This window comes from Mesorhizobium sp. NPDC059025 (assembly GCF_042739655.1).
Taxonomy (GTDB): domain Bacteria; phylum Pseudomonadota; class Alphaproteobacteria; order Rhizobiales; family Rhizobiaceae; genus Mesorhizobium.
The window spans coordinates 129572-185623 of the sequence record NZ_JBHYIM010000008.1 but is presented as its reverse complement, the minus strand read 5'-3'; the positions used below and the strand labels follow the sequence as shown (position 1 = coordinate 185623).

The 56052-nt window shown below is 63.6% G+C and carries 53 protein-coding genes (2 of these 53 only partly in view); 33 read left to right on the top strand and 20 right to left on the bottom strand.

What is annotated here, in order from left to right; genetic code table 11:
* The 3 genes in view from ACFWYE_RS20200 to ACFWYE_RS20190 are tightly spaced (at most 20 nt apart) and all read right to left on the bottom strand, a layout consistent with a single transcriptional unit that may run on beyond the window.
* Nucleotides 1-241, bottom strand: the 5' portion of a protein-coding gene (locus ACFWYE_RS20200) for a sugar isomerase domain-containing protein (protein WP_379062338.1). It extends 551 nt beyond the left edge of the window; the window shows 241 of its 792 coding nt (coding positions 1-241); it begins with the start codon at nucleotides 239-241; its stop codon lies beyond the left edge, outside the window.
* A 20-nt stretch (nucleotides 242-261) separates the two neighbouring features.
* Nucleotides 262-1032 (bottom strand): GntR family transcriptional regulator, encoded by a 771-nt coding sequence (locus ACFWYE_RS20195; RefSeq protein WP_379062336.1) that lies wholly within the window; start codon nucleotides 1030-1032, stop codon nucleotides 262-264.
* Nucleotides 1029-1904, bottom strand: coding sequence for an ROK family protein (locus ACFWYE_RS20190; RefSeq protein WP_379113814.1), 876 nt, complete (start codon nucleotides 1902-1904; stop codon nucleotides 1029-1031). The genes ACFWYE_RS20195 and ACFWYE_RS20190 overlap by 4 nt, the downstream gene beginning before the upstream one ends.
* A 374-nt stretch (nucleotides 1905-2278) precedes the next feature.
* Here ACFWYE_RS20190 and ACFWYE_RS20185 point away from each other — a divergent pair, with 374 nt between their 5' ends.
* The 5 genes from ACFWYE_RS20185 to ACFWYE_RS20165 all read left to right on the top strand — a co-directional run bounded on the left by ACFWYE_RS20185 (nucleotide 2279) and on the right by ACFWYE_RS20165 (nucleotide 8641).
* The gene (locus ACFWYE_RS20185; RefSeq protein WP_379113813.1) at nucleotides 2279-3571 is read left to right on the top strand and encodes an ABC transporter substrate-binding protein; all 1293 of its coding nucleotides are present in this window, start codon (nucleotides 2279-2281) and stop codon (nucleotides 3569-3571) included.
* 43 nt (nucleotides 3572-3614) lie between these two features.
* Complete coding sequence (locus ACFWYE_RS20180) at nucleotides 3615-4505, top strand: carbohydrate ABC transporter permease (protein ID WP_379113811.1); 891 nt, start codon at nucleotides 3615-3617, stop codon at nucleotides 4503-4505.
* On the top strand, nucleotides 4502-5371 hold the full coding sequence (locus ACFWYE_RS20175) for a carbohydrate ABC transporter permease (RefSeq protein ID WP_379113809.1): 870 nt from the start codon (nucleotides 4502-4504) through the stop codon (nucleotides 5369-5371). Before ACFWYE_RS20180 ends, ACFWYE_RS20175 begins: the two co-directional genes overlap by 4 nt.
* A gap of 196 nt (nucleotides 5372-5567) precedes the next feature.
* Nucleotides 5568-7307 carry an ABC transporter permease gene (locus ACFWYE_RS20170; protein WP_379113807.1) on the top strand — a complete coding sequence of 580 codons (1740 nt, stop codon included), beginning with the start codon at nucleotides 5568-5570 and terminating at the stop codon, nucleotides 7305-7307.
* Between the two features lie 23 nt (nucleotides 7308-7330).
* Nucleotides 7331-8641, top strand: coding sequence for an AAA-associated domain-containing protein (locus tag ACFWYE_RS20165; protein WP_379062324.1), 1311 nt, complete (start codon nucleotides 7331-7333; stop codon nucleotides 8639-8641).
* A 15-nt stretch (nucleotides 8642-8656) separates the two neighbouring features.
* On the opposite strand, the gene uppP is transcribed toward ACFWYE_RS20165, so the two are convergent.
* From uppP to hemN, 3 genes are all read right to left on the bottom strand, one after another.
* Nucleotides 8657-9529: an undecaprenyl-diphosphatase UppP gene (uppP, locus tag ACFWYE_RS20160; protein ID WP_379113805.1), complete on the bottom strand. Its 873-nt coding sequence runs from the start codon at nucleotides 9527-9529 to the stop codon at nucleotides 8657-8659.
* Nucleotides 9530-9646: 117 nt separating this feature from the next.
* Complete coding sequence (locus tag ACFWYE_RS20155) at nucleotides 9647-10174, bottom strand: DedA family protein (protein WP_379062320.1); 528 nt, start codon at nucleotides 10172-10174, stop codon at nucleotides 9647-9649.
* A 67-nt stretch (nucleotides 10175-10241) separates the two neighbouring features.
* The gene (gene hemN, locus ACFWYE_RS20150) at nucleotides 10242-11588 is read right to left on the bottom strand and encodes an oxygen-independent coproporphyrinogen III oxidase (RefSeq protein WP_379113949.1); all 1347 of its coding nucleotides are present in this window, start codon (nucleotides 11586-11588) and stop codon (nucleotides 10242-10244) included.
* 164 nt (nucleotides 11589-11752) lie between these two features.
* On the opposite strand from hemN, the gene ACFWYE_RS20145 reads away from it, so the two are divergent.
* Nucleotides 11753-12481 (top strand): Crp/Fnr family transcriptional regulator, encoded by a 729-nt coding sequence (locus ACFWYE_RS20145; RefSeq protein ID WP_379113803.1) that lies wholly within the window; start codon nucleotides 11753-11755, stop codon nucleotides 12479-12481.
* A gap of 11 nt (nucleotides 12482-12492) precedes the next feature.
* Here ACFWYE_RS20145 and ACFWYE_RS20140 read toward each other — a convergent pair whose 3' ends face one another.
* Nucleotides 12493-13074 carry a hemerythrin domain-containing protein gene (locus tag ACFWYE_RS20140; protein ID WP_379113801.1) on the bottom strand — a complete coding sequence of 194 codons (582 nt, stop codon included), beginning with the start codon at nucleotides 13072-13074 and terminating at the stop codon, nucleotides 12493-12495.
* A gap of 89 nt (nucleotides 13075-13163) precedes the next feature.
* Between ACFWYE_RS20140 and ccoN the strand changes: the two genes are divergently transcribed.
* From ccoN to ACFWYE_RS20070, 14 genes are all read left to right on the top strand, one after another.
* A complete protein-coding gene (gene ccoN / locus ACFWYE_RS20135; protein ID WP_379113799.1) occupies nucleotides 13164-14774 on the top strand; it encodes a cytochrome-c oxidase, cbb3-type subunit I in 1611 nt (536 codons plus the stop codon).
* Nucleotides 14775-14784: 10 nt separating this feature from the next.
* On the top strand, nucleotides 14785-15516 hold the full coding sequence (gene ccoO / locus ACFWYE_RS20130) for a cytochrome-c oxidase, cbb3-type subunit II (RefSeq protein ID WP_379113797.1): 732 nt from the start codon (nucleotides 14785-14787) through the stop codon (nucleotides 15514-15516).
* Between the two features lie 12 nt (nucleotides 15517-15528).
* Entirely contained in the window at nucleotides 15529-15687 is a 159-nt protein-coding gene (locus ACFWYE_RS20125) for a cbb3-type cytochrome c oxidase subunit 3 (protein ID WP_129410980.1), read from the top strand.
* On the top strand, nucleotides 15684-16547 hold the full coding sequence (gene ccoP / locus ACFWYE_RS20120) for a cytochrome-c oxidase, cbb3-type subunit III (protein ID WP_379113795.1): 864 nt from the start codon (nucleotides 15684-15686) through the stop codon (nucleotides 16545-16547). The genes ACFWYE_RS20125 and ccoP overlap by 4 nt, the downstream gene beginning before the upstream one ends.
* Before the next feature lie 160 nt (nucleotides 16548-16707).
* A complete protein-coding gene (gene ccoG / locus ACFWYE_RS20115) occupies nucleotides 16708-18267 on the top strand; it encodes a cytochrome c oxidase accessory protein CcoG (protein ID WP_379113793.1) in 1560 nt (519 codons plus the stop codon).
* Nucleotides 18264-18761 (top strand): FixH family protein, encoded by a 498-nt coding sequence (locus ACFWYE_RS20110; RefSeq protein WP_379113792.1) that lies wholly within the window; start codon nucleotides 18264-18266, stop codon nucleotides 18759-18761. The genes ccoG and ACFWYE_RS20110 overlap by 4 nt, the downstream gene beginning before the upstream one ends.
* On the top strand, nucleotides 18758-21019 hold the full coding sequence (locus ACFWYE_RS20105; protein WP_379113791.1) for a heavy metal translocating P-type ATPase: 2262 nt from the start codon (nucleotides 18758-18760) through the stop codon (nucleotides 21017-21019). The genes ACFWYE_RS20110 and ACFWYE_RS20105 overlap by 4 nt, the downstream gene beginning before the upstream one ends.
* The gene (ccoS, locus tag ACFWYE_RS20100) at nucleotides 21016-21171 is read left to right on the top strand and encodes a cbb3-type cytochrome oxidase assembly protein CcoS (RefSeq protein WP_379062300.1); all 156 of its coding nucleotides are present in this window, start codon (nucleotides 21016-21018) and stop codon (nucleotides 21169-21171) included. Before ACFWYE_RS20105 ends, ccoS begins: the two co-directional genes overlap by 4 nt.
* 197 nt (nucleotides 21172-21368) lie before the next feature.
* On the top strand, nucleotides 21369-22412 hold the full coding sequence (locus ACFWYE_RS20095; protein WP_379113790.1) for an isopenicillin N synthase family dioxygenase: 1044 nt from the start codon (nucleotides 21369-21371) through the stop codon (nucleotides 22410-22412).
* An 86-nt stretch (nucleotides 22413-22498) separates the two neighbouring features.
* The gene (locus ACFWYE_RS20090; RefSeq protein WP_379113788.1) at nucleotides 22499-23524 is read left to right on the top strand and encodes an isopenicillin N synthase family dioxygenase; all 1026 of its coding nucleotides are present in this window, start codon (nucleotides 22499-22501) and stop codon (nucleotides 23522-23524) included.
* 247 nt (nucleotides 23525-23771) lie between these two features.
* The gene (locus tag ACFWYE_RS20085; protein ID WP_379113786.1) at nucleotides 23772-24806 is read left to right on the top strand and encodes an amino acid ABC transporter substrate-binding protein; all 1035 of its coding nucleotides are present in this window, start codon (nucleotides 23772-23774) and stop codon (nucleotides 24804-24806) included.
* A gap of 11 nt (nucleotides 24807-24817) precedes the next feature.
* Complete coding sequence (locus ACFWYE_RS20080; protein ID WP_379062294.1) at nucleotides 24818-26008, top strand: amino acid ABC transporter permease; 1191 nt, start codon at nucleotides 24818-24820, stop codon at nucleotides 26006-26008.
* On the top strand, nucleotides 26005-27084 hold the full coding sequence (locus ACFWYE_RS20075) for an amino acid ABC transporter permease (protein WP_379062292.1): 1080 nt from the start codon (nucleotides 26005-26007) through the stop codon (nucleotides 27082-27084). Before ACFWYE_RS20080 ends, ACFWYE_RS20075 begins: the two co-directional genes overlap by 4 nt.
* A 33-nt stretch (nucleotides 27085-27117) precedes the next feature.
* Nucleotides 27118-27591 carry a GNAT family N-acetyltransferase gene (locus ACFWYE_RS20070; protein WP_379113784.1) on the top strand — a complete coding sequence of 158 codons (474 nt, stop codon included), beginning with the start codon at nucleotides 27118-27120 and terminating at the stop codon, nucleotides 27589-27591.
* A 57-nt stretch (nucleotides 27592-27648) separates the two neighbouring features.
* Here ACFWYE_RS20070 and ACFWYE_RS20065 read toward each other — a convergent pair whose 3' ends face one another.
* From ACFWYE_RS20065 to ACFWYE_RS20020, 10 genes are all read right to left on the bottom strand, one after another.
* Nucleotides 27649-28818, bottom strand: a complete 1170-nt coding sequence (locus tag ACFWYE_RS20065) for a trans-sulfuration enzyme family protein (protein WP_379113782.1) — start codon at nucleotides 28816-28818, stop codon at nucleotides 27649-27651.
* Nucleotides 28815-30203 (bottom strand): pyridoxal-phosphate dependent enzyme, encoded by a 1389-nt coding sequence (locus ACFWYE_RS20060; RefSeq protein ID WP_379113947.1) that lies wholly within the window; start codon nucleotides 30201-30203, stop codon nucleotides 28815-28817. The genes ACFWYE_RS20065 and ACFWYE_RS20060 overlap by 4 nt, the downstream gene beginning before the upstream one ends.
* A 291-nt stretch (nucleotides 30204-30494) precedes the next feature.
* On the bottom strand, nucleotides 30495-31250 hold the full coding sequence (locus ACFWYE_RS20055) for an MBL fold metallo-hydrolase (RefSeq protein WP_379062286.1): 756 nt from the start codon (nucleotides 31248-31250) through the stop codon (nucleotides 30495-30497).
* Nucleotides 31251-31379: 129 nt separating this feature from the next.
* Entirely contained in the window at nucleotides 31380-32120 is a 741-nt protein-coding gene (locus tag ACFWYE_RS20050; protein ID WP_379073153.1) for an ATP-binding cassette domain-containing protein, read from the bottom strand.
* A 55-nt stretch (nucleotides 32121-32175) separates the two neighbouring features.
* Nucleotides 32176-33066, bottom strand: coding sequence for an ABC transporter ATP-binding protein (locus ACFWYE_RS20045; protein WP_379113781.1), 891 nt, complete (start codon nucleotides 33064-33066; stop codon nucleotides 32176-32178).
* Nucleotides 33063-33914, bottom strand: coding sequence for an ABC transporter permease (locus ACFWYE_RS20040; RefSeq protein WP_379113779.1), 852 nt, complete (start codon nucleotides 33912-33914; stop codon nucleotides 33063-33065). Before ACFWYE_RS20040 ends, ACFWYE_RS20045 begins: the two co-directional genes overlap by 4 nt.
* Entirely contained in the window at nucleotides 33907-34917 is a 1011-nt protein-coding gene (locus ACFWYE_RS20035; RefSeq protein WP_379062280.1) for an ABC transporter permease, read from the bottom strand. The genes ACFWYE_RS20040 and ACFWYE_RS20035 overlap by 8 nt, the downstream gene beginning before the upstream one ends.
* Before the next feature lie 47 nt (nucleotides 34918-34964).
* Nucleotides 34965-36500, bottom strand: a complete 1536-nt coding sequence (locus ACFWYE_RS20030; RefSeq protein ID WP_379113777.1) for an ABC transporter substrate-binding protein — start codon at nucleotides 36498-36500, stop codon at nucleotides 34965-34967.
* Between the two features lie 60 nt (nucleotides 36501-36560).
* Entirely contained in the window at nucleotides 36561-36962 is a 402-nt protein-coding gene (locus tag ACFWYE_RS20025) for a RidA family protein (protein ID WP_379113775.1), read from the bottom strand.
* 60 nt (nucleotides 36963-37022) lie between these two features.
* Nucleotides 37023-38591: a phytoene desaturase family protein gene (locus ACFWYE_RS20020; RefSeq protein WP_379113774.1), complete on the bottom strand. Its 1569-nt coding sequence runs from the start codon at nucleotides 38589-38591 to the stop codon at nucleotides 37023-37025.
* 139 nt (nucleotides 38592-38730) lie between these two features.
* Between ACFWYE_RS20020 and ACFWYE_RS20015 the strand changes: the two genes are divergently transcribed.
* The 7 genes from ACFWYE_RS20015 (at nucleotide 38731) to ACFWYE_RS19985 (ending at nucleotide 46668) form a co-directional block, all read left to right on the top strand.
* Nucleotides 38731-39522 (top strand): cyclase family protein, encoded by a 792-nt coding sequence (locus tag ACFWYE_RS20015; protein WP_379113772.1) that lies wholly within the window; start codon nucleotides 38731-38733, stop codon nucleotides 39520-39522.
* An 8-nt stretch (nucleotides 39523-39530) separates the two neighbouring features.
* Nucleotides 39531-41099: a phytoene desaturase family protein gene (locus ACFWYE_RS20010; RefSeq protein WP_379113945.1), complete on the top strand. Its 1569-nt coding sequence runs from the start codon at nucleotides 39531-39533 to the stop codon at nucleotides 41097-41099.
* Nucleotides 41096-41581 (top strand): MarR family winged helix-turn-helix transcriptional regulator, encoded by a 486-nt coding sequence (locus ACFWYE_RS20005; protein WP_379062270.1) that lies wholly within the window; start codon nucleotides 41096-41098, stop codon nucleotides 41579-41581. Before ACFWYE_RS20010 ends, ACFWYE_RS20005 begins: the two co-directional genes overlap by 4 nt.
* Before the next feature lie 130 nt (nucleotides 41582-41711).
* A complete protein-coding gene (locus tag ACFWYE_RS20000; RefSeq protein WP_379113943.1) occupies nucleotides 41712-42269 on the top strand; it encodes a VOC family protein in 558 nt (185 codons plus the stop codon).
* 12 nt (nucleotides 42270-42281) lie between these two features.
* Entirely contained in the window at nucleotides 42282-44435 is a 2154-nt protein-coding gene (locus tag ACFWYE_RS19995) for a thiamine pyrophosphate-dependent enzyme (protein ID WP_379113770.1), read from the top strand.
* Nucleotides 44432-46003 carry an indolepyruvate oxidoreductase subunit beta family protein gene (locus ACFWYE_RS19990; RefSeq protein WP_379113768.1) on the top strand — a complete coding sequence of 524 codons (1572 nt, stop codon included), beginning with the start codon at nucleotides 44432-44434 and terminating at the stop codon, nucleotides 46001-46003. Before ACFWYE_RS19995 ends, ACFWYE_RS19990 begins: the two co-directional genes overlap by 4 nt.
* 152 nt (nucleotides 46004-46155) lie before the next feature.
* Nucleotides 46156-46668, top strand: coding sequence for a MarR family winged helix-turn-helix transcriptional regulator (locus tag ACFWYE_RS19985; RefSeq protein WP_379062264.1), 513 nt, complete (start codon nucleotides 46156-46158; stop codon nucleotides 46666-46668).
* 85 nt (nucleotides 46669-46753) lie between these two features.
* Here the strand turns inward: ACFWYE_RS19985 and ACFWYE_RS19980 are convergent, their stop codons facing one another.
* The 3 genes from ACFWYE_RS19980 to ACFWYE_RS19970 form a co-directional block, all read right to left on the bottom strand.
* On the bottom strand, nucleotides 46754-47677 hold the full coding sequence (locus ACFWYE_RS19980) for an ABC transporter permease (RefSeq protein WP_379062262.1): 924 nt from the start codon (nucleotides 47675-47677) through the stop codon (nucleotides 46754-46756).
* Nucleotides 47678-47681: 4 nt separating this feature from the next.
* Nucleotides 47682-48461: an ABC transporter ATP-binding protein gene (locus ACFWYE_RS19975; RefSeq protein WP_379062260.1), complete on the bottom strand. Its 780-nt coding sequence runs from the start codon at nucleotides 48459-48461 to the stop codon at nucleotides 47682-47684.
* Nucleotides 48462-48634: 173 nt separating this feature from the next.
* Nucleotides 48635-49621 (bottom strand): ABC transporter substrate-binding protein, encoded by a 987-nt coding sequence (locus ACFWYE_RS19970; RefSeq protein WP_129410954.1) that lies wholly within the window; start codon nucleotides 49619-49621, stop codon nucleotides 48635-48637.
* Between the two features lie 177 nt (nucleotides 49622-49798).
* On the opposite strand from ACFWYE_RS19970, the gene ACFWYE_RS19965 reads away from it, so the two are divergent.
* From ACFWYE_RS19965 to ACFWYE_RS19940, 6 genes are all read left to right on the top strand, one after another.
* A complete protein-coding gene (locus ACFWYE_RS19965; protein WP_379113767.1) occupies nucleotides 49799-50539 on the top strand; it encodes a GntR family transcriptional regulator in 741 nt (246 codons plus the stop codon).
* A 258-nt stretch (nucleotides 50540-50797) separates the two neighbouring features.
* Nucleotides 50798-53122, top strand: coding sequence for a bifunctional salicylyl-CoA 5-hydroxylase/oxidoreductase (locus tag ACFWYE_RS19960; RefSeq protein WP_379113765.1), 2325 nt, complete (start codon nucleotides 50798-50800; stop codon nucleotides 53120-53122).
* Nucleotides 53119-53898 (top strand): SDR family NAD(P)-dependent oxidoreductase, encoded by a 780-nt coding sequence (locus ACFWYE_RS19955; RefSeq protein ID WP_379113763.1) that lies wholly within the window; start codon nucleotides 53119-53121, stop codon nucleotides 53896-53898. Before ACFWYE_RS19960 ends, ACFWYE_RS19955 begins: the two co-directional genes overlap by 4 nt.
* A gap of 23 nt (nucleotides 53899-53921) precedes the next feature.
* Complete coding sequence (locus ACFWYE_RS19950) at nucleotides 53922-54377, top strand: cupin domain-containing protein (protein WP_379062251.1); 456 nt, start codon at nucleotides 53922-53924, stop codon at nucleotides 54375-54377.
* Nucleotides 54378-54452: 75 nt separating this feature from the next.
* On the top strand, nucleotides 54453-55295 hold the full coding sequence (locus ACFWYE_RS19945; protein WP_379062249.1) for an enoyl-CoA hydratase family protein: 843 nt from the start codon (nucleotides 54453-54455) through the stop codon (nucleotides 55293-55295).
* A gap of 2 nt (nucleotides 55296-55297) precedes the next feature.
* Nucleotides 55298-56052, top strand: partial view of an acyl-CoA dehydrogenase family protein gene (locus tag ACFWYE_RS19940; RefSeq protein ID WP_379062247.1) — the 5' portion only. 436 nt of this gene lie beyond the right edge of the window; 755 of the gene's 1191 nt are visible here — the first part of the coding sequence; the start codon lies at nucleotides 55298-55300; its stop codon lies off the right edge, out of view.

Below are 56052 nucleotides of genomic sequence, written 5' to 3'. Positions count from 1 at the left end.
CAAGTACGTTGTTCCACATCACGCGCGGGTCTGTCAGCGGGTTGAAGCCGACATAGGAACCGTAGCGCGGAAAAACTTCCTGGCAGGGCAGCACGGAGTGGCCGGAACCGTAGAGGTGGATGAGCCCGCCATTCTGCAGGGAGTCGGCAAAGCGGCTCGCCGCCTGCTCGAAGCCTTCGGCATTTTCCTTCGACGCCTTCTCGATGAGGGCGGCGAGGCGGGGAATATAGAAATCGGACACTTGGATACTCCTGCTTGGTGTCAGCTTCGGGTGTTGGGGGCAACGCGGCCGGCGCGCAGCGTCGAGCGGATCTCGTACCGGTCGCCGCGCATGACCGAGACGGTGAATTCGAAGGGACCACGCTCGTCGATGCTCACGCGTTCCACGATGAAGGCGGGCGTGCCGGCGGCCAGTCCGAGCAGATCGGCGTCTGCGACCGGCACCGTGCCGACGCGGTAACTCTCACGCGCTTCCATCGCCACGATACCGTAGCGGCGCTCCAGTGCTTCGTAGAGCGAGCCCTGTAGCAGCCCGGAATCGAGGAAGCCTGGCACGCGTGCACCTGCAAGCTGCGCCGTCTGGATACCGATCGGCTCGTTGTTGCCGAGCCTGAGCCGCCTGATGCGCACCACCGGGTCGCCTTCATCGATCTCAAGCGCCGCGGCCGCGGCCGCATCCGCCGTGGTCAGGCTGCAATCCAGCAGCCGCGATCCGGCGACGACGCCGATATTGCCCATCTCCTGGGTGAAGCTGGTCAGTTCACGCGTGCCGGCGACCAGCGTGGTCGAGCGCACGAAGGTGCCGCGCCCGTGCTCGCGGCGCAGCAGCCCGGTTTCTTCCAGGTTGCGCAAGGCGTGGCGCAGCGTGATGCGACTGACCCCGAACATCGCGCATAGCCGATCCTCGGCCGGGATCTGGTCCCCCGTTGCCCACTCGCCGCTCTTGATGATGGCGCGGATCGCTTGCTCGACCTGGAACCACAGCGGTTCGGGGCGACGGCGATCGGGTTGCGGAAAGCTGGCTTCGGTCATCGTATCTGCCTCCATCCTGCTCCGGCGGCGCCTGCAAGCGCTGCACCGACAAGGCCGGCGCGCGACCCGAAGGCGCCGGGCCTGATGTTGATCTGGCGAAGGTGTGGCGGCAAATGGCGCTGCAGTGCGGCGAGCAATGGCGGCTTCATCACATCGAGCGCATCCGCGATGCCGCCGGAAATCAGGGCTGCCTGCGGGTTGAGCAGGGCGACCGCGCCGGCCAGGGCCGTGCCGAGGCTTCGCATCGGTGTTCCAAGTGCGGCCATCGCATCGCCATTGCCCGAACGCGCCTCGGCGATCAGGGCGGCGCCGTTTTCCAGGCTCAGTTCCTGCGCTGCGATATCCAGCGCGCGGCCCGAAGCTGAACGTTCGAGCCAGCCGCTGCGGTCTTCGCCGATATCGCTGGTGTCGGCGCAGGCCCAGCCGAAGGAGCAGGCACCGCCTTGCGCCCCGGCGACGATGCGCCCGCCGGCCAGAACGGCCGAACCGATGCCGGTACCGATGGCAAGCAGCAGCGCATCGCTCAGCGATCGGGCGCCACCTTCGACGGCCTCCGCCAGCATGGCGATCTGCGCGTCATTGCCGACCGCGACCGTGAGGTCAGGGAACAGTTTCTGCAGGTCCTGCCCGTCGAGATAGGGGAGATTGGGTATCCAGCGACAGGCCGTGCCTTCGACGAGGCCTGGCATCGCAAGGCCGATTGCAGTGATCTCGCCGGCCTCATCGACAAGCGCGCCGAGACGAGCCCGAAAATCTTCCAATGTCGAAGGTGCGGCCTCATGCGTCAGCATCTGCAGAGCCGCAATGTCGCCGCTATGCATGCCCGCGCGCAGATTGGTGCCGCCAAGGTCGATGGCCAGGACGCGCGTCATGGCTTGCGGTGCCTCGCGGCCGTTGGTGCCAACATTTCGGCCCAGCTGTGACGGTGAATTGAAAGCATGTGTCTTGCGATCTCTCGCACTCCGCCGTTTCCGGCCTGCACGGTTTTCCTCGAAGGCTCAAATTCATTATAACGACATAAGCGAAATCGCAAGACAACCCACATCGGATTTTTCGGACTATGCGAGGAGTGCTCGCAAGATTTGGTCAAGGAAAACTGATTTTGCTAGAGAAATGCGCGGAATCTGGTCGATTTTGCGAGCCGGATGGGCTGCCGAGAGGTAGTTGAAGGCAAGTTATCGCTTGCGCTGTCGCTTTAAGTTGTCATAACGTCATGCCTGCCTTGACGGACAATGGGAGGGAGTGAATGTCTTTGGCCTGGACTTCGAAACTGGTTTTGGCGACGGGGCTGGCGTTTCTGCCCGGTTCGGCCTGGGCCGAGGCGGTGAACATCTCCTACCTGACCCATTGGTCGCCAGAGACCGTTACGCTGCTGGAGAATGCGGCGAAGGAATATTCCAAGACCCACCCTGATGTGACGGTCACGGTGCGTGCGGTGCCGTTCGGCGATCTTTTGACCACGCTACGCTCGCAGAGCGGCGGTTCCGACGGCGCGACCATCGGCGGCATCTACGACCTGTGGCTGCCGGAACTGGCGCGCGACAAGCTGGTTGCGCCGGCGCCGGAAGCGGTGGCTGCCGAGGTCAAGGGCGCCTGGCCGGCCGGCGTCGTCAGCGCCGCCTCGGTCGACGGTGCGCTCTACGGCATCCCGAATGAGATCGACGTCTATGCGTTGAACTACAACAAGGACCTGTTCAAGCAGGCAGGCATTGCAGCGGCACCGAAGACCTGGGACGAATTCCGCGAGGCCGCGAAGAAACTGACGAAGAAGGATGCCGGCCAGCAGGGTTTCGGCATGATCAATTCCTGGGCGGCGGGTGTGGTTCATCCTTTCGCTTCGCTGCTGGTCTCCAATGGTGGCGAACTCGTCGCCGACGGCAAGCCGGTGCTGGACAGCAAGCAGGCAGGCGAGACGTTCGAATTCTATGAGGGCCTGATCAAGGACGGTTCCAGCGATCCATCGATGGCCACCGCCGACGCCAACACCACCGGCCCGTTCCTCGACAATTTCGTATCGGGCAAGACCGGCATGATCATCATGGCCAACTGGTGGGAAAGCGCGCTGAAGACCGGCATGGGCGACAAGTTCGCCAACATCGCCACAGCGCCGATCCCTGTCGGGCCTGGCGGCGACAAGCCGCATTCGATTTCCTATTCCTGGATGACCGTGGTCAACGCCAAGGCCGGCGAGGCCGAGCAGAAGGCGGCCTGGGATTTCCTGGCCTGGCTGAACGGTGCGAAATCTGGCCAGAATGGTGCCTCGGCCATGTCCGACATCCTGATGTCGATGGGCATCCTGCCGTCGCGCAGCTCCGACATCGAGGCGCACAAGGACAAGCTCGGCACGGAATTCCTCGCCGGCTATGTCAGCGTCCTCGCCGACGCCAGACCGTTCCCCGTCGTCCCGGGCGGACAGGAGTTCTCGGAGTCGCTGCAGCAGACACTGGAAGCGCTGCAGTTTGGCCAGATTTCCGCCAAGGAGGCACAGGCGAAGGCGCAGGCCGACGCGATTTCCATTCTGGAACGCGCTGCCAAGTAGTGGCAGCCTGTTCTGACTTATACCGGCTTTCGGAAGGCTATCGATGACCAATGGCTATCGCGCTTCGGCGGGCATCATGCTTTCGCCCGCCGTGACGCTGATCGGTGTTTTCATCCTGCTGCCGATGCTTTTGACGGTCTGGCTGTCGTTCAACGACTGGTCGACGCAGACGCCTTTTTCGGAAGCCCGCTTTGTCGGAACGGCCAATTTCCAGGATATCTTCGGGTCGACATCCGTCGGCCGCGATTTCAAGGGCGCTTTGGTCAACACGGCGATCTATACCGCCCTGTCGGTCGCCATCATCCTGCCGCTGTCGGTCCTGTTCGGCCTGCTGGTCCATCAGCGTGATGTTGGTGGCGGCACGCTGCTCAGGACCGTTCTCTTTTCGACCTATATGGTGCCGATGATCGCGGTGGCGCTGGTGTGGTCGAAGCTCTATTCGCCGAGCGAAGGCCCGTTCAACCAGATGCTCGGTCTTGTCGGCATCGGCCCGCAGCCCTGGCTGTCTTCGCCGCGCTCGGCGCTTGTCTCGATCGTGCTGTTGAATGTCTGGCAGCAGGTCGGCTACTTCACCGTGCTTGCCATTGCCGGCCTGACCCAGATTCCCGGCAGCCTCTACGAAGCGGCGACGCTCGACGGCGCCAATCGCGGTGAACAGTTCCGCTTCATCACGCTGCCGCTCTTGCGCCGCACCCTGCTGTTCAGCGCCGTCATCGCCATCATCAACGCCGTGCAGGTATTCGAACCGGTGGCCCTGATCACGCAGGGCGGTCCGGTCGGTTCCACCAATGTGCTGACCTACCATATCCGCCGTGTCGGCATCGAGCGCGCCCAGGGCGGGCTGGGCTCGGCGATGGCGGTGATGCTGATGCTTTCCCTCATTGTCGTGGTCTGCGCGCTGTTTGCATTCATGAACCGGAAGGACGACGAATGAGCACGCCGGCCGGATCGTCGAGTATCTTGCCGCGCAATCGCCCCGCCGGACGCAAGGCGCTGCTCGCCACGCTGATGCTGCTGGTGGCGGTTGCTTCCGCATTCCCGCTGCTGTGGATGGTGCTGTCCAGCCTGAAGACGACGGCCGAAACCATGCAGGTGCCGCCGGTGTGGATTCCGCGCACGCCGACGCTCGATGCCTATGAGAAGGTGGCGGGTGTGGTCAATGTCGGCCGTTCGATGTGGAATTCGCTTGTCATTGCCACCATCACCACGGCCGGCATCCTCGTCACCTCCATGATGGCCGGCTACGCCTTCGCCAAATACAGTTTTCCTGGCCGCACGCTGCTGTTTTCAGCGCTGCTCGCGACCATGTTCCTGCCACCGATCGTCACGCTCATCCCGCTCTATCGCATGGTCGGCTCACTTGGGCTCAATGCCAGCCTGGCCGGCATCATCGTGCCGAACCTCGCCAATGCGTTCGGCATCTTCCTGATGCGCCAGTTCATCGCTGGGGTGCCGGACGACCTGATCGATGCCGCCCGCATGGATGGTGCCTCGGAACTGCTCATCCTGTTCAAGATCGTCGCGCCGACCGTCGCGCCGGCCATCGCGGCACTGGCCCTGTTTGCCTTCGTCTATCACTGGAACAGCTATCTGTGGCCGCTCACCGTGCTGCAGGGCAACGCCGACAGCTATCCGATCGTCATCAGTCTCAGCCGTTTGCTGAGCTACAATCGCGGTGCCATGAACACCGGGCTGGTCATGGCTGGCGCCACACTTGCCGTCTTGCCGCCGCTGATCCTGTTCGTCTTCCTGCAGCGCTTCTTCGTCGACTCGATCGTGAGTTCGGCGGTCAAGGGCTGACAGTCCCGCCAACCGCCTGCTTGCGCTTCGCTTTTTTGAGCTGTTCACGGTTTTGTGTTCGCTTTTCAGCCTCGGCCGGAATCCGCCGTCACAATGCCGACACACGCCTGAAAATAGGACTTGCGCGAAAGCTGTGTCGATGAGACGGAGCCTTCGTCCACAATCATCCATTTCCCCTTCCTGACGGGGGTGCGTCATGCCGGTCCAGAAATACGTTCCGCTGGCCATCCGGCGCTCGGTGCTGCCGAGCGCGTGGGACATCATGGCGCTGCTTCTGGTGGTCGGCGCCATCGTGCTGATCGCCTATGGCGCGGAAGTCACCACCGAGCCGCTGTCGGCGCTCGACGCGAGCCCGCTTTCGCTCGATCCTGCCAATCTGCCGGTTTACGCGCTGCGCACCACGCTGCGCATGCTGCTGGCGATCGTGCTGTCCACGGTCTTCACCTTCATCTATGCCGCCGCCGCGGCGAAAAGCCGGCGTGCCGAGATGGTGCTGGTGCCGATGCTGGACATCCTGCAGTCGGTACCGATCCTCGGCTTCCTCACCTTCACCGTCACCTTCTTCCTCAATCTGTTCCCAGGTTCGGTGCTGGGCGCCGAGCTGGCATCGGTGTTCGCCATCTTCACCAGCCAGGCCTGGAACATGACCTTTTCCATGTACCAGTCGATGCGCAATGCCCCGGCCGACCTGGTGGAGGCCACCCGCAGCTTCCATCTCACCGGCTGGCAGCGTTTCTGGCGCCTCGACGTGCCTTTCGCCATGCCGGGCCTGGTCTGGAACGCCATGATGTCGATGTCGGGCGGCTGGTTCTTCGTGGTCGCGTCGGAGGCGATCACCGTCGGCAACACCACCGTGACCTTGCCGGGCGTCGGCTCCTATGTGGCGCTGGCCATCCAGCAGCAGAACATCGCGGCGATTGTCTATGCGGTGATCACCATGCTGGTTGTCATCATCCTCTATGACCAGTTGCTGTTTCGCCCGCTGGTCGCCTGGGCCGACAAGTTCCGCTTCGAGACAACGGCCTCGGCGGACGCGCCGCAGTCCTGGATGCTGGACCTGCTCCGCCGTTCGCGCCTCGTGCGTGTCCTCGTCACGCCGCTCGCCTGGCTGGCGCGCACGGTGTGGACCTTGCGCCTGCCTGCTATGCCGGCTTTCGGGACCGGCGAGCATGCAAGCGGCGCGGCGCGCTCACGGCTGGCGGACGGGCTCTGGATTGGCCTCATTGCGCTCGGCGCCGCCTATGGCGCCTATGTCAGCATCGGTTATCTCAAAACCAATGTCGGCTGGCTCGACGTCGCCACCGTGCTTGCCGACGCCTTCATCACGCTGGCGCGTGTCATCGTGCTGATGGCGCTGGCGACGTTGTTGTGGGTGCCGGTGGGGGTCTGGATCGGCCTGCGCCCGAAGCTTGCCGAGAAGGTGCAGCCGCTGGTGCAGTTCCTGGCCGCTTTCCCGGCCAACATCGCCTTTCCGGTATTCGTGGTGCTGATCGCACACTACGATCTCAATCCGAACATCTGGCTTAGCCCGCTGATGATCCTGGGCACGCAGTGGTACATCCTGTTCAATGTCATCGCTGGCGCTTCGGCCTTCCCCAGCGACCTCAAGGAAGCGGCGCGCAGCTTCCACATCGCGGGCTGGCGTTGGTGGTTCAAGGTGATCCTGCCCGGGATTTTCCCATATTACGTCACCGGTGCGATCACCGCGTCGGGCGGTTCGTGGAATGCCTCGATCGTTGCCGAGGTGGCAAGCTGGGGCAACGAGCAGCTCACGGCGCGAGGCCTCGGCGCCTACATTTCCAAGGCCACGTCCACCGGCGATTTCCCGCGCGTCGTGCTCGGTATCGTCGTCATGTGCCTGTTCGTCACGCTCTTCAACCGTCTGGTCTGGCGCCCGCTCTATGCCTTTGGCGAGCGCCGGCTGCGTCTTGCGTGAACCATTCCACCAGGAGCCCTGCAATGCTCGATCAAGTCGCCAGGAAGCCGCTCATCGATATCCGCCAGGTCTCGCGATCCTTTCCGAAGGGCAGCGGCAAGGACGTGACGGTGCTGGAAAATGTCGACCTGACCATTCGCGAGGGCGAACTGGTCGGTCTGCTCGGCCGCTCAGGCTCGGGCAAGTCGACGCTGCTGCGCATCATTGCTGGTCTCGTCGCACCATCGTCCGGTGTGGCCGAGTGCAGGGGCTCGGAAATCCAGGGCCCGCCCTCGGGTGTCGCCATGGTGTTCCAGTCCTTTGCGCTGTTTCCCTGGCTCACCGTTCTGCAGAACGTTGAACTTGGCCTGGAGGCTCAGGGCATCGATCGCGCCGAGCGCCGTTCGCGCGCGCTTGCAGCCATCGACCTGATCGGCCTCGACGGCTTCGAGAACGCCTTTCCCAAGGAACTGTCCGGCGGCATGCGCCAGCGTGTCGGCTTCGCGCGCGCGCTGGTGGTGCATCCAGACCTGCTGTTGATGGACGAGCCGTTTTCGGCGCTCGACGTTCTGACAGCCGAAACGCTGCGCACCGACATGATCGATCTGTGGGTGGAAGGCCGCCTGCCGATCAAGTCCGTGCTGATCGTCACCCACAACATCGAGGAGGCGGTGCTGATGTGCGACCGCATCCTCGTGTTTTCCTCGAACCCCGGCCGTGTCGCCCGCGAACTGAAGGTCGATCTGCCGCACCCGCGCAACCGCCTCGACCCGGTCTTTCGGCAATTGGTCGATTCGATCTACGCGATCATGACGCAGCGCGCCGAACCGCGACTGCCTTCGAAGGAAGGCATTCCGGGCGCCGGCATCGGCATGGTGCTGACCCATGTCTCCACCAATGTGCTCGCCGGCCTGATCGAGGCGCTGGCGGCAGCGCCTTATGACGGGCGCGCTGACCTGCCGGTACTGGCGGGTGCCTTGCAGATGGAGGCCGACGAGATCTTCCATCTCGGCGAGACGCTGCAGCTGTTGCGCCTGGCCCAGCTCAGCGAAGGCGACATCGAGCTGACGGATGCCGGCAAGCGTTTCGCCCATATGGAAACGGACGAACGCAAGCGGCTGTTCGCCGAGCACATCTCGGCCTATGTGCCGCTGATCGGCCTGATCCGCAGGGTGCTCGACGAGCGGCCCGCTCACGTCGCGCCCGTGGCGCGCTTCCGCAACGAGCTCGAAGACTACATGACCGAGGACTATGCGGACGAAACGCTGAAAACGGTGATTTCCTGGGCGCGCTACGCCGAGCTCTTCGCCTATGACGAGCACAGCGAACTGTTCAGCCTGGAAAACCCGCAATAGGCAACACTGCCTGGATCATGCCAGCCAGCCCACGGCCGCGCCGATCAGCAGCAGGATGCCGATGGCAGCGCGGTAGAAGACGAACGGCCAGGTCGAGAACCGCTCCAGGAAACGCATCAGCCCCCAGATCGCCGCGAAGGCCGAAAGGCTGGCGATGACGAGACCGAAGAGCAGCACATGCCACGCCTCGGTCGGGATGTGCGCCTTGTGCAGCACCCAGATCTCGTGCAGGCCTGCAAGTGCGATCGCCGGAATGCCGATCAGGAAGGAGAAACGTGCGGCCTCCTCGCGCTTGAGATCGCGGAACAGCGCCGCCGTCAGCGTCGAACCGGATCGCGAGATGCCGGGGATCAGTGCACCCACCTGGGCGACCCCGACGACTAGCGCATCGCGCAGCCGCATCTCCTCGACTGTCCGGCGATGCCTGGCAACATATTCGGCGACACCGAGCAGCACGGCCAATATTACCATCGAGCAACCTATCACCACGATGCCGCGCAGCGGCGAGTCGCAGCGGTTGAGCAGCGGCGACAGCAACAGGCCGCCGATCACGATGGGAATGGTTGCCAGCACGATGCCGACGGCCAGGCGCCAGGTCGGGCTGGCATAGTTGCCGGTACGCAGCGCCGTTACCGTGCCGCCGGCGAGGCCGGTCACGTCGCGCCAGAAATAGCTGACCACAGCCGCCAGTGCGGCGAGCTGCATGGCCGCGGAGAAGGCGGAGCCGGGATCCTGCCAGCCGAGCAGCGCCGGCACGATGCGCATATGCGCCGTCGATGAGATCGGCAGCAATTCGGTGATGCCCTGTACCACGCCGAGCAACGCGACCTTTGCGTAGCCCAGCGTCGCGAAGCCGATATCAACGCCTTCCGAACATGCGTTCGCCATGACGGTCCCTCTCCACGTCCCCACGGTCGCAGATCATCGCGGCCGTTCCGACTCTGTCGCCAGGCAGGCTGGCGGGATTAAGTCACGCCGCGATGAACTTTGCGTGATGACGGAACGTCAAATCCATTCCTGCAGCCATTTGAGGCCGAATGCGCCGGGTGCAAGGATGCCGGCTGCCCAGAGCATCGCCGATGTTACATTGGCGAACTGGAACGCGACCGGCGACATCTCGCAGATTCCGGCCACAAGCGGCATTACGGCGCGAAGCGGTCCGGAGAAGCGGCCGATGAACACGCCAAGCGTACCCCAGCGTTCGAAGAAGCGATGGCCACGCTCGAGCAGGCCCGGGTTGCGCGACAATGGCCAGTAGCGCACCACGTCATGCTTCAGTTTCTGCCCGATCCAGAACGAGAGCCAGTCGCCGAAGAAGGCGCCGATCGCCGCTGCCGCCCACAGTGGCCAGAACGAGATCCCGCTCTCGCCGACCAGGAAGCCGATGCCGAGCAGGATGACGGTGGCCGGCACCAGCAATGAGATGAAGGCGAGGGATTCGCCGAAGGCCAGCGCCATGACGACGAGGAAACCCCATCCCTGGTTGGCCCGGACAAAATCGACGGCGGTTTGGGTCAGTGCCTGAAAATCCATGCTCTGGCCCTAGACGATGTCGCCGGCTTTCGAAACCGGTTTCCGACCAGCGCGCTGGATCAGGTTGTCACACTGCCGCCGAGTGGCGGGCGGTGCCGGTCGCAAGGTAGCTGTCGAAATGCGCCGCGATCGAGCGCACGAAAGGCTTGGCCTGCTCGTCAATGCTGAAATCGCCGCCATAGGCGACGAACCCGCTCGCGGGATCACTGGCGAGGATGTGCGCGTCGCGGAGGATGGGCTTTGCGTCCTCGCCGAACAACGCCAGGAGGTCGGCGCGCGAGAAGGCGTAGTCGCACATCAGCCGCTCGATCACCCAGCCGCGGGCGCGATCCTGCTGCGTCAGGGCGATGCCGCGCACCGTCGCCAGCTCACCTTTCTCGACCAGCTTCTGGTACTCGCCGGTCGCCGGCATGTTCTGGACATAGCCTTGCGGAAGCTGGCCGATCGAGGAAGCACCCAGCCCGATCAGGGCATCGGCGCCATCCACGGTATAGCCTTGGAAATTGCGCTTGAGCGAGCCATCCTCCAGCGCTCGTGCCATGCCATCGTCCGGCCACGCAAAATGGTCCAGTCCGATCGCCACATAGCCGGCGCCGGTTATCATCTCCGCCGCCAGCTGCGATTGGGCAAGGCGTTCAGCGGCGTCGGGCAGGGCGGCTTCATCGATCAGTTTCTGGTGTTTCTTGAACCATGGCACATGCGCATAGCCGAACAGCGCGATGCGGTCGGGACGCAACGACAGCACCTGTTCGGCAGTGCGAGCGACCGTTGTAACCGTCTGGTTCGGCAGGCCGTAAAGCACATCGAGATTGACCGAAGAGACGTCGCGCGCCCTGACGCTTTCAACCACCCAGCGGGTCTGTTCGAAACTCTGCTCGCGGTTGATCGCCCGCTGCACGGTTTGGTCGAAGTCCTGCACGCCGAGGCTGGCCCGGGTCATGCCGATCGCAGCCAGGGCATCGAAACGTGCGTCGTCCATGTCGCTGGGATCTATTTCGACGCTGATTTCCACGTCGGGATGGAACTGGAATGCCTTCCGCAGCGCCGTGTCGACCAGGATCATGTCCTGTGGACTGAGCAGCGTCGGCGAGCCGCCGCCGAAGTGCAGTGCGCTGACTTCGCATTGACCGTCGAGCAGGGCTCCGACCGTCCTGATCTCTCGCCGCAAGGCATCGACATAGCGCCGGACCGGCGCATAGGAGAGCGTCTGTTTCGTGTGGCAGGCGCAGAACCAGCACAGCCGGTCGCAATAGGGAATGTGGGCATAGAGAGACAGCGTGCTGCCGGCAGGCAGTGCCGTCAGCCAGTCGCGATAGGTCTGCGCCGTGACGCCCTGGTGGAAATGCGGTGCCGTCGGGTAGCTGGTATAGCGAGGCACCGGGGTCGAATAACGGTCGAGAAAGATATCCTGCATGGCGGCCTTCGAAATCATCGATTTCTGTTGGCGCTGATCATGTGCCAGACATCAATTCTCCTGCTTGATCCATGTCAATTCACATCGGAGACAAACTGACGCGGGATTTATCGGGCAAGAAGAGCTAAAAGAAAGATGTTAAGCAACGCGGGGGCGCGATTGGCATGAACCTGCGACAGGACGTTCATACCGCAGGGATTCCGGTTCTCTGCCAGGCATGCGAGGCACGCCACCGCGGTGTCTGCGGCGCACTCGACTCCGACCAACTGGTGACGCTCGCCAGGGCTTCGTCCAAGCAGACCATCGAACCGGGTGCGGAACTGGTCGGCGACATGGAGACGGTGGATCATTACTCCAACGTGCTGGCCGGCGTCGTCAAACTCACCAAGACCTTGTCCGATGGCCGCCAGCAGATCGTCGGCCTGCAATTCGCCCCGGATTTCCTCGGCCGTCCGTTCAAGACTGAAAGTGCCGTCAATGCCGAGGCCGCGACCAATGTGTCGCTGTGCAGTTTTCCGAAGGCCGCCATCGAGCGGATGATGAAGCAGAGTCCTGAGTTGGAAAACCGGCTGCTGCGCCAGACGCTGAAGGAGCTCGACGAGGCGCGCGACTGGATGCTGACGCTTGGCCGCAAGACCGCTTCGGAGAAGGTCGCGAGCTTCCTGCTGCTGATCGCCAACCACATCGACCCGACACTGGACGAAGGCGAGGAAAAGGTGACGTTCGACCTGCCGCTGACGCGCGCCGACATCGCCGATTTCCTCGGGCTCACCATCGAGACGGTCTCGCGGCAGTTCACCAAGCTGCGCGCCGACGGCGTCATCAGCATCGAGAACAACCGCCATGTGACCGTCGCCAGGCGGGAACGGCTGGAAGCCCGGGCCGGACACTGAAAGCTGGCAGGTTAGTTTCCAACGATGGCTGGCAATACGTGCTCGCGCTCGAAGGCGATGTGACGCCTCAATGTCTCGAACAATCCCCGCAGCATGAAGCCCAGGGCTTCGGCATTGCCGACGGGTTCGCCGTGTCCCACGGCCAGCAGAATTTCCGTTACTTCGTCAGCGAAGCTTTCGTCTTCGACATGCTCGGCGCGCAGGCGCCGGATTGTCACGCTGGGATTCACCTCTGTTCCCGCGACAGCGAAGGCAGGGAAAATCACATCTTCCTCATAGGCATGCGCCTTGCGCAGCAGTGGGAGCAGCAGGCTGGCAATGTGCAGGCATTCAGCCCGGCACACATCGTTGGGCAAAGCGTCTGCAATTTTCTCCAGCGCCATGCACAGTGCGAGCTTGTCGTCGTGCACACGCTGAATTACCAGCGCCGGATGTTTCGGACGCGTTCGTTCAAGCACCACTGCCCGATGTTTGAGTGACTGACGAGCCGTCACGGTTCTTACAAGCCATTCACGCCGCACAAACGATCCTCCCCGCCTTTTCCAACCGCAAGACTGACCTGTCAGGCTCTGCAGGGCTTTGACCTGGATCAAGGCGGACGCCCTCGCTTTGTCCGAAACGGGGGCAGGAAAGACCGCATGGGGATGTGGTCTCGATGCTGGAAAAGCCGAGGGATCGCTCGATGAGATATGGAGCCGAAATTGCCTGGATGAGCCTGGCGACATTCCTGGCGCTGCTCGGCGCCGGCTTCGCCGCCGACGCTCCGTTCCGAGCGCATATGTGGGTGCTGTTCGCCGTGCTGGCCATCGGCACCATCGTGCTCCTGCGCAATGTCAGCTTCGAGCCGGAGCAGCCTGTCGATCAGTCCGCATACATGGACGGACCCATCCGCTACGGTGCCATTGCGACCGTGTTCTGGGCGCTGGTCGGGCTGCTGGTCGGCGTCGTCATCGCGCTGCAGTTGGCCTTTCCGGATCTCAACCTGGAGCCCTGGTTCAATTTCGGCCGCATGCGGCCATTGCACACCTCGGCGGTCATCTTCGCCTTCGGCGGCAACGCGCTGATCGCGACCTCCTTCTATGTCGTACAGCGCACCTGCCGTGCGCGCCTCTTCGGCGGCAATCTCGCCTGGTACGTGTTCTGGGGCTACCAGCTCTTCATCGTCATGGCGGCCATCGGTTATCTGCTCGGCATCACCCAGAGCCGCGAATACGCCGAGCCGGAATGGTATATCGACCTGTTCCTCACCGTCGTCTGGGTTGCCTATCTCGCTGTCTTCCTTGGCACGATCTTGAAGCGCAAGGAACCACACATCTACGTCGCCAACTGGTTCTATCTGTCCTTCATCGTCACCATCGCGATGCTGCACGTGGTCAACAACCTGGCGGTGCCGGCATCCTTTGTCGGGTCGAAGAGCTATTCGCTGTTTTCCGGCGTGCAGGATGCGCTGACGCAGTGGTGGTACGGCCACAACGCCGTCGGCTTCTTCCTCACCGCCGGCTTCCTCGGCATGATGTATTATTTCATTCCCAAGCAGGTGAACCGGCCGGTCTATTCCTACCGGCTGTCGATCATCCACTTCTGGTCCCTGATCTTCATGTACATCTGGGCCGGACCGCATCACCTGCATTACACCGCGCTGCCCGACTGGGCGCAGACGCTGGGCATGGTGTTCTCGATCATGCTGTGGATGCCTTCCTGGGGCGGCATGATCAACGGGCTGATGACGCTCTCCGGCGCCTGGGACAAGCTGCGCACCGATCCGATCGTGCGCATGATGGTGACGGCGGTGGCGTTCTACGGCATGGCCACCTTCGAAGGGCCGATGATGTCGATCAAGGCCGTCAACTCGCTGTCCCACTACACCGACTGGACCATCGGCCATGTGCATTCAGGCGCTCTCGGCTGGAACGGCCTGATCTCGTTCGGGGCGGTCTATTTCATGGTGCCGCGCTTGTGGAACCGCGAGCGCCTCTATTCGGTGCGCATGGTCAACTGGCACTTCTGGCTGGCGACGCTCGGCATCGTCATCTACGCGGCCTCTATGTGGGTGTCGGGCATCATGCAGGGCCTGATGTGGCGCGAATACGACGAGCAGGGCTTCCTGGTCTATTCCTTCGCCGAGTCCGTCGCCGCCATGCACCCCTACTACGTGATGCGCGCCTTCGGCGGTGCGCTCTACCTGTCGGGCGTGGTGATCATGGCCTGGAACATCTTCATGACCATCCGCGGTCGCCAGCGCGAGGAAGTGCCGACCACCGGCACGACGCCCGCCCTGCAGCCGGCCGCATAGGAGTTCTCACATGGCTTTGATGGACAAACACGCGCTCATCGAGCGCAACGCGACGCTGCTGCTCGTCGGCTCGTTCCTGGTCGTCACCATAGGCGGCATCGTCGAGATCGCGCCGCTGTTTTATCTCGAGAACACCATCGAGAAGGTGGAAGGCATGCGGCCCTACTCGCCGCTAGAGCTGGCGGGTCGCAACATCTACATCCGCGAAGGCTGCTATCTCTGCCACAGCCAGATGATCCGGCCTTTCCGCGACGAGGTCGAGCGTTACGGCCACTACAGCCTGGCGGCGGAGTCCATGTACGATCATCCCTTCCAGTGGGGGTCGAAGCGTACCGGGCCTGACCTTGCCCGCGTCGGCGACCGTTATTCCAACGAATGGCACGTCCAGCATCTCAGCGATCCACGTTCGGTGGTGCCGGAATCGATCATGCCGCGCTACGCCTTCCTGAAGGACGCGCCGCTGTCGCCGAAGGGTTTCTCCACGCAACTCGTCGCCAATGTCGATGTCGGGGTCCCCTACACGCAGGAGATGATCGACAACGCGGAAGCCGATCTGGTCGTCCAGGCCAATCCGAATGCCGACACTTCCGATCTTTCGAAGCGCTATCCGAAAGCCAAGACAGGCGACTTCGACGGCAATCCGCAGAAGGTGACGGAGATGGATGCGCTGGTCGCCTACCTGCAGATGCTCGGCACGCTGGTCGATTTCTCGACCTATGACGAAGCCGCCGGTTACCGCTGACGGAGGCGCGAGATGGAAACCTACACCGCCATGCGCCACTTCGCCGACAGCTGGGGCCTGCTCGGCATGACCGTCTTCTTTGTCGGCGTGGTGCTCTTCACCCTTCGCCCCGGCAGCAGGAAGCATGCCGATGCGGCAGCCAGGATTCCGTTCGAGGACGACAAGCCATGACCGAAAAACACATCGACGAGGTTTCCGGCGTTTCGACCACCGGCCATGAATGGGACGGCATCCGTGAACTCGACAACCCGATGCCACGCTGGTGGCTGTGGACATTCTACGCCACGGTCATCTGGGCGATCGGCTACACCGTCGCCTATCCGGCCTGGCCGCTCCTGACATCCGCGACCAAAGGCGTGCTCGCCTATTCGAGCCGCGGCGAGGTCAAGCAGGAACTGGCCGCCGCCAGCGCCGCCCAGGAAAAATACATCGCTGCGATCAAGGCGAAATCGGTGGATGAGATCGAAGCCGACGGCAGCCTGCGCGATTTCGCCACCGCGGCCGGTGCGGCGACCTTCCGCGTGAATTGCGTGCAGTGCCACGGTTCGGGTGCCCAGGGCTCGCCGGGCTTCCCCAACCTCAATGACGACGAATGGCTGTGGGGCGGTTCGGCCGACCAGATATACAAGACCATCACCCACGGCATCCGCTTCGCCGACGATCCGGACACCCGCACCTCCGAGATGCCTGCCTTCGCGGAAATGCTCACTGTTGGCCAGATCGGCGATGTCAGCGCCTATGTGGCGAGCCTGTCCGGGCCGATCAGCGATCCCGCGAAAATCGAGCCGGGCGCCAAGGTTTTCGCCGAGAATTGCGCGGCCTGCCATGGCGTCAACGCCAAGGGCAACCGCGACCTCGGTGCGCCCGACCTGACCGATGCGATCTGGCTCTACGGTTCCGGCGAGCAGGCAATCGCCCGGCAGGTGAAGGCGCCCAAACACGGTGTCATGCCAGCCTGGGGCGCACGCCTCGGCGACGTCAAGGTCAAGGAGCTCGCAGTCTACGTGCATTCGCTGGGTGGCGGAGAATAACGACGTGCCAAGGGGGTATTCTCCACACGCAGCGACGGGGCCCGTCTCATGGCGGCAGGCCCCGACTTTCCGGAAGTCGCTTGTGTCTTGATCGAGGTCAAGGCGGGCGGCAGTGCTCCCTGCGAGAAAGGGACAAAGAGCAGCAAACAGGCACGTGTTCATGCTGGATGTCGAGACGGTTGAAAGGCTGGATGCGGAGGCGGTCAATTCCGCCAGGGCACGTCAGCCACTCTATGCGGCACGCAGGAAGATCTTTCCCAAACGCGCCTCCGGCCAGTTCCGCCGCTTCAAGTGGATCGTCATGGCGATCACGCTGGGCATCTACTACCTGACGCCATGGTTGCGCTGGCATCGCGGTCCTTATGCGCCTGACCAGGCCGTGCTGGTCGATCTGGCCAATCGCCGGTTCTATTTCTTCTTCATCGAGATATGGCCGCAGGAATTCTTCTTCGTTGCCGGCCTGCTGGTGATGGCGGGCATCGGCCTGTTCCTGATCACCTCGACGGTGGGTCGCGCCTGGTGCGGCTATGCCTGTCCGCAGACCGTCTGGGTCGACCTCTTCCTGGTGGTCGAGCGCGCCGTAGAGGGCGACCGCAATGCCCGCATCAAGCTGGACGGTGCTCCGTGGTCGGCTGGCAAGATCGCGAAGCGCGGCGCCAAGCACACGATCTGGCTGCTCATCGCTGTTGCGACCGGCGGCGCCTGGATCTTCTATTTTGCCGATGCGCCGACGCTGCTTGGCGAGGTGCTGACCGGGCAGGCAGCGGCCATTGCCTACATCACCATCGCTGTGCTGACCGCCACGACCTACATTTTCGGCGGGTTGATGCGCGAGCAGGTCTGCACCTACATGTGCCCGTGGCCGCGCATCCAGGCGGCGATGCTCGACGAGAATTCGCTCACCGTCACCTACAATGACTGGCGTGGCGAGCCGCGCTCGCGCCACGCCAAGAAGGCGCTGGCTGCCGGCGAAACCATCGGCGATTGCGTCGATTGCAACGCCTGTGTCGCCGTCTGTCCGATGGGCATCGATATCCGCGACGGCCAGCAGCTCGAATGCATCACCTGCGCGCTGTGCATCGACGCCTGCGACGGCGTCATGGACAAGATCGGCAAGGAACGTGGCCTGATCGCCTATGCGACGCTGAACGATTACAACGCCAATATGGCGCTCGCGACAGGTAATGGCGTGCACGCCATCGAACCGGCCCTGGTCAGGCAGCCGGGAGGGCGCCTCTCCGACACGGTCGCCCAGTTCCACCTCGGCAAGATCTTCAGGCTGCGTACTTTCATCTACACCGCTGTATGGGCGCTGATCGGTCTTGCCATGCTCTATGCCTTGCTGACGCGCGAACGGTTGCAGCTCAACGTCCTGCATGATCGCAACCCGCAATTCGTGGTGCTTTCGGACGGCGCCATCCGCAATGGCTACACCGTCAAGCTGCTCAACATGATCCCCGAACCGCGCACCATCCGGATCACGCTGGAGGGATTGCAAGGGGGTGCCATGAACGCAGTCGGCACAGAGCAGATGGAAGGCGAAACACTCGCCGTCGAGGTCGAGCCGGATCGGCTGAAATCGGTCAAGATCTATGTGCGGCAGCCGCGCGATCTGGTGCGACCGGGCAGCACGACCTTCCGCTTCGTCGCAAGGGACGCTGGGGGCGCCGAGACTGCCAGCTATGATGCCAATTTCATTGCCCCGGAGGCATCGAGATGAACACACACCGTCGCTCCAACGGTGAATTCACTGGCCGTCACATGCTGATCATCACCCTCACGTTTTTCGGAATCATCATCGCCGTCAACATGACGATGGCCACTCTGGCGCGGTCGAGCTGGACGGGTCTTGTGGTGCAGAACAGCTATGTCGCCAGCCAGCAGTTCAACAGGAAGGCGGAAGCGGGACGCGCGCAGGCGGCACTGCATTGGCAAGGCAGGCTGACGGTTGCTGATGGGGTGATCCGCTACGCGTTGCTTGACGCTGCTGGCAAACCGGTTCTGCCTACCAGCGTGAGGGTGGCATTCCGCCATCCTGCCTCCGACGCCGAGGACCGCACGATCGAACTCACACCAGAACCGGGCGGAGCCTTTGGCGCGCGGCAATCCGTGCGCGATGGTGCCTGGATCGTCGAGGTGGACGCCGAGGTCGGACGTGCCTTGCCTTATCGCCAGGTACAACGCGTCTTCGTCCGCGACGGAGCGATCCAATGAGCTGCTGCGCCTCGGGTGTCGAAGCTGCGCTCGAACTGGACCGCTCTGGCGCTCCATCCGCCGATGAGATCAGGCTGGCCAGCCGTTCGCTCGGCGGCGGCCTGGCGCAGGTCGACTTCGCCCTCCCGGGCGTGCGTTGTGCCGCCTGTATCCGCACCATCGAGACCGCCCTGCAGAAATTGCCGGGCGTGGCTGGCGCGCGCGTGAATCTCTCGACCAAGCGCGTCGCGGTGCGGTTGCACGAAGGGGAACTTCCGCCACTGGTCGCGACGTTGTCCGGGCTTGGTTACGAGGCGCACCTGTTCGATCGCGAAAACGACAGCGGCAAGGACCTGGTGCTGGCCGAGCTGATCCGCGCCGTCGCCATAGCCGGTTTCGCCGCAACCAACATCATGCTGTTGTCTGTCTCGGTCTGGTCCGGTGCGACGGACGCCACGCGCGACCTGTTCCACTGGGTGTCGGCGCTGATCGCCATCCCCGCACTCGTCTTTGCCGGGCGCATCTACTTCCGCTCGGCCTGGAACGCGCTGAGCCATGGCCGCATGAACATGGACGTGCCGATCGCCGTCGGCATCACACTGGCCTATGGCCTCAGCCTCTACGAGACGATCAACCATGGCCCGCACGCCTATTTCGACGCGTCGGTCTCGCTGCTGTTCTTCCTGCTGATCGGCCGCACGCTCGACCATGTCATGCGCGAGAAGGCACGCACCGCTGTCTGCGGCCTGAGGCGGTTGGCCGCACGCGGCGCCACCGTCATCGCTGCCGACGGTACGTTGAGCTATGTGCCGGTCGAGGAGATTGCCGAGGGCGACGCAATCCTCATTGCAGCCGGTGAGCGCGTGCCGGTCGATGCGCTGGTCATGAACGGGGTCTCAGAAGTCGACCGGTCTCTGGTTAGCGGCGAAAGCCAGCCGGAAGCGGTCGAAAAAGGCGCAATGCTACAAGCCGGTACACTGAACCTCACCGGTGCACTGACGCTGGAGGCCACCGCGGCCGCGAAGGATTCCTTCCTGGCCGAGATGGTGCGCCTGATGGAAGCCGCCGAGGGTGGCCGCGCGCTCTACCGCCGCATTGCTGACAGAGCGTCAGCGCTCTATGCGCCCGTGGTGCACCTCACGGCGCTGTTCACCTTCTTTGGCTGGCTGTTCGTTTCGGGCGACTGGCATCGGGCGATCACAATCGCCATTGCCGTACTGATCATCACCTGCCCCTGCGCCCTCGGCCTGGCCGTGCCGATCGTGCAGGTGGTGGCCGCACGCCGCCTGTTCGAGCAGGGCGTGATGGTCAAGGACGGGGCGGCCATGGAACGGCTCGCCGGCATCGACACGATCGTTTTCGACAAGACCGGCACCTTGACGCTCGGCGCACTCAGACTGGTGAACAGCGACCAGATCGCCTCCAGCGACATGGTTGTCGCCGCGCAACTGGCCGCGCATTCCAGGCATCCTGTTGCCCGCGCCATCACGGAAGCCAATCAAGGCACATCGCTCCAGCGCGACCTTCCAGATACGGTTGGCGAAGTGCCCGGCTTCGGACTCGAAGCGTCGATGAACGGTGCCGTCTGGCGCCTTGGCCGGGCGCAATGGGCGCTCGGGGATAGTGGCGATGCGACCGGCACCGTTCTGACATGCGACGGTGTCCTGCGCGCCGATTTTGTCTGCGAGGACAGGTTGCGCGCCGGCGCGGCCGAAACCGTGGCGAAGCTTGCAGCGCAAGGCCTTACCGTTGAGATGCTCACCGGTGACCACGATGCCAATGCAAGAATAGTCGCCGGACGGGCCGGCATCGATACCTATCGTTCCGGAATGCTGCCGGACGAAAAGGTGGCACGCATCGCAGCATTTGCCGCCAATGGCCGCAAGGTCCTGATGGTCGGCGATGGCTTGAATGATGCGCCCGCCCTGGCCGCCGCATATGTCTCGATGGCGCCGGCGACCGCAGCCGACATTGGCCGCAATGCCGCCGACTTCGTCTTCCTGCGCGAGAGCCTCACCGTGATCCCCTTCGCGCTGGACATCTCCCGCAAGGCAGGCCGACTGATCCGGCAGAACCTTGCCTTTGCCATCGCCTACAATTTTGTCGCGGTGCCCATCGCCATCTTCGGCTATGTCACGCCGCTGATCGCAGCGATTGCCATGTCGCTGTCGTCGATCATCGTCATCGCCAATGCCATGCGGCTGGCCGGAGGCCGTTCGGTTGCCGAGAAGGAGCCGCGCATTGCCCAGGCCAGGTTGATCGGGAGGCCGGCACAATGAGCAATCTCGTCGTCCTCATCCCGGTGGCGCTGTTCCTTGGCGGGGCTGGGCTCATCGCATTCCTGTGGGCGCTGCGTAGCGGACAGTATGAGGATCTCGATGGTAGCGCCGAGCGTATCCTCATCGACGAGGAGCGTGCCGACCGGAGCTAGCAGGGCTTGCTGCTTCGGGGCCGCCACCCAACCGCGGCCGGGTTCGCTTGCGGATTTTGTGAGTTTAGCAAAAAATCGCGCCAATTGAACACCTTGGCGCGCGGGATTTTTCGTCTTTCGGTGTCAAAGGGTCGGACGTTTCTTTGATTTTGCCCGTGCCGTTGCCACGCTTAGGGACCTGCCAAGAGGGCCTGAACGTGAGCAAGACGAACGCCATCCAATCCATTCCGGTTCTGGATTTCTCCCTGTTTGAAACCGATCCAACCGCGTTCCTCAGCCAGTTGAAGCGCGCTTCTCGCGATGTCGGCTTCTTCTACCTCTCCGGCCATGGCATTCCGCAAAGCCTGATCGATGATGTGCTGGCATCCTCGCGCCGCTTCTTTGCGCTGCCCGAAGCCGACAAGCTCGAGATCGAAATGGTCAACTCGCCGCATTTCCGCGGCTACAACCGCATTGGCCAGGAACTCACCAAGGGGCAGCGCGACTGGCGAGAGCAGATCGATATCGGTTCCGAAGCAGCGGCCGTTCCATTCGGCAAGGATCAGCCGGCCTGGACCCGGCTGCAGGGGCCGAACCAGTGGCCCGATGCGCTGCCGGAATTGAAACCGATCCTGCTCGAATGGCAGTCCGAACTGACAAGGCTGGCGACGCGTCTGCTCAAGGCCTTCGCTGTGGCGCTGGAGCAGGATCGCGATGTGTTCGAGACCATCTATGGCGGCCAGCCCAACCATCTCATCAAGATCATTCGCTATCCCGGCCGCGACGCCACCGAGAGCGAGCAGGGCGTCGGCGCACACAAGGACAGCGGCTTCCTCACTCTGCTGCTCCAGGAAAAGCAGAAGGGGCTGGAAGTCGAGATCGAGGATGGCCGCTGGATCGAGGCAGAGCCTCGCCAGGGCACTTTTGTCGTCAACATCGGCGAACTGCTGGAATTGGTCACTGATGGCTATCTGAAGGCGACCGTGCATCGTGTCGTGACGCCACCGTCCGGTACCGATCGTCTGTCGGTCGCCTTCTTCCTCGGCGCCCCTTTCGACGCCGAGGTGCCGCTGCTCGACCTGCCTTCGCATCTCAAGGCCCAAGCCGGCGGCATCACGCGTGATCCGCAGAACCCGCTGTTCCGCAATTCGGGTCAGAACACGCTGAAGAGCCGGCTGCGCTCGCATCCGGACGTCGCCGCGCGGCACCACGCGGATCTTGTCGCCGCGCAGGCGCGTGCCGAGGTCGCACCGGCCGCCTGAGTGCCAGACGAGGACAACAGGAGTTGATACGGCCGAACGAGATTTTGGGGGTGGGGCAACACGGACAGACCGGAGGAATCCTGAAGATGACCAGAATTGTACCCGTGCTCGATCTCAGCCGCCTGGAACAGGGCGCGTCCGAGCGGCGCACCTTCCTGGCGGACCTGAGATCCGCGGCCCGCGATGTCGGGTTTTTCTATCTGGCCGGCCACGGCATCGCGGTCAGCGAGATCGAAGGCGTGCTCGCTTCGGCGAAGCGTTTCTTCGAATTGCCGGAGGACGAGAAGCTCAAGATCGCCATGGTCAACTCGCCACAGTTCCGTGGTTATACCCGCACCGGCGGCGAACTGACGCGCGGCAAGGCTGACTGGCGCGAACAGCTCGATATCGGCGTCGAGCGCGAGCCGATCGTGCAGAAGTCGGGTGTCGCCGCCTGGACACGACTGCAGGGGCCGAACCAGTGGCCTCGGCTTTATCCGGACCTGAAACCGGTTCTACTGTCCTGGCAGGCGCAGGTGACCGAAGTGGCGATCCGCCTGCTGAAGGCTTTTGCATTGTCGCTGGAGCAGCCGGAGGATGCCTTCGACGCCATCTATGCCGGCGAGCCCAACCACCGCATGAAGATCGTGCGCTATCCCGGCCGCGATCTCACCGGCAGCGAGCAGGGCGTTGGCGCACACAAGGATGGCGGCTTCCTGACGCTTCTGTTGCAGGATCACAATGAAGGCCTGCAGGTCGAGTACGACGAACGCTGGGTGCCGGTCGATCCGATCCCGGGCACGCTGGTCGTCAACATCGGCGAATTGCTCGAACTGGCTTCCAACGGTTATCTGCGTGCCACGGTGCATCGCGTCGTCACGCCGCCTGCCGGCGTTGAACGCCTCTCGGTCCCGTTCTTCTTCAGCGCGCGGCTGGACGCTTCCATCCCGCTGCTTGACCTGCCGCCCAACCTGGCCGAGGAGGCACGTGGCCCGGCGAGCGATCCCGAGAACCCGTTGTTCCGCAATGTCGGCACCAATGTGCTGAAAAGCCGGCTGCGTTCGCATCCGGATGTTGCCAGGCGACACTATGCCGACCTCATCGAAAGCGGCTTCGCCTCCGTCGCGGCTTGAAGCTTTCTTCGTCTCCTCTCTGCTCGGCCGGGTTCAGACCCGGCCGTTTTTTTGAAGCGACAGGCGAGCGTCTGCTTCCACCTCCAAAGCTGCCTTTTTTCGGCAAAGCGCTTCCCGGAGCGGCGCAATTTTGGATTGCCGTTCCTTAGTCTATAAATTTTATGGAGTTACCGTTTGTCAGGGTCGGCGAAAGGGGGCTGAGCGCGATCGTTTCGGGTCGGCCTGTTACAGATCAGGAGTTATCGAGATGACATTTTTATCGCAACCCGGCGGCCTGTGGCGCCGTGCGGTGGCGGCGTCGCTGGTCGTGGCCGCGACCGCGTTTTCAAGCGTGGCCGATGCCGGTCCGACGCTGGACAAGATCAAGCAGCGCGGCGCAATCAAGGTCGGTGTCGGCACCACGCCGGGCTTTTTCGCGCCGGGAGACGACGGCCAGTGGAAGGGCTTCTTCGTCGACTACGGCAAGGCACTCTCCATCACCGTGTTCGGCACGCCGGACAAGGTCGAATTCACCAACTCCTCGCCGCAGCAGCGCCTGCCGGCGCTTCAGGCCGGTGAGTTCGACATCCTGCTGTCGGGCGTGACGGTGACCATCGCCCGTGCCCTGCAGCTCGGTTTCCACTTCGGTCCGACCGTATTCTATGACGGGCAGGGCATCCTGGTCCGCAAGGACCTCGGCGTGACCAAGGCGGCCGAGCTCGATGGTGCCACCATCGGCGTGCAGAGTGGCACCACCGGCGAGCTGAACATCGCCGACTTCTTCCGCAAGACCGGAAAGAAATTCACGCCGGTGACGATCGAGGAAACCGGTGAGTTCATCAACGCGCTGGAAACCGGCCGCGTCGATGCCATCACGCAGGACAGTTCCGATCTCGTCGGCAAGCGCACCCAGCTCAAGAAGCCGGATGACTACGTCATCCTGCCCGAGCGTCTGTCCAAGGAACCGCTGGCTCCCGCCATCGCCGGCGGCGACGATCGCTGGCAGGAACTGGTCAACTGGACCGTCAACGTCACCATCCAGGCCGAGGAATGGGGCATCACCTCGAAGAATGTCGATGAATTCCTGAAATCGGAAGATCCGGCGATCCAGCGTTTCCTCGGCGTCGATCCTTCGCTGGCGCAAGCGACCAATCTCGACCCGAAATGGGCCTACAACATCATCAAGACGGTGGGCAACTACGGCGAGATCTTCGACCGCAACCTGAAGCCGCTCGGCTGGGAGCGCGGTTACAACAATCTGTGGTCGAACGGCGGTTTGCTTTATTCGCCGCCCTTCCGTTGAGCCGTTGAACCATGACGACGACCGAAATCGTGCCGGGCCGTGATCGGCCCGGCGTGCTGAGCCGGCTGGTCGGCTGGTGGGGGCCACGGCCCGTCATCCAGCTGGCTGTCTTCGTCGCGGTCGTCGCCCTGTTCTGGCTGCTGGGCGCCAATGTTGCCGACACCATGCGGCGCATTGGCGTGACGCCCGGTTTCGGCTTTCTCGAACGGTCGGCCAATTTCGAGATCGGCGAGAGCGTCATCGCTTTCAAAGCTGGCGATCTTTATGTCTGGGCAATCCTCGCCGGGCTCATCAACACTGTGAAAGTGGCCGTGCTCGGCTGTGTACTCGCGACCATACTGGGCGTGGCTCTTGGTGTTGCCGGCCTGTCCGGCAATCTGCTCCTGGCGACACTCGTGCGCTGGTATGTCGAACTGATCCGCAACACGCCGTTGCTGTTGCAGCTGTTCTTCTGGATAGCGCTGGCCAAATCCTTTCCACCGCCCCGACAGGCGCTGTCCGCCTTCGATGCCCTGTTCCTGTCCAACCGCGGTGTCTTCGTGCCGGGCATCGTCATCGACGGTTTTTCGAGCCGGACCGTGCTTCTTCTGGCGGTCATAGCCTTGTCCTACGGCCTCTATCTCTACACCGCGTACCGTCGCCGCCGTCTGAGGTTCGGCAATGGCATAGTCGCAACACTCATCCTTTTGGCCGCCGCCACAGCAGCGTTCCCTGCCACAGGCGCTACGCTGGCTCTGGACATGCCGGTCCTCGGTGGTTTCAACATTCGCGGCGGTTATAGCCTCACGCCGGAATTCGCAGCGCTGCTCGCTGGCCTCACGGTCAAGTTCTCGGCGGCGATCGCCGAGATCGTGCGCGCCGGCATCCAGTCGGTCTCGCGCGGTCAATGGGAAGCGGCGCGGGCGCTTGGATTGCATCCGGGTCAGATCATGCGGCTGGTCGTGCTGCCGCAGGCCCTGCGCGTGATCACGCCGCTGATCACCTCAAGCTATCTCGACCTGACCAAGGATTCCAGCCTGGCGGTCGCCATTGGCTATCCGGATCTCGTTTCCATCATCAACACCACGGCCAACACCACCGGCCAGTCCTTCGAGGCGCTGGCGATCCTGATCGGCATCTATCTTGTCCTGAACCTTTCGGTGTCGGCGCTGATGAATGTCTACAATCGCAGGGTCGCCCTGCGCGGAGACGTGCCGCGATGAGCCTTGTCGATATTGCTTCCCTGCCGCTGATGCGCCGCTCCTTCGATTGGAAACCGCTGTGGAGCGGCCTGTTCGGCACCAGGCTGAACACGGCGTTGACCGCACTCACGCTGGCCTTCCTCGTCTGGCTGCTGCCGCCGCTCGCGCGATGGCTGGTGCTCGACGCCACCTGGAGCGGCACGGCGCAGGACTGCGCGGCGGCATCCGGCGCCTGCTGGGCCTTCGTGGCGGCCAAGCTGCGCTTCATCCTGTTCGCCTTCTACCCGCAGGACCTGCAATGGCGGCCAACCGCGGCACTCCTGCTTCTGCTCGGTCTGCTCGTCGTCACTGCCCAACCGCGCTTCTGGCGGCATGAACTTCTGGTCGCATGGCTGCTGGTCATCGGTCTCTGCTGGGCATTGCTCACCGGCACGCTGACCGGATCGCCGGTGCCGTCCAACCAGTGGGGCGGACTGCCGGTGACGCTGCTGGTCTGGTCGGTCTGCTTCGGGCTTTCCATTCCGCTGGCGGTTCTTTTGGCGCTGGCGCGACGTTCGAAGATGGGCGGCCTGCGTACGCTGGCGGTGCTGTTCATTGAACTGATGCGCGGCACGCCGATGGTGGCGATCCTCTACGTCGCTATGCTGATCCTGCCGATGGCCATTCCCGGCGGCCAGTTCGTCGACAAGACGGTGCGGGCCATCCTCATGGTCACCCTGTTCTGGTCGGCCTATGTCGCCGAAGTGGTGCGTGGAGGGTTGCAGACAATCCCAACCGGCCAGGAAGAGGCGGCCAAGGCGCTCGGCCTCGGCTATTGGCGCACCATGCAATTGATCGTGCTGCCGCAAGCGCTGCGCCAGGTCATTCCAGGCATGGTCAACCTGGCCATCGGCTTCCTGCTTGCCACCTCGCTGCTCGCCGTTATCGGCATCTTCGATCTGCTCAATGCCGCCAGGGCTTCGACCACTGATCCGAAATGGCTGGGTTTCTATGACGAGGCCTATCTGGTCGCGGGCGTCATCTATTTCCTGTTCTGCTTCGGGGGCTCGCGCTATAGCCGCTGGCTGGAGACACGGCTGAGGGCGCCACACCATTGAGGCGGAAGCGATGATGTCTCGCAGGAGATCGTCATGCCATCAGGGTCCGGCAACGCCATCGAGATCACGCCGCTGGAGCGGCATGACACGTCAGCCCTCGCGGAACTGATGGCCGACTATGCCGCGGCCATGGGCGGGACCGTACGTGAGCCGAAGCCGGACACTGTGCTGCGTCTCTTCGATGATCCGTCGGTCGGCCTTGTCGGTGCTTGGAACGGCGTTGCGCTTGTCGGTTTTGCCCTGTTCTTCGATCTGCCCGAGGCCATTTCCGGTGAAAGGGCAGGGCAACTGGACGACCTCTACGTGTCACCCGGCGCCCGTGGCCACGGCCTCGCCAAGGCGCTGATCTCGCACCTCACGGAGATCGGCCGCGAACGAAACTGGGTGCACCTGCGCTGGCTCGTGCCCGAAGACAACGTCGCCGCCCTGCGTGCCTATGAAGGCATCAGCGAAGCAGCTCCCTGGCAAAGCCGGGTCATCTGGCTGCGCAGGGAACTGGGATATTGAGGGCTCGGCCACCTTCTCCCACGGGGAGAAGGGGAGTGCCATGGAAGGGCGTTCCGCTTAAGCCGCCAGTGCCTGTGCCAGGTCGGCGATCAGGTCGTCGGCATCCTCGATGCCGGCGGAGAGGCGTACCAGCGAATCCGAGATGCCGATGGCTGCGCGCTTTTCCGCCGGAATGGATGCGTGCGTCATCAGCGCCGGATGTTCGATCAGGCTTTCGACACCGCCCAGGCTTTCGGCCAGCGCGAACAGGCGCGTGTGCTCCAGGAAGCGCTTGGTGCCGGCCAGGTCGCGATCGAGCTCTACCGTGATCATGCCGCCGAAGGCATCCATCTGCGTCTTGGCGAGCTTGTGCTGCGGATGGCTTTCCAGGCCGGGATAGAGGACGCGGCGCACATCTGATCGCGCCTCCAGCCAGCGCGCGATCGCAAGGCCGTTCGCGGAGTGGCGTTCCATGCGCAGCGCCAGCGTTTTCAGGCCACGCAGTGCCAGGAACGAGTCGAACGGCCCGGAAATGGCGCCAACCGCGTTCTGCAGGAATTTGAACTGGTCACGCAGTTCGGCATTGTCGCCCACCACCACCACGCCGCCGACCATGTCGGAATGGCCGTTGAGATATTTCGTCACCGAATGCACGACGATGTCGATGCCGAGTTCCAGCGGCCGCTGGATGTAGGGACTGCAGAACGTGTTGTCGGCGACCGTGATCAGCCCCTTGCGACGGGCCAGCGCGGAAACGGCGGCGAGATCGACAAGGCGCAGCAGCGGATTCGTCGGCGTCTCCACCCACAACAGCTTGGTTTCCGGCCGGATCGCAGCCTCGACGGCGGCAAGATCGGTGAAATCGGCAAAACTCACCTGCAGGCCGGCTGAGCGCTTACGCACGCGTTCGAGCAGGCGGAACGTGCCGCCATAGATATCGTCGGTCGCGACGATATGGGCACCCGCATCGAGCGTCTCGAGGATGTTGGCAATCGCTGCCAGGCCCGATGCATAGGCAAAGGCGGCCGAACCGCTTTCCAGATCCGCGACCGCGCGCTCAAAGGCGAAGCGGGTCGGGTTCTGGCTGCGGGCGTATTCGAAACCCTTGTGCACGCCAGGTGACTGCTGTGCATAGGTCGAGGTCGCGTAGATCGGCACCATGACGGCGCCGGTGGTCGGGTCATGGCTCTGCCCGCCATGGATGGTGCGGGTCGAGAAAGCGAGCCTGTTCTTGCCCTGGATGGTCATCGGTTGCGCCTCAGGTGGTTGATGAGATCGATACGGGTGATGAGGCCGACGAATTCGTCACCGTCGAAGACGATGGCGACTTCGTTGCGGTCGAAGACGGGCAGCAGCGCGTCCAGCGTCTGGTTGGCCTGCAGCGTGTGGAGGTCGGCGGTCATGGCCGTGCGCACAGGCTGGTCGAAACGCTGCCAGCGGCCGTCATAGGGACCGTCGACGTTGCCTAGGATGTCGCCTTCGTCGATGATGCCGACCAGCCTGCCGTCTTCCAGCACAGGCAATTGCGAGACGTCGCCGCGCCGCATGCGACCATAGGCGGTGAGCAACGTGTCATCCGGCCCCACGAACACCGTACCGCCTTCGCGATGCGAGCGGGCGACGAGGTCGGAAAGATCGCCATGCTGTTCGCGTTCGGCAAGCCCCTGTTCGGCCAGCCAGAAATCATCGAACACCTTGGAGAGATATTTGTTGCCGCTGTCGCAAACGAAGGTGACGACCCGTTTTGGCACTTTCTGTTCGCGGCAATAGCGCAGCGCCGCCGACAGAAGCGTGCCGGAGGATGAGCCGGCCAGGATGCCTTCCTTCGAAAGCAGGTCCCGCACGGCCAGCATCGAGTGCCGGTCGGAGACCGAATAGGCTTTCTTGACCAGTGAAAGGTCGCAGTTCGGCGGCACGAAATCCTCGCCGATCCCTTCCACGGTCCAACTGCCGGCCTCGATCATCTCGCCGGTCTTGACCAGCGGTGCCAGCACCGAGCCGACCGGATCGGCCAGCACCATTTCGGTCTTGGGCGAGACGCCGGCGAAGAAGCGGCCAAGGCCCGACAGCGTACCGCCGGAGCCGACGCCGACAACCACCGCATCGACGTCGCCGTCGAGCTGCTGCCAGATCTCCGGGCCTGTCGTGGTCTCGTGTGCCAGCGGATTGGCCGGGTTGGAGAACTGGTTGGCGTAGAAGGCTCCCGGGATTTCGGCAGCCAGTTTCTCCGCCATGTCCTGATAGTATTCGGGATGGCCCTTGCCGACATCCGAGCGGGTCAGCCGCACCTCGGCGCCGAGCGCCCGCAGGTGCTGCACCTTCTCGCGCGACATCTTGTCGGGCACGATCAGGATGATGCGGTAGCCGCGCGGGATGCCGACTTGCGCCAGCCCAAGCCCGGTGTTGCCGGCGGTCGCCTCGACGATGACGCCGCCGGGTCGCAGGCGGCCGTCCCGCTCGGCCTGGTCGATCATCGAGCGGGCGATGCGATCCTTGATCGACCCGCCGGGGTTCTGGCTCTCCAGCTTGATGAACAGCCGGCATTTGCCGGTATCGAACTTCTTCAGCTCCACGACCGGCGTCTCGCCGATCAGGTCGAGTACCGAGGCGACGGGCGGCTGCAGCCGCTTCATCGCGCCACCAGGTTCTGTTTCAGCTTTCGTGCTCATCGCAACGCTTTCTGACGAGGTTGCCGGATTGCTGCCAGCATGCGTCCTGATCGCAGAAGCGAGCGCCTCTTGTCGAAGGAAAGAATTTCCTTTGATTGACGATCAGTAGAATGCCGTTTCAGTTCTCCGGAATTGTTGCCCTCTGACTGCGTAACCATCCCCTGCATGAGAATGGTTTTCGCCGACGGCGTGCGAACAATATGGCGCTTCAAACGCGGTTGGCGAGTCCCTTGCGCTTGGACGGATGCTGCCGCGTTAGACCTTGTCGATGCGCACCGTTTCGCCATCCGCAGGGATGAGCAGGCGCTCGGCGCCTATGCCGGCAGCTTGCGCCGTGCTGCGCAGGGTAGCCCGGTCGACCGTGGCATGGTCGAGCGCTTCCATGTGCACGGCAATCACCTTGGCCTGCGGTGCCGAGCGGGCCACCTCCACGGTCTGCTTGTCGTCCATGACGATCAATTCGCCATCCCAGCGTGCGCCGCAGGAATGGGTGATGATGATGTCAGGCCTTGTCGCCGCGATCGTCTCGGCAACCGGCGGATAGAGTACGGTATCGCCTGCCCAGTAGAGCAAGGGTTCGCCTGCCGCTTCCAGGGAAAATCCGATCACTGGTCCCATTTTCTCGACCACCGGTCCCAATCCGTGGCTGCCGTCGCGTCGGGTCAGCCTGATGCCGTTCCAGGTAAGCTCGGAGGCAAGCGTGGTGACGTCTTCGAAGCCGAAGCCGCGGATCTTGTCCTCATTGCCCGGCTGGCAGATCAGCGGCAGGTCCTTTGCGATCACCGTCTGCGCCACCGTGTCGAAGTGGTCGGCATGCAGGTGCGAGACGATCACCAGGTCGACGCCCTCGAGGATTTCATCGATACCGACCGGCAGGTCGACCATCGGGTTGGGCGATCGACCGGTGAAGGAGGGGCGGCTGTGCCTGTCGCCAAGATCGGGGTCGACCAGCAGCGTCTTGCCGGCGACTTCGATCTTGAGCGCGGCGTTGCGGAACAGGCGGATTTTCATGAGATCCTCGGCACGATGCGATGGTGCCGATTTGTACCTCGCTCCTTGCTTGGGAGGAAGGCATGGCTTCATGCCGAGCCACGGAAGGACGAAAAAGATCGTCCTCCCTGCCGGATTGTACAGCCAATCCTACCAGCGCACCGCAGGGTCGGGTGTCGGAATGGCGTCGAGCAGTTCGCGCGTATAAGCATGCTGCGGCCGCTCGAACAGGTCGGCGGTTGCCGCATCCTCGACGATTTCGCCGGAGCGCAGCACGATGACGCGGCTGCACAGCCGGCGGATCACCGACAGGTCGTGGCTGATGAAGGCGAGCGTCAGCCCGAGTTCAGCAACCAGTTTCTCCAGCAGCATCAGCACCTGCGCCTGCGAGGAGACGTCGAGGCCGGAGACGATCTCGTCGGCGAGGATGAATTCCGGCCGCATGGCGATGGCACGGGCGATGCCGACGCGCTGGCGTTGGCCGCCGGAGAGTTCGTGCGGATAGCGCCGGGCGAACTCGGCGGGCAGGCCGACATGCTCGAGCGCTTCGCCAATCCGGGGGTCGTTCGTCCTCGCATTCAATGGCGCTGCCACCGTGCGCCCGACCGTCAGGCGCGGATTGAGCGACGACAGCGGGTCCTGGAAGATCATTTGGATGCGCGGCCTCAGCGGCCGCATCGCGGCATCGGAAAGATGAGCGATGTCGTGCCCGTCGAAGACCATGCGGCCGCCGCTCGGCTCGGCCAGCCGAACCAGCGTGCGCCCGAGCGTCGTCTTGCCGGAACCGGAGCCGCCGACTATGCCGAGGACCGCGCCACGCGGAATGGTGAAGCTGATGCCTTTCAGGATTTCCAGCCGCGGCGCCGATCCGAACAGCGGCTTTCGTGTCATGTCGGCGACATCGACGCGCAGGTCGGAAGCCTCGAAGATGTTGTCAGCCCCGTTATCAGCCACGGGCGCCTCCGTTCTGACGCCAGGCGGTGTCGCTGGCAGCCACTTCGGCGGCTACGGCATCGATCACTTCGCGCGGCACCGGCTTCAGCGACGAGGATGGATCGGTATGGCGTGGCGTCGCGGCCAGGAGGGCGGAGCTGTAGGCGTGCTGCGGGGCCGCGAAGAAATGTTCCACGCTGGTGTCTTCCACCACCTTGCCCGCATAGAGCACTGAAAGCGTGTCGCAGACCTTCGACACGACGCCGAGGTCATGGGTGACGAAGAGTAGGGCGGTACCGTGGCGCGCCTGCAATTCGGAGATCAGTTTCAGGATCTGCTTCTGCACGGTGACGTCCAGTGCCGTCGTCGGCTCGTCGGCGACGATCAGCTTGGGTTCGGCGGCGAAGGCCGACGCGATCAGGATGCGCTGACGCATGCCGCCGGAGAGTTCATGCGGATAGAGCCGCATGATGCGTTCGGGCTCCGGGATACTGACTTCCGCCAGCACCTCAAGCGCGCGCGCGGCGGCGCTTGCCTTGGTCCAGCCAAGGATGTCGACGAGGCGATCGGTTATCTGCGGTCCGATGCGCCGTGACGGGTTGAGCGCCGTCAACGGATCCTGCGGGATCAGTGCCGCCTTGGCGCCGATCAACCGACGCCGCTCGGCCGGCGACACCCTTTGCAGGTCCTGGCCATCGAGCAGGATCTCGCCTTCGATGATCTCCACGGCCTTGGGCAGCACGCCGAGCACGGCCTTGCCGATCATGCTCTTGCCGGCGCCACTTTCGCCAACCAGTCCGCGTACCGAACCAGCAGGCAGGCTGATGTCGACCGAACGCAGCAGGCGCTGGCCTGTGCCGGCAAGCCGTGCCGACAGCCCGCGTATCTCCAGGAAGCCGCTCATCGCAGCACCGGATCGAAACGTTCGCGCAGGCCATCGCCGAATTGCGCGAAGGACAGCACGGTGAAGAAGAGCGCGATCAGCGGGAATACAAGCACCCACCAGGCCTGATGGATGCTGGTTCGACCTTCCGCGATCATGCCGCCCCAGGTCGGCTGGTCGGTCGAGATCGACAGGTTCACGAAGGACAGGATTGCCTCGACGATGACGGCAATGCCCATTTCGAGCGTCAGCAACGCGATGATGGTTGGCAGCACATTGGGCAGGATTTCGGTGATCAGCGTGCGCAGCCGGGTGAAGCCGGCCACCTTGGCGCTGTGCACGTAGTCCATCTTCGACTGGTTGAGCGTTTCGGCGCGCACGACGCGGCAGAAGCGTGTCCAGTCGATGATGACGATGGCAAGGATGACCGAGGTGAGGCCGGTGCCAAGCACGGCGATCAGCAGGATCGCGAACAGCACCGGCGGAAAGGCCATCCAGATGTCGACCAGCCGGCTGATCAGGCGGTCGGCCCAGCCGCGGTAGAAACCTGCGACAAGGCCGAGCGCCGAACCGAGCAGGCAGGTGGCCGTGCCAGCGATCAGAGCGACGACCAGCGCGATACGCGCGCCATGGATGATGCGCGACAGCACATCGCGGCCGAGACTGTCGGTGCCCAGCCAGTAGCCGGGCTCAGCGCCTGCGACCCAGGCCGGTGGCAAACGGCCTAGCATCAGGTCCTGCGCCAGCGGATCATGCGGGCTGATCCACGGCGCCAGCAATGCCGCCAGCACGAACAGTGTCAGCCACAGGGCCGACAGCCAGAGCCTCGCACTGGCCCGCCGGCGTATCGAGCCGCGACCGTCAAGCATGACGCAGCTTCGGATTGAGGAAAGCATAGGTCATGTCGACGGCCAGATTGACGAAGGTGAACAGGATGGCGAACAGGATGACGATGCCCTGGATCAGCGGCAGGTCGCGGTTGATGACGGCGTCGATCGCCATGTTGCCGAGCCCTTCATAGGAGAACAGCCGCTCGATGATGACGGTGCCGCCGATCAGGAAGGTGAACTGCACGCCGACCAGGGTCAGCGTCGGCAGGATCGAATTGGGCAGTGCTTCCGACAGGATCACCCTGGTTTCCGAATAGCCCTTGGTGCGGGCGAGCACGGAATAGTCGAGGTTCACTGTCTCCTTCAGCGACTGCTTGAGCAGTTGCGAAATGATGGCAGCCAGCGGCAGCGCCAGTGCCAGCGCCGGCATGAACATGTGGGAAAGCAGGTCCGCGGTGATGTCGAAGCGCAGCCGCAGCAGGCTCTCGAACAGGTAGAACTGGCTGGTGAAAGGCAGTTCCAGCCGCGGCGACACGCGGCCCGAGATCTGGAACACGGGCCAGAGCACGCCGAACAGCAGGATCAGCGCCAGCCCCCACAGGAAATCCGGAACCGACAGGCCGATGCCGTTGGCGACGTCGATGCCGGCCTCCGTCTTGCGGCCCCGGAAACGCGTGCCGAGGATGGCGAGCGTGCCTCCGATGACCACCGCCATCGCCAGGGCCATGATCGACAGCTCCAGCGTCGCCGGCAGGCGATCGAGCACCAGCGACAGCACCGGCTGGCGTGTCGAGATCGAGGTGCCGAAATCGCCATGCAGCACATTGCCGAACCAGATGACGAACTGCTCGAAGATGGATTTGTCGAGCCCGTAGAGCGTCTTCAGCCGCTCGATATCGGCATCGGACGCGCCGGGCGGCAGCATCATGGCGATGGGGTTTCCGGGCACCACCCGGATGACGACAAAAACGATCACCGCCACGCCGAACAGGGTGATCAGCGTGGTGATGAGCCGGGAGACGGTCTGGCGAAGAAGCAGCATGAGGTGATGATCTCCGGCCCGGCGTGAACCGGGCCGGGGACTATAGCTTATGCGCGCTTGATCAGGTGCGGCAGCAGCGCACCCGATTTGTGCGGCGTCACCTTGAGGCCTTCGCGGTGCACGATCGGCTGCGCATATTGCAGCAGCGGGATCACCAGGCCTTCATCTGCGATGTAGCGGTCGACGTCCTTCCAGCCCTGGATGCGCTTGGCTTCATCCTTTTCACCCCACAGCGGGATGATGCGGTCGACGAGATCCTTGCCGTCCCACACCGAGTGCGGGCTCGGGCCGAACATGGCGAAGCCGGTCGAGGTGGTCGGATCGCCGACGGCGTTGCCCCAGTTGTAGAAGGCGGCGGGTGCCAGCTTGTCGGCGGCGCGCAGTTCGTAGTGTTGCGCGATCTCGTAGACCTCGATCTCCGCCTCGATCCCGACCTTGCGCCACATGCCGACGATCGCCTGGATCATCTCGTAGTCCTTCGGCTTGAAGCCGCGCGTGGTCTGGATCTTGAACTTCACCGGCTTGTCCGGCGAATAGCCGGAAGCGGCGAGCAGCTTCTTGGCTTCCTCGACATTCAGCTCGACCTTGATCGAGGCGTCGTAGGCTGCGTATTCCGGTGTCTCCAGCGTCGACAGCGGCACGCCATAGCCGCGCAGCAGGCGGTCGATCAGCAACTGCTTGTCGATGGCCTTGATGGCGCCGAGGCGGACGTTCTTGTCCAGCATCGGGTCGACGTCGTTGATGAAGATCATCGCGATGTCGGAGATGGTTTCGCAACTGCCCTTGAGCTTGCCGCCGATCAGCCGGTCGTATTCTTCATACGGGATTTCCAGCGTCACGTCGGAGTTGCCGGATTCGACTTCGGCGACGCGGCTGGCGGCATCGGTGACGAACTTGATGGTGACGGTCTCGAAGTCCGGCTTGCCGCCCCAGTAGTCGGGATTGGCCTTCAGGCGCACGAAGGCGTTGCGCTCGTAGCGATCGACCATATAGGGGCCGGTGCCGATCGGCTTGGCCTCGAAGCCTTCGGCGCCGACTTTTTCATAATAGGCCTTCGGCAGCACGTAGCCGGTCAGGAATGACATCCATTTGAAGATGGTCGGCTCAAACTCGATGACGTCCGCTTCGACGCGGTTGCCGGTGACTTTGAAGTTGCCGACCTTCGACCAGACGAACTGGATCGGGTTGCCGGTCTCGGCTTTGCCGGCGCGCGCCAGCGACCAGGCCACGTCCTCGGCGGTGAAGGGGCTTCCGTCATGCCATTTGACGCCTTCGCGCACGACGAGGAAGATCTTGGAGCGATCGTCGTTCCAGCCCCATTCGGTGATCAAGCCTGGTGCGAAGGAGAGATCCGGATTCTGATGGATGAACATGTCGAAGACGGACTGGTAGAAACCCTGGATGGTCGGGTTCACCGCCGACGGGCCGACAGTCGGGTCCCATGAAGGCAGGTTGACGTTGTAGGCGATGGTCAGTTCGTCCTTGCCCTGGGCAAAAACCTTGCCCGGCAGCGTCAGGCTGGCAACCGCGACGCCGGCGCCGGCCAGTTTGAGCAGGGTTCGTCTGTTTGGATGTCCGTTCATGGTCGTGTTCCCCATTATTATGATGCTTACTGTTGTGATTTGAGGCGATCGGCGGTCCGGTCAGAGGGCCGCGGTTGCCTCGATCTCGATGAGAAATTCCGGCATGGCCAGCGTCTGGACGCCGATCAGCGTGTTGGCCGCCGGCGTGGCCTCGCCGAAGAAGGCCTTCACTTCGGCCTCGATCGGGCCAAGTTTGTCGGGCGTGTGGTTGACCACATAGGTCCTCAGCCGCACCACATCGGCCGGTGTGCCGCCGACTTCCGCCAGCACCGTCTTGAGATTGGCCAGTGCCTGGCGCGCCTGCAGCGCCAGATCGCCGGGGCCGACGAGTTCGCCTGCGCTGTTCCAGGCTACCTGACCTGCCATATGCAGGGTGCGCCCGCTGTTCTGCTCGACGGCATGGGAAAAGCCGAACGGCAGCGACTTGTACATGCTGTCGGGGTTGATCGCCTTGCGCTTCATTTAGGTCCTCCCACCTCTGGAGCCCGCTCCCCGCGGGCTTTTGTTCATTGCAGTCTCGTATCAGCCGCCCGCCAGTTGCCGTGCGAGCAGGAAACCCGAACCGGCGCCGACACCTGCGCCGGGCCATGTCGCGGCCCCGGCCAGATGGAAATTGCGCACCGGCGTGCTCCAGTCGGCCGAGCCGGTTGCCGGCCGGAACAGGAAGTTCTGCGAAAGATGATGGCTGCCGCAGATCTGGTCGCCGCCAACCAGATTGGCATTGCCGCTTTCGAGGTCGAGCGGGCTCACCACCGTGCGCCTGATGATCTTGGCCGACAGGCCCGGCGCGTAGCGCTCGATGATGGCGATCGCCCGGTCGGCGTAGGCTTCGCGCACCTTTGCCCAGTCGCGATCCTTGATGATGCCGGCCGCGTCGCCCTTGATCTCGGCCGGCACGACACGCGTCTGCAGCCACAGGATATGCTTGCCATCGGGTGCTCGGGTGGGATCGACCGCGGTCGGCTGGCCGACCACGATCACCGGTTCGGCCGGCAGCAGGCCGGCCTGTGCTTCCTGATAGGCCCGCGCCATGACATCCAGCGACGGTGCGACATGCACATAGGCAAAGCGCCGCAGGGCAGGGTCGGCCCAGTTCGGCAATGAATCCACCGCCAGGTGGATCATCATGGTGCCGGGCGCATGGCGGAAATCGCGCATCTTGCGGTCGAAACCGGTGTTGCCGGAGCCATCCGGCAAGAGCCCGGTCAAGGCCTTTGGCGAAACGGTTGCGATGACGGCACGGCTGGCTTCGATGCGGCGGCCGTCCGCCAGCACCACGCCGGTCGCCCGGCCACCGGCGGTGACAACCCGCTCGACCCGGGCGTTGCACTCGATGGTGCCGCCATGGCTTTCGACCATCGCCGTCAGCGCCTTGATCATGGTGTCGGCGCCACCTTTGCCCAGCACCATGCCGAAGCTCTGGTTGGCCATGCCTTCGAGATAGGGGAAGACGGCGCCGCCCGCGATGTCGGGCGCGAAATCCAGATGCATGCCCCAGGCGCCGAGCAGCGCCTTGACCTCATCGCTTTCGAAGGTCTCGTCCAGCCAGGCGCGCGGCGACGAGAGCAGGAAACGGCCGAGATCGAGTGTACCGGAAAGGCCTTCCTTTCGCAGCAGTGAAAACAAGATACGTGCAAGTGCACGCTTTTTCATCGAGCTGCCGAGAATCGAAAAGATCCGTTCCGCTCGCACCGGAAAAGCCTTGACGAGCGCTTGCCAGGTCTCCCCGTCGCGCTCCGAAATGGCGCGGATGCGAGCCGTCGTCGTCGCCAGATCAGTGGATACGCCGACCCAGCGGCCATCCGGAAACACCGAGGCGAAACAATCCTGAACGGGTGCGAATTCCAGCCCGCGTTGCGCCAGCTCGGCACCGTAAACCCGGTTGAACGCAGAGCCCGCGAACAGGCTGAGGTTCATGGCGGCGAGGTCGTGGCGGAAGCCGGCCTCGGTCAGCTCGAGTGTCTTCACGGCACCGCCAGGACGGTCGCCGGCCTCGAACAGCCCGACCTTCCAGCCGCGTTTGGCGAGATGCGCCGCACAGGCAAGTGCGTTGTGTCCCGCGCCAATGAAAATGGCGTCGTATTTGGTCATGGAATTAGTTCACCCTTAAAATGATATTTGCATACGCATCTAAACTCGTCTAGCCTGATCTTCGGGAAAAACCGAAGCCGCCGCGATTGCCGGGTGGCCGGTCACAACAATGAAGAACACGCAATCAGGAGGATTGAACATGACCGCTGCAAGCGCGCTCGCCAGCCTGGCCGAGCTTCTGGTGAGTGGAAAGGTTGACGTCGTCGACCTCTCCGCGCCGCTGGGTCCGGACACGCCGCTTCTGAAGCTGCCGCCGGAATTCGCGGTGGATACGCCCAAGATCGAGATCCACACCATCTCGGAATACGACAAGAACGGTCCGTTCTGGGCCTGGAACTGGCTGAAGATCGGTGAGCATTCCGGCACGCATTTCGACGCGCCGCACCACTGGATCACCGGCAAGGAATATTCCGACGGCTACACGGACACGATTCCGGTTCGCAACTATGTCGCGCCGGTCAACGTCATCGACTGCTCGGTCGAGTCCGCCGCCGACAATGATTATCTGCTCACCGCCGAGGGCGTGAAGGCCTGGGAAGCCAGGCATGGCGCCATCGGCAAGGGCGAGTGGGTGGTGATGCGCACCGACTGGGACAAGCGTAACGGCTCCGAGGCTTCCTTCCTCAATGCCGATGCCAATGGCCCGCATTCGCCGGGGCCGACGGTCGACTGCATCGAATACATCATCGAGCGCGGCGCGATCGGCTGGGGCACGCAGTGCATCGGCACCGACGCGGGTGCGGCCGGTGGCATGACCCCGCCATTCCCGGCGCACAACCTGATGCACAAGGCAAATCGGTACGGTCTGGCCAGCCTGTGCAATCTCGACAAGCTGCCGGCCAAGGGCGCAATCCTGATCGCCGCACCGCTGAAGATCGTCAAGGGTACCGGCAGCCCGGTACGCGCCATGGCGCTGGTCCCTCGCGGCTAGGGCTGATCATCATGGCCTACGATCACATCATCATCGGCAGCGGCATCAACGGGCTCGTGGCGGCAGCGATGCTGTCCAAATCGGGTGCGCGGGTGCTGCTCCTGGAGCGCGAGCAGCGGCTCGGTGGCTGCATCTTCAGCGCCGAGGCGACGCTTCCGGGTTTCACCCATGATGTGATGGCGGCCACTTTCGTCCTCTTCCTGACCGGGCCCGCGCATGGCGCGCTCGGTCAGGATCTCGCCCGTCATGGGCTCGAATTCTGCCACACACCGCATCCGACGGCGGCTTTGCGTCCCGATGGATCGAGCGTGGTGCTGACCACCGATCGCGCCGCCAATGTGAAGGCCTTCAATGGCCTGTCTTCGGGCGATGGCGACCGCCATGCCGCCGATGTCGGCTCGATCGAGGCCAGTGCCGAATTGCTGTTCGGTCTGCTCGGTGGTCAATTGTGGAGCTTTGCCACGGCGAAATTGCTGGCACGCGAGGCGTGGCGGCGCGGTTTGCGCGGTCTGGTCGACTATTTCGGCGGTGCCCTGGCGCCGGCGCGCGGCTGGCTGGAAACAGGCTACAAGTCGCCACAGATCCAGGCCCTGCACGCGCCCTGGGCACTGCATTGCGGGCTTTCGCCGGAAGACACCTATTCCGCCCAGATGGGTAAGGTCATCGCCTTCGCGCTGGAAGCGGCGGGTGCGCCGATCGTCAAGGGCGGTGCCGGCAAGGCTGTCGATGCCTTCCGTGCATTGATCGTGGAACAGGGCGGTACGATCCGCACAGGCGCCGATGTCGAGCGCATCCTGGTCCGCGATGGAAAGGCGACCGGTGTCAGGCTTACTGGCGGAGAAGAGATCGGGGCTTCGAATTCCGTCATCGCCTCCGTTGCGCCAGACCAGCTCTATGGGCGCCTGCTCGGTCCGGATGCACCATCACCAGCCAAGGACGCGACACGCGCCTATCGCCACGGTCGTGGCAACTTCCAGCTTCACTACGCGCTCGACCGCGCGCCGCGCTGGCGAGCCGAGGGGCTGGAGAAGGTCGCGCTCATCCATCTCACCGACGGCATCGATGCCGTCTCCAAGTCGCACAACGAGGCGACCCGCGGCATGCTGCCGGTTACGCCGACCATGTGTGTCGGGCAGCCGGCCTCGCTCGATTCGTCGCGCTGCCCCGAAGGCAAGGCGATCCTCTGGATCCAGGTGCCGGATGCGCCGCGCTTCATCAAGGGCGACGCTGCCGGTGAGATCGCCACGCAGGGCGCATGGGACGAAACAACGCGCGAGGCGTTCGCCGATCGCCTCGAGGAGATACTCGCTGACCACATCGAACGCTTCCGCGAGACCGTGCTGGCGCGGCGGGCCTATTCTCCGGCCGATCTCGAAGCGATGAACATCAATCTGGTCGGCGGCGATCCCTATGGCGGCGCCTGCACCATCGACCAGTTTTTCGTCTGGCGGCCGTTCGCAGGATCGGTCAACCACCGCAGCGCGGTCAAATCCCTCTATCACATCGGCGCCTCGACCCATCCGGGTCCGGGCCTCGGCGGCGGGTCGGGCTTCCTCGTGACCAAGGAGTTCCGGTGAACGAACGCACGATCATAGGCGACGAGACCGAAGGCCCGCGGCTCGGCGAAATCGGGCTGCAGCAGTTCGCACCCTATCTGATGAACCGCATCATGGGGCGCTACAACGCCTCGCTGCGCGAAGACCTCGCCAAGCTCGGCCTGACCACGCCGAAGATGCGCGCGCTGGCCGTGCTGTCGGTGATCGACAATCTCGCCATCAGCCGGCTGGCCGTCTACGCCATCACCGAGCAGTCGACGCTCAGCCGCGCGCTCGACGCGCTGGAGGCCGATGGGCTGGTGCGCCGCACCGCCGATCCGGAAGACAGCAGGGCGACGCGTATCTCCATCACCGAAGCCGGCCGCGCTGCATTCGAGACGCTGTGGCCGACCATGCGCCACAGCTACGAGCACATGTTTGCCGGTATCGACGTGGCCGAGCGCACCGCTTTCGTGGCGACCTTGCAGAAGATGCTGCTCAACGTGCGCAAGCACGAGTTCTGACCGACCTGGAGCATTACGCTCCAGCTCCTACGCAACAACCGAATGATCTGAAGGCATAGAATTCCAGCCAAGTGTCGATCCGAGGACCGAGATGAGCAAGAATTTCCTGATCGTTAGCGCCTTCGCCGCCATGCTCTGGCCGGCACATGCCATGGCCGAGCCGATGCCCGGGGTTCGCGGCATCAACCACATCGGCCTCACCGTGCCGGATATCAAGGCGGCCGAGGCGTTCTTCGTCGACGTGATGGGGTGCCAGAAGGCGACGAGCTTTGGCCCGTTCCGCGACGACAAGGGCGACTTCATGAAGGACCTCGTCGATGTGGATCCACGTGCGGTGATCAACGAGATCACCCTGCTGCGCTGTCAGTCCGGTTCGAACATCGAACTGTTCGACTACAGCGCGCCCGACAAGAAGGACGTGCGGCCGCGCAATTCCGACAATGGCGGCCACCACATCGCTTTCTATGTCGACGACATCGATGCGGCGGCGAAATACCTGACCGCCAAGGACATCCGCACGCTCAAGGGGCCGATGCCGATCAACGAAGGTCCCGTCGCCGGCCAGTCCATTCTCTACTTCTTCACGCCGTGGGGCCTGCAGCTCGAGGCCATCTCGTTCCCGAAGGGCATGGCCTACGAAAAGAACGGCGGCACGGTGTTGTGGTCGAACACGGACCCATCGAAATAAGGAAGACGCGCCATGGCTGAACGGTCATTCGCCAAGGAAGTGAAGAAGCTGAAGCTCGGAGCCGGTGATGAGTTCACCGGCGAGGGGATTCTGGCCATCACCAAGGCACTGCTGCAATGCGGTGTCGGTTATGTCGGCGGTTACCAGGGCGCGCCGATCAGCCATCTGATGGACGTGCTGGCGGATTCCCAGGAAATCCTGGCGGAGCTCGGCGTGCATTTCGAGGCGAGCGCTTCGGAAGCCACCGCCACCGCCATGCTGGCTGCATCCGTGCACTACCCGATCCGTGGCGCCGCCACCTTCAAATCGACGGTCGGCACCAACGTCGCCTCCGATGCTCTGGCCAATCTAGCGTCGGGCGGTGTGACCGGCGGCGCGCTGATCATCGTCGGCGAGGACTACGGCGAAGGCTCCTCCATCATGCAGGAGCGCAGCCACGCCTTTGCCATGAAGAGCCAGGTCTGGCTGCTCGACCCCCGCCCGAACCTGCCGTCGATCGTGGCTGCGGTCGAACACGGCTTCGAACTGTCGGAAGCCTCCAACACGCCGGTCATGCTGCAGGTACGCATCCGCTGCTGCCACGTGCATGGTTCCTTCACCGCCAAGGACAATGTCCGGCCGGCCATGACCGTTGCCGACGCGCTGGAAAATCCGCGCCGCGACACACAACGCATCGTGCTGCCGCCAGCCTCGTTCCTGCACGAGAAGGAAAAGATCTCCAAGCGTCTGCCGGCGGCGATCGACTACATCAAGCGCCACCAGCTCAATGAGACCTTCGGCGGCTCCGGCAAGGTCGGCATCGTCATGCAGGGTGGCATGTACAACGGCGTCATCCGCGCGCTGCAGCGGCTCGGCCTTGCTGATGTCTATGGCGAAACCGAAGTGCCGCTGCACGTGCTCAACGTCACCTATCCGCTGGTGGAAGACGATCTCGTCGCCTTCTGCGCCGACAAGGACGCGGTGCTGATCGTTGAGGAAGGCCAGCCCGACTACATCGAGCAGGCGCTGGGATCGATGCTCTACAAGGCCGGCGCTTCGGTGAAGCTGGAAGGCAAGGGCGTGTTGCCGATGGCCGGCGAATATTCCGGCGACGTCATGCTGTCCGGTATCGGCGCCTTCATGCGCAAGCACGGCAGCGACCTGCTGGCGCCGGAAATCCGCGCGCCCAACGTGCCGGCGCCGCCGATCTTCGACGATCTCGCCAAGACCGTGCCGATGCGCCCGCCGGGCTTCTGCATCGGCTGCCCGGAGCGGCCGATCTTCGCGGCCACCAAACTGGCCGAGCAGGAGCTGGGCAAGCACCACATCGCATCCGACATCGGCTGCCATCTGTTCTCGATCATGCCACCCTTCGAACTGGGCGCCACGACGATGGGGTACGGCCTTGGGCCTGCCTCGGCTTCCGCCTTCAATTCGCCGGAAGCCAAGCGCCGGTCCATCTCCTTTGTCGGCGATGGCGGTTTCTGGCACAACGGCCTGACGTCCTCGATCGGCAACGCCGTCTTCAACAAGAACGACGGCGTCATCGTGGTCGTGGACAACTACTATTCGGCGGCGACCGGCGGACAGGACATCCTGTCGTCGCGCGCTTCCAACCGCACCAAGTCGACCAAGCATCCGATCACCGATGCCATCAAGGGCATGGGCGTGAAATGGGTGCGCCATATCGAGCGCACCTATGATGTCGGCACGATGCGCGATGCGCTGAAGGAGGCGCTGACGACGGAGGAGAAGGGACCGAAGGTCATCGTCGCCTCGTCCGAATGCATGCTCAACCGCCAGCGCCGCGAAGCGCCGCTGAAGAAAAAGGCGATTGCCGAAGGCAAGCGCATGGTGAAGACCAAGTTCGGCGTCGACGAGGATGTCTGCACCGGCGATCACGCCTGCATGCGCCTCTCGGGCTGTCCGTCGCTGACGGTCAAGCATCTCGACGATCCGTTGCGCGACGACCCGGTCGCGGCGATCGACGAGAATTGCGTCGGCTGCGGCAATTGCGGCGAGGTCGCCGATGCCGCCGTGCTGTGCCCGTCCTTCTATCAGGCCGATGTGATCTCCAATCCGACCGGCTGGGATCGTTTCTGGTTCCGCCTGCGCCAGCGCGTCATCGCTGCGCTGCAGGGCTGGCGCGAGCGTGGCCGGCCGGTGTTTGGAGACGTCACGGCATGAAGTTCGGGTTGCCTGAAGGACCGGATACCACCGGTCGCATCATCAAGATCTGTATCCTGGCCGTGGGCGGGCAGGGCGGCGGCGTGCTGAGCGGCTGGGTGACCGATGTTGCTCAGCGCGCCGGCTGGCACGTCCAGTCGACGTCCGTGGCCGGCGTCGCCCAGCGTACCGGCGCCACCATCTATTATGTCGAGATGCTGCCGCGCGATCCGGAACGGCCGAATGACCGTCCGGTGCTCTCGCTCAGCCCGTCGCCGGGTGACGTCGATATCCTGATCGCCGCCGAGCTTGCCGAGGCCGGCCGCGCCGTGCTGCGCGGTTTCGTGACGCCCGATCGCACCGCACTCATCGCCTCCAGCCACCGTATGCTGGCAGTCTCGGAAAAGATCGTGCCGGGCGATGGCCGTGCCGATTCCGACACGGTGTCGCGCCGCGCCGGTGAGGCGGCCAGACGGCTGATCCACTTCGACATGGAGGCGATGGCCAAGAAAGCTGGCAGCGTGGTCTCCGCAAGCCTGTTCGGGGCGCTGGCCGGTTCGGGTGAGTTGCCTTTCTCTCGCGAGCAGTTCGAAGCCACCATCAAGGCCGGCGGCAAGGGAACCGAGGCCAGCCTGGCCGCTTTCGCGCTGGCTTATGATCGGGCCGCCGGTGGCGAGGCGCCTGCTGCCGTTTCCGAAACAAAGACAAAACCGGCCGAAGGCACGGTTCTGCCGAAGTCGCTGCAGCGCGGATGGGAAGCGCTGTCTGCTCGCGCCGCTGCCTTGCCGCAGCCGGTGCGTGAGATGGCCGAACCTGGTCTGCGCAAGGTGGTCGACTTCCTCGATCTCGCCTATGGCGCGGACTATCTGTCGGAACTCGAACGTCTGGTCGCGGCGGACAAGGAGGCAGAAGGCTATGCGTTTTCGCGCGAGGCCGCGAAATACGTCGCCAACGCCATGGTCTATGACGACATCATCCGGGTCGCGGACCTGAAGACCCGGCCGGGCCGTTCGCAGCGCGTGCGCGACGAAGTGCGCCTCGGCAAAAGCCAGACGTTGGCGACCACCGAATATTTCCACCCGCGCATGGAAGAAATGGTCGGCCTGATGCCGGCCGGTCTCGGGGCTGCGCTGGAGGCACGGCCGAAGATGATGAAGACGTTCAACCGCTTCATCGACCGTGGCCGGCGCATCCGCACCGACACCATCTTCGGCTTCGGCATGCTGTGGACGATCGGCGGCCTGCGCCGCTGGCGCCGTGGCCTGCTGCGCCACAAGGTCGAGGCGGCGCATATGCGCGAATGGCTGCAGCTTGCGGAGGCAGAATGCAGCCGGGATTACGCGCTTGGCGTCGAGGTGCTGAAATGCCGGCGCCTGATCAAGGGTTATTCCGACACCCATGCGCGCGGCCATTCCAAGTTCGACAAGGTGCTGGCCTGCCTGCCGATGCTGCGCGGCCGCGGCGATGCGGCGGACTGGGTGAGGCGCCTGCGCGAGGCAGCCCTTGCCGATGCCGAGGGCGTCGCCCTCGACGGCGCCATCAGGACGGTGCGTTCCTTCGCGGATGATTCAGGTAAGTTGGCTGGTTGATTTGAGCGGGGTGTCCGTTCCGATTGACGGACCCGGCAGTTACTTTATGCTTTGACCATCACGGATGGAGTCGAGGCCATCCGTGAGCCGTGCCGGGGGGCGCGGTGTGTTTGATGGGGCGCCCGCGAGATGCGGCAGGGGTGGATTCATCGATGACTGAAACAGATATCGAAGGCTGGCTCGACAGCGAGACCAAGGCGGTCGAAGCGCCAGCCGATCACGGTGACGAGACGCGGCTGTGGCTGCGCCTGCTCACCTGCACGACACTTATTGAAGCAGAGATCCGCCGCCAGTTGCGCGAGGAGTTCGACTTCACCTTGCCGCGTTTCGATCTGCTGGCCCAGCTCGAGCGGGCGGAAGACGGCATGGTGCTGGGCGAGGTTTCGCGCCGCATGATGGTGTCGGCAGGCAACCTCACCGCGCTGGTGGAGCGCCTGGTCGAGAGCGGCCATATCAGCCGCACCACGTCGCCGACAGACCGCCGCGTGCAGATCGTGGCGCTCACCGCCTTCGGGCGAAAGGAATTCCGCAAGATGGCCGATCGCCATGGCGACTGGATCGGCGTGCTGTTCCAGGGGCTTTCGGCGCGCGACCGCGAAGTTCTGATGAAGGAACTTGGCAAGCTGAAGGGCTCGATCCGCGGCGCGCTTGCGGACAGTGCCTGAGCACTGGCCGAATGGCAGTCTGATACAGACATCTCTTCCCGAATGAAAAGGGCCGCGCGGTTTTGGCTGCGCGGCCCTTTTTCTGTCACTCCCGCATCACCTCGCGAGCTGCGCCGGGTGCCCGGCCGCGTTTCAGGCTGGGCAGCGCCAGCATCAGCAGCACGAACAGGCCGGTGGCCAGCTTCAGGTCGGGCGGCGGCATGCCGGCGGCCAGACACAGCGAGACGAGTTGGTAATAAACGACGGCGCCGACGAAAGGCGCCGCCAACTGGCGCGCCACCGTCTGCTTGCCGGTGATCGCTTCACCGATCATCAGCGCGGCGAGGCCATTGATCAGGATACCGAGGCCCATATTGACGTCGGCGAAACCCTGAGACTGCACCATCAGCGAGCCGCTCAGTGCGGAGAAGGCGCTCGCAAGGCCGACACCGCCGATGGTCGCCGTCCAGACATTGATGCCTTGTGCTTCGGCCATGTCGGGATTGGAGCCGACCGCGCGCACACCGGTGCCGCGCTCGGTCTTGAAGTAGAGATAGAGCAGCACGAACACGAGCAGGCCGATGGCGCCGGCAATGATGATCTTGGTGCTCGGGAAGCCGGGCTGGCCGAAAGGCGACCAGTTGAACAGCGATTCCATGCCGAACACCGACAGGTTGGAACGGCCCATGATGCGCAGGTTGATCGAATAGAGCATCGTCATCATCAGGATGCCGGCCAGCAGCGTATGGATGCGGAAGCGCAGATGGATGTAGGCGGTGCAGCAGCCGGCAGCGAAGCCGGCGATGAGCGCGGCGGCGATCGCCGTCAACGGCGACTGGCCGGCAGCCAGCAGCACGCCGGCGACACAGCCGCCGAGCGGGAAGGCGCCCTCGCTGGTCAGATCCGGAAAGGAGAGCATCCGGAACGGGATCATGATGCCGAGCACGACGAAGGAGAGGATGAGGCTCTGCGCCAAAGTGACGGGAACGAGCGCGACAAAGCTCGAGAAAATGTCCTGGATCATGGCCATGGCGTCAGCTCGCGAGCAGCATGCGGTCGCTCTTGACGGCGAAATGGCCGATCAGGTCCGCAACGGAGGTCTGTTTCTTTTCCTCGCCGCCGATTTCAAGGCGTACCTTGCCGGCGTCGAGCATGATGATGCGGTTTCCGTAGTCGACGGCATGCTGCATGTTGTGCGTCACCATCAGCGTGGTGAGCTTCAGCGCCTCGACGGCTTTGACCGTCGCTTTCATGACAATGTCGGCCGTGCGCGGATCGAGCGCCGCGGTGTGTTCGTCGAGCAGCAGCAGTTCCGGCTCACCGCCCACTGCCATGATCAGAGAAAGCGATTGCCGCTGGCCGCCAGAAAGCAGCTCGACGCGGGTATCCAGCCGGTTCTCGAGGCCAAGGCCGAGCAGAGCCAGCCGTTCCTTGTAGGCGGCAAGCCGCGTGGGATTGAGGCCCTGGCGCAGCCGGCGCTTCTGACTGCGCAGGTCGGCAAGCAGCATGTTCTCGGCCACCGTCATCGAGGCGGCGGTGCCTTTCATCGGATCCTGGAAAACGCGGGCAAGCTTGGCGGCGCGCTTGTAGACCGGCATCCCGGTCACGTCGGTCTCATTGATCTGCACTTTGCCGGTATCGAGGATCAACGCGCCGGAAATGGCATTGAGCATGCTGCTCTTGCCAGCACCGTTGGAGCCGATGACCACGCCGAAATCGCCCGTCTTGAGCGACAGGTTCAGACCGTCGAGCGCGATCTTCTCATCGGCCTGTCCTTTGAAGAATACCTTGCGTGCCGATTTGATTTCCAGCATCCGCACCTCCTGGCGCCACGTCCGGCGGCGGATTTCGCCAGCCGGACGAGCGCTGTCCAATCTTTCAGGAGCAGCCATACGCCATGATGGCAGCAGCTTCCTGGCGCTTAAGAAAAAGCGGCGCCCGAGTGTTCATTTCCGGGCGCCGCCACGCAGTCCTTACCGTACTGAGATCAGTCGGCGAAGCACTTGCAGTCGTCGAGCGCTGCCGGGATCTTCAGGCCGAAGTCGGCGGCGACCTTCTTCGAGATCAGCGGGCTGTGATCGGCATAGGCCGGGCGGAACGGCGCGATTTCCTTCGGGTCCTTGCCCTTCAGGATTTCGGCCGCGATCTTGCCGGCAGCGAGGCCGACCTGATCATAGTTGACCGCGAAGCTGGCTGGAACCACACCCTTGCGCACGGCACCGTCGTCGGAGTTGACGATCGGGATGCCGGCCTGGCGGGCAGCGGCCGAAACCGCGGCGATAGCCGGCTGCAGCAGGTTGGAAGCCGGCGTGTAGATCACGTCCGCCTTGCCCTTGAGCGATGCGATGCGCTGCTGGATGTCGTTGACGTTGTCGACACCGACGGCCACCACTTCGAAGCCGGCCTTCGGAGCGGCTTCCTTGATCTTTTCCAGCACGGCGACGTCATTGGCCTCGCCGGGGTTGTAGGGAACGCCGAAGCGCTTGGCTTCCGGCAGCAGCTTCTTGGTGAATTCCATCACCGCTGCCACGTCCTGCAGGTCGGACGAACCGGTGATGCCGGTGTCGCCGGCTTCCCAGGATGGGACCAGCTTGGCGGCGACCGGGTCGGTCACTGCGGTGAAGACGATGTTGATGCCGCTGCCGGCAAGCTGCTGCTTGGCGATCTGCGAGACCGGGGTGGTCACGGTGTAGATCAGCTTGGGGTTTTCGGCCTTCAGCTTCTCGATCATCTGCGGCACCAGGGTGGCGTCGAAATTGGTATGGCTTTCGGTGAAGACCACATCCTTGCCTTCGACGAAGCCGCTTTCAGCCAGGCCCTTCTTGAAACCGGCGATCGAGGCGTTGAGCTGCGGATGCTCCCCGAAATTGGCGATGCCGATGCGGATCGGATCTGCGGCGGCGCTGACGACGCTGGCGATCAGCGAACCTGCAAGTACTATTCCGGACAGCCATCCGGCCTTAGACGAAATCATGTTTTCCTCCCAGATTTGGCAAGCGGCCGTCTCTCCCCGGCGCCCCAGATTGCATCATAACGGGTCGGCAAACCTTGTCAAAAGGTTTATATATAAAATATCTGCTGTGGATGTTTGATATATTATTTTGCCGATAGGCCCGCCAAATATATGATCCTTGCGTGGAGGAAAAGTGCGATGCGGGATGAGGAGCCCTCGACCAAGACGGAAGCTGCCTATCTGCGGCTGCGGCGTGACATCCTGACCACGCGGCTGGAGCCGGGTACGCCGCTGAAGCTTGGTGCGCTCAACCAGATCTACGGCTTCGGCTGGACGCCCCTGCGTGAGGCGCTTTCGCGGCTGGAGGCCGAGAAGCTGGTCACGGCGGTGAGCAATCGCGGCTTTGCGGTGGCGCCGGTTTCGCGTGCGGAGCTGGAGGATCTCATCCGGGCCCGTGAAGTGGTCGAGCTGCCGCTGCTGGAAGAGTCCATCCGCAAGGGCGGGGCAGAGTGGGAGTCGGCCGTGGTGACGGCACATTACCGGCTGTCGCGCTGCAAGTTCTCGCCGGAAGATCCGTCCGAAACGGCCATCGAGGAATGGGACGAGCGCCACGCCGCCTTCCATGCAGCGCTTGTCAGCGCTGCGAGCTCAGCCTGGCTGCTGCGCTTCCAGGCCATGGTCTACGACCAGCTTCGGCGCCACCAGCATTTCCTGAGCCTTGCGCCGATGCTGCGCGCCGCGCGCGGCCGTGGCGGCAATTTCGAGAAGGCGGTTGCGGCGCTGCATGACGCCATGGGCATCGATCACCACACCGAGCTGATGGACGCCGCCTTCGACCGCGATGTCGAGCGCGCCCGCGCTTTGATGACGGAGCACATCTCCTTCACCCTGCAGGCCTTCGTCACTTTCGAAGGTGTCGATGCGGGCGAGGCGGCCTAGCCGTAGGCAATAGACCCCGGCAGGCGCCGCTGCGCATCGGATTCGGATCCCTGCAGGTCTGGCGGCGTTGGCGCTCTCCAGAAACAGCACAAAAACAGACTGTCGGACGACGGGCGGCTGACAGCGCAGCTTCGCGTCGCCGGTCGAAAGATCGTCCGCGACAATCATTTTAAGCTTGAAATATCTTTGGATAGGCCCCACTATCCTTTCATGGTTCACGCACGGCCTCGATTGGCCGTGAGCAGAGCGGAGATGACCATGAAGATCGTGTGTATCGGTGGCGGACCGGCCGGGCTCTATTTTGCCCTGCTGATGAAGAAGCAGAACCCCGAACATCAGGTCACCGTGGTCGAGCGCAATCGCCCCTATGACACATTCGGCTGGGGTGTGGTGTTCTCCGACGCCACCATGCAGTCGATGCGCAAATGGGATCCGGAAACCGCCGCAACCATCGAGGACGCCTTCAACCATTGGGACGATATCGAGCTGGTGTTCAAGGGCCGCAAGATCCGCACCACCGGGCACGGCTTTGTCGGCATCGGCCGCAAGAAAATGCTGAACATCCTGCAGGATCGTTGCGTCGAACTTGGCGTCGAGATGGTGTTCGAGCGCGAGGTGAACGGTGACGAGGAATTCCCCGACGCCGACTTGATCATCTCCTCGGACGGCGTCAATTCGCGCATCCGCAACAAATATGCCGATATCTTCCAGCCTGACATGGTGGTGCGCCCGAACCGCTTCATCTGGCTTGGCACCAACAAGGCCTTCGACGCCTTCACCTTCGATTTCCAGCGTACGGAGCACGGCTGGTTCCAGGCCCACATCTACCGCTTCGATGACAACACCTCGACCTTCATCGTGGAGACCACGGATGAGGTGTTCCAGGCGCATGGCATCGACAAGATGGACCAGGACCAGTCGATCGCCTTCTGTGAAAAGCTGTTCGCCGAAACGCTGGACGGCCATAGCCTGATGACAAACGCGCGCCATCTGCGCGGCTCGGCCTGGCTGAATTTCGGTCGCCTGATCTGCGGCAAGTGGAGCCATTTCAACGGCAACAGCCATGTCGTGCTGATGGGCGACAGCGCCCATACCGCGCATTTCGCCATCGGTTCGGGCACCAAGCTTGCCATCGATGACGCGATCGAACTGACAAACCAGTTCAACATTGCCGGGCATGACGCCAAAAACATCCCGGCCGTGCTCGAGGCTTATGAGGAAGTGCGCCGCGTCGACGTCGCGCGCATCCAGAACGCGGCGCGCAACGCCATGGAGTGGTTCGAGGTGGTGGGCACGCGTTATGCCGATACGCTGGAACCGGAGCAGTTCATGTATTCCATGCTGACGCGCTCGCAGCGCATCAGCCATGAGAATTTGCGCCTGCGCGACAAGGACTGGCTGGAGGGCTACGAGCGCTGGTTCGCCGAGCGTGCCGGTGCGCCGGCCCAGCCGAACGGCCGCCCGATCCCGCCGATGTTCACGCCCTACAGGGCGCGCGGCCTGACACTGGCGAACCGCGTCATCGTTTCGCCGATGGCGATGTATTCGGCCAGGGATGGCATGCCGAACGACTTCCACCTGGTCCATCTCGGCTCACGCGCCATGGGCGGCGCCTCGCTTGTCTTCCCGGAAATGATCTGCGTGTCGCCCGATGCCCGCATCACGCCGGGCTGTCTTGGCCTGTGGAACGAGGAGCAGAAGGAAGGTTACCGCCGTCTCGTCGATTTCGTGCACAACGACACGCCGGCCAAGATCGGCATCCAGCTTGGCCATGCCGGCCGCAAGGGGGCGACCAAGGTCGCCTGGGAAGGGACTGACCAGCCGGTGGAGCAGGGCGGCTGGCCACTGATCTCGGCTTCCGCGATCCCTTATCTTCCGCATTCGGACGTGCCGCGCGCCGCCACGAAGGAGGATCTGGAAAGGATCAAGGCCGATTTCGTGCAGGCGACGAAATGGGCCGACGAGGTCGGCTTCGACATCCTCGAACTGCACTGCGCGCACGGCTATCTGCTCTCCGCCTTCCTGTCGCCGCTGACCAATCTTCGTGACGATGAATATGGCGGCGATCACGCGGCGCGCGCCAGATACCCGCTCGAGGTCTTCCATGCCATCCGTGCCGTGTGGCCTGAGGACAAGCCGATTTCGGTGCGTCTCTCGACCAATGACTGGTACGAAGGCGGCAACACGCCGGAAGACGCCGCGATCTTCGCGGCCATGTTCAAGGAGGCGGGAGCCGACCTCATCGACTGTTCGTCGGGTCAGGTGGTGAAACAGGAAAAGCAGGTGTTCGGCCGCATGTGGCAGACGCCGTTCTCCGACAAGATCCGCAACGAGGTCCAGGTTCCAACCATCGCCGTCGGCGCGATCTCGGAGGCCGACCACGCCAATTCGGTGATCGCGGCCGGCCGCGCCGATCTCTGCGCCATTGCCCGGCCGCATCTCGCCGACCCGTCCTTCGTCATGCATGAGGCCGCCAAGGTCGGTTATTCCGGCCAGGTCTGGCCGAAGCAGTACTATGCGAGCCGGCAGCAGTATGAGGCCAATCTGGCCCGCGCCGCGGCGGAAGCGACGGGCCGCAAATGAGTGCGGCGCGCCACGCTCTCATCACCGGTGCCGGCAGCGGAATAGGCCGCGCCATCGCGCTCGCCTTGGCAAAGAGCGGGCATATCGTCTCGCTGGCCGGGCGTCGCGCCGAACCTCTGGAGGACGTTGCCGGGGAGATCGCTGCTGGCGGCGGCAAATCCTTCGTGATCGACGGATTTGATGTCACCGATGCCGCGACGATTGCCTCTGGCTGCGCCAAAGCCATTGCCGCCTCGGGCGAAGTTGCGGTTCTGGTCAACTGTGCCGGCGAGGCGCCCTCGGCTCCGTTCGAGCGCACGGATGCAGCGCTTTGGGGACGCGTCATCGGCATCAATCTGACCGGTACCTTCCTTGTCACGCAGGCTTTGCTGCCGTCGATCCGCAAGGCCGGAAAGGGGCGCATCGTCAATGTCGCCAGCACCGCCGGCCTGACTGGCTATGCTTACGTGTCGGCCTATTGCGCCTCCAAGCACGGCGTCGTCGGCCTGACCAGGGCGCTGGCCCTGGAGCTGGCCCGCACCGATGTCACCGTCAATGCGGTCTGTCCGGGTTTCACCGACACGCCGCTGCTCGACGGTGCGGTTGACACCATCGTCGGCAAGACCGGCCGCACCGCCGATGAGGCGCGCGCCAGCCTTGCTCGGGCCAATCCGCAGGGTCGTCTGGTGACGCCGCAGGAAGTGGCTGATGCAGTGCTGTGGCTGGCGTCCGAGGGAGCGGGCGCTATCACCGGTCAGGCCATCGCGGTCGCCGGCGGTGAGGTCATGGCAGGCTAACTACAAACAAAAGGGAGGAACACATGACTGATAAGGCATTGGAAAAGGGCATCACTGAAAACGGCACTGGTTACGAAGCGACCGAGTGGAACATTCTCGGCCAACGGTATTTTCCGAAGGCCACCTGCGCTTCCAGCTTCGCTTTCGAGACCAACAGCGAAGCCGGTCAGTTCGTGCCGGTCCACATCCATCCGACGCAGGAGGAATTCATCCTCGTGCAGGAAGGGCAACTGGAACTGAAGCTCGACGGCAAGTGGTCCACAGCCAGGGCCGGCGATCTGGTGCGCATGCCGCGCGGTATTCCGCACGGCTATTTCAACAAGTCCGACAAGCCGGCGCGTGCGCTGTTCTGGGTGTCGCCCGCCGGCAATCTCGAGGACCTGTTCAAGAAGCTGCACAACCTCACCGATGTCGAGGAAGTGGTGCGGCTGTCGGCTGAGCACGATGTGGATTTCCTGCCGCCGTCGGCCAACGACTGACGAGCAGCAAACACTGGAACAGGACGAGCCGGCACGCCGATGGGCGCGCCGGAAGCAAGCAAGGATAAATGAGCGATGACCGACGCGATGCTGGACAAGAAGCGCCCCTTCAAGGGTCACGAGGCCAGGCACTTCCTGTTCGAGACCGATGCCGATGGCCGTGTTGCCACGATCACGCTCAACCGGCCGGAGCGCAAGAACCCGCTGACCTTCGAAAGCTATGAGGAGTTGGGCGACCTGTTCCGTTCGCTGCACCGGGCCAGCGACGTCCGCGCCATCGTCCTGGCCGGCGCCGGCGACAATTTCTGTTCTGGTGGTGACGTGTTCGAGATCATCGAGCCGCTTACCAAGATGGCGATGCCGGAGCTTCTGGCCTTCACCCGAATGACCGGAGACCTGGTTCGCCAGATCCGCGCCTGCCCACAGCCGATCATCGCCGCGGTCGACGGCATCTGCGCCGGCGCCGGCGCGATCCTGGCGATGAGCGCCGACTACCGTGTCGCGACGCCTGAAGCCAAGACCGCCTTCCTGTTCACCCGCGTCGGTCTGGCCGGCGCCGACATGGGCGCCTGCGGCATTCTTCCGCGCATCATCGGTCAGGGCCGTGCCGCAGAGCTTCTGTTCACCGGCCGCTCGATGTCGGCCGCCGAAGGCCATGCCTGGGGGTTCTACAATGCGCTGCATGAGCGTCCTGTCATGTTGGCCGAGGCACAGCGTTTCGCCCGCAATCTCGCCGATGGACCGTGGTTCGCGCATTCCATGACCAAGAAGATGCTCGACCAGGAATGGTCGATGGGCATCGAGGAACTGATTGAATCCGAAGCTCAGGCGCAGGCCATCTGCATGGCGACGGGCGATTTCCGTCGTGCTTTCGAGGCTTTCGCTGCCAAGACGAAGCCGGTTTTCGAAGGGAACTGACGATGGACAATCCGCAGAGTTCCGGCGGCCCGACTCGGGATCATCTCGACTGGCCGTTCTTTGCCGAAAACCATAGGAAACTTGCCGCCGACCTCGATCATTTCGTTGCCGGTGGCGGCCTGGGCCATATCGACCACCACGATGCCGACGGCGCTTGCAAGGGACTGGTGCGCAAGCTCGGCGCCGGTGGTTTCCTGCGCCATTGCGTGCCGGCCGAGTTCGGCGGCGCGGCTGCGGAAATCGACAGCCGTTCGCTCTGCCTGATCCGCGAGACGCTCGCTTATGCCGACGGACTGGCGGATTTCGCCTTTGCCATGCAGGGTCTGGGAACTGGTGCCATCAGCCTGTCCGGCTCGCCTCAGATCAAGCAGAGCATTCTGCCGAGGATCGCCAAAGGCGAGTTGATCTCCGCCTTTGCGCTGACCGAGCCGGAAGCCGGCTCCGACGTTGCCGCGATGAGGACGTCGGCCGAGCGTCAGGGCGATGAATTCGTGCTCAACGGCGAGAAGGTCTTCATCTCCAACGGCGGCATCGCCGACGTCTACACCGTCTTTGCCCGCACCGGTGAAGCTCCGGGCACGCGTGGCATTTCCGCCTTTGTCGTCTATGCCGACACGCCCGGTTTCCACATTGCCGAGCGCATCGAGACGATCGCGCCGCATCCGCTGGCCCGCATCCGCTTCGACAATTGTCGCGTGCCGGCAGCGAACCTGCTCGGTCAGTCGGGCGAGGGGTTCAAGATCGCCATGCGCACGCT

Excerpts from the sequence above, each read along its gene's own strand:
- ACFWYE_RS20180 (WP_379113811.1), top strand. The coding sequence starts at position 3,615 with ATGACCAATGGCTATCGCGCTTCGGCGGGCATCATGCTTTCGCCCGCC.
- ACFWYE_RS19980 (WP_379062262.1), bottom strand. The coding sequence starts at position 47,677 with ATGGCCATGATCCAGGACATTTTCTCGAGCTTTGTCGCGCTCGTTCCC.
- ACFWYE_RS20075 (WP_379062292.1), top strand. The coding sequence starts at position 26,005 with ATGAGCCTTGTCGATATTGCTTCCCTGCCGCTGATGCGCCGCTCCTTC.
- hemN (WP_379113949.1), bottom strand. The coding sequence starts at position 11,588 with ATGCAGGATATCTTTCTCGACCGTTATTCGACCCCGGTGCCTCGCTAT.
- ccoS (WP_379062300.1), top strand. The coding sequence starts at position 21,016 with ATGAGCAATCTCGTCGTCCTCATCCCGGTGGCGCTGTTCCTTGGCGGG.
- ACFWYE_RS20170 (WP_379113807.1), top strand. The coding sequence starts at position 5,568 with ATGCCGGTCCAGAAATACGTTCCGCTGGCCATCCGGCGCTCGGTGCTG.
- ACFWYE_RS20050 (WP_379073153.1), bottom strand. The coding sequence starts at position 32,120 with ATGACACGAAAGCCGCTGTTCGGATCGGCGCCGCGGCTGGAAATCCTG.
- ACFWYE_RS20185 (WP_379113813.1), top strand. The coding sequence starts at position 2,279 with ATGTCTTTGGCCTGGACTTCGAAACTGGTTTTGGCGACGGGGCTGGCG.
- uppP (WP_379113805.1), bottom strand. The coding sequence starts at position 9,529 with ATGGCGAACGCATGTTCGGAAGGCGTTGATATCGGCTTCGCGACGCTG.
- ACFWYE_RS19965 (WP_379113767.1), top strand. The coding sequence starts at position 49,799 with ATGCGGGATGAGGAGCCCTCGACCAAGACGGAAGCTGCCTATCTGCGG.
- ACFWYE_RS19950 (WP_379062251.1), top strand. The coding sequence starts at position 53,922 with ATGACTGATAAGGCATTGGAAAAGGGCATCACTGAAAACGGCACTGGT.
- ACFWYE_RS20125 (WP_129410980.1), top strand. The coding sequence starts at position 15,529 with ATGGAAACCTACACCGCCATGCGCCACTTCGCCGACAGCTGGGGCCTG.
- ACFWYE_RS19945 (WP_379062249.1), top strand. The coding sequence starts at position 54,453 with ATGACCGACGCGATGCTGGACAAGAAGCGCCCCTTCAAGGGTCACGAG.
- ACFWYE_RS19960 (WP_379113765.1), top strand. The coding sequence starts at position 50,798 with ATGAAGATCGTGTGTATCGGTGGCGGACCGGCCGGGCTCTATTTTGCC.
- ccoO (WP_379113797.1), top strand. The coding sequence starts at position 14,785 with ATGGCTTTGATGGACAAACACGCGCTCATCGAGCGCAACGCGACGCTG.
- ACFWYE_RS20025 (WP_379113775.1), bottom strand. The coding sequence starts at position 36,962 with ATGAAGCGCAAGGCGATCAACCCCGACAGCATGTACAAGTCGCTGCCG.
- ACFWYE_RS19995 (WP_379113770.1), top strand. The coding sequence starts at position 42,282 with ATGGCTGAACGGTCATTCGCCAAGGAAGTGAAGAAGCTGAAGCTCGGA.
- ACFWYE_RS20070 (WP_379113784.1), top strand. The coding sequence starts at position 27,118 with ATGCCATCAGGGTCCGGCAACGCCATCGAGATCACGCCGCTGGAGCGG.
- ACFWYE_RS20035 (WP_379062280.1), bottom strand. The coding sequence starts at position 34,917 with ATGCTGCTTCTTCGCCAGACCGTCTCCCGGCTCATCACCACGCTGATC.
- ACFWYE_RS20055 (WP_379062286.1), bottom strand. The coding sequence starts at position 31,250 with ATGAAAATCCGCCTGTTCCGCAACGCCGCGCTCAAGATCGAAGTCGCC.
- ACFWYE_RS20195 (WP_379062336.1), bottom strand. The coding sequence starts at position 1,032 with ATGACCGAAGCCAGCTTTCCGCAACCCGATCGCCGTCGCCCCGAACCG.
- ACFWYE_RS20040 (WP_379113779.1), bottom strand. The coding sequence starts at position 33,914 with ATGCTTGACGGTCGCGGCTCGATACGCCGGCGGGCCAGTGCGAGGCTC.
- ACFWYE_RS20085 (WP_379113786.1), top strand. The coding sequence starts at position 23,772 with ATGACATTTTTATCGCAACCCGGCGGCCTGTGGCGCCGTGCGGTGGCG.
- ccoP (WP_379113795.1), top strand. The coding sequence starts at position 15,684 with ATGACCGAAAAACACATCGACGAGGTTTCCGGCGTTTCGACCACCGGC.
- ACFWYE_RS20020 (WP_379113774.1), bottom strand. The coding sequence starts at position 38,591 with ATGACCAAATACGACGCCATTTTCATTGGCGCGGGACACAACGCACTT.
- ACFWYE_RS19955 (WP_379113763.1), top strand. The coding sequence starts at position 53,119 with ATGAGTGCGGCGCGCCACGCTCTCATCACCGGTGCCGGCAGCGGAATA.
- ccoN (WP_379113799.1), top strand. The coding sequence starts at position 13,164 with ATGAGATATGGAGCCGAAATTGCCTGGATGAGCCTGGCGACATTCCTG.
- ACFWYE_RS20105 (WP_379113791.1), top strand. The coding sequence starts at position 18,758 with ATGAGCTGCTGCGCCTCGGGTGTCGAAGCTGCGCTCGAACTGGACCGC.
- ACFWYE_RS20090 (WP_379113788.1), top strand. The coding sequence starts at position 22,499 with ATGACCAGAATTGTACCCGTGCTCGATCTCAGCCGCCTGGAACAGGGC.
- ACFWYE_RS19975 (WP_379062260.1), bottom strand. The coding sequence starts at position 48,461 with ATGCTGGAAATCAAATCGGCACGCAAGGTATTCTTCAAAGGACAGGCC.
- ACFWYE_RS20190 (WP_379113814.1), bottom strand. The coding sequence starts at position 1,904 with ATGACGCGCGTCCTGGCCATCGACCTTGGCGGCACCAATCTGCGCGCG.
- ACFWYE_RS20065 (WP_379113782.1), bottom strand. The coding sequence starts at position 28,818 with ATGACCATCCAGGGCAAGAACAGGCTCGCTTTCTCGACCCGCACCATC.
- ACFWYE_RS20015 (WP_379113772.1), top strand. The coding sequence starts at position 38,731 with ATGACCGCTGCAAGCGCGCTCGCCAGCCTGGCCGAGCTTCTGGTGAGT.
- ACFWYE_RS19970 (WP_129410954.1), bottom strand. The coding sequence starts at position 49,621 with ATGATTTCGTCTAAGGCCGGATGGCTGTCCGGAATAGTACTTGCAGGT.
- ACFWYE_RS20060 (WP_379113947.1), bottom strand. The coding sequence starts at position 30,203 with ATGAAGCGGCTGCAGCCGCCCGTCGCCTCGGTACTCGACCTGATCGGC.
- ACFWYE_RS20165 (WP_379062324.1), top strand. The coding sequence starts at position 7,331 with ATGCTCGATCAAGTCGCCAGGAAGCCGCTCATCGATATCCGCCAGGTC.
- ACFWYE_RS20030 (WP_379113777.1), bottom strand. The coding sequence starts at position 36,500 with ATGAACGGACATCCAAACAGACGAACCCTGCTCAAACTGGCCGGCGCC.
- ccoG (WP_379113793.1), top strand. The coding sequence starts at position 16,708 with ATGCTGGATGTCGAGACGGTTGAAAGGCTGGATGCGGAGGCGGTCAAT.
- ACFWYE_RS20110 (WP_379113792.1), top strand. The coding sequence starts at position 18,264 with ATGAACACACACCGTCGCTCCAACGGTGAATTCACTGGCCGTCACATG.
- ACFWYE_RS20045 (WP_379113781.1), bottom strand. The coding sequence starts at position 33,066 with ATGAGCGGCTTCCTGGAGATACGCGGGCTGTCGGCACGGCTTGCCGGC.
- ACFWYE_RS20145 (WP_379113803.1), top strand. The coding sequence starts at position 11,753 with ATGAACCTGCGACAGGACGTTCATACCGCAGGGATTCCGGTTCTCTGC.
- ACFWYE_RS20155 (WP_379062320.1), bottom strand. The coding sequence starts at position 10,174 with ATGGATTTTCAGGCACTGACCCAAACCGCCGTCGATTTTGTCCGGGCC.
- ACFWYE_RS20000 (WP_379113943.1), top strand. The coding sequence starts at position 41,712 with ATGCTCTGGCCGGCACATGCCATGGCCGAGCCGATGCCCGGGGTTCGC.
- ACFWYE_RS19985 (WP_379062264.1), top strand. The coding sequence starts at position 46,156 with ATGACTGAAACAGATATCGAAGGCTGGCTCGACAGCGAGACCAAGGCG.
- ACFWYE_RS20080 (WP_379062294.1), top strand. The coding sequence starts at position 24,818 with ATGACGACGACCGAAATCGTGCCGGGCCGTGATCGGCCCGGCGTGCTG.
- ACFWYE_RS20175 (WP_379113809.1), top strand. The coding sequence starts at position 4,502 with ATGAGCACGCCGGCCGGATCGTCGAGTATCTTGCCGCGCAATCGCCCC.
- ACFWYE_RS19990 (WP_379113768.1), top strand. The coding sequence starts at position 44,432 with ATGAAGTTCGGGTTGCCTGAAGGACCGGATACCACCGGTCGCATCATC.